This is a genomic window from Streptomyces thermoalcalitolerans (assembly GCF_039525155.1).
Classification (GTDB): domain Bacteria; phylum Actinomycetota; class Actinomycetes; order Streptomycetales; family Streptomycetaceae; genus Streptomyces; species Streptomyces thermovulgaris.
This window is the reverse complement of the sequence record NZ_BAAAHG010000054.1, coordinates 1-40987: the sequence shown is the minus strand read 5'-3', so window position 1 is coordinate 40987 and position 40987 is coordinate 1. Positions and strand designations below refer to the sequence as shown.

At 70.6% G+C, this 40987-nt stretch carries 33 protein-coding genes and 2 pseudogenes; 19 read left to right on the top strand and 16 right to left on the bottom strand.

Features of this window, described 5'->3' with window-relative positions:
- The 5 genes from ABD224_RS24255 to ABD224_RS24235 all read left to right on the top strand — a co-directional run.
- A partial coding sequence (locus tag ABD224_RS24255; protein ID WP_344053413.1) for a hypothetical protein occupies positions 1-244 on the top strand: 244 nt, incomplete at its 5' end.
- An 84-nt stretch (positions 245-328) separates the two neighbouring features.
- Positions 329-793, top strand: a complete 465-nt coding sequence (locus ABD224_RS24250) for a hypothetical protein (RefSeq protein WP_143631327.1) — start codon at positions 329-331, stop codon at positions 791-793.
- Between the two features lie 722 nt (positions 794-1515).
- On the top strand, positions 1516-3489 hold the full coding sequence (locus tag ABD224_RS24245) for a polymorphic toxin-type HINT domain-containing protein (RefSeq protein WP_344053409.1): 1974 nt from the start codon (positions 1516-1518) through the stop codon (positions 3487-3489).
- A 214-nt stretch (positions 3490-3703) separates the two neighbouring features.
- A complete protein-coding gene (locus ABD224_RS24240; RefSeq protein WP_079130073.1) occupies positions 3704-4105 on the top strand; it encodes a hypothetical protein in 402 nt (133 codons plus the stop codon).
- Between the two features lie 219 nt (positions 4106-4324).
- Positions 4325-5098 (top strand): transposase, encoded by a 774-nt coding sequence (locus tag ABD224_RS24235; RefSeq protein ID WP_344053398.1) that lies wholly within the window; start codon positions 4325-4327, stop codon positions 5096-5098.
- A 53-nt stretch (positions 5099-5151) separates the two neighbouring features.
- Here the strand turns inward: ABD224_RS24235 and ABD224_RS24230 are convergent, their stop codons facing one another.
- From ABD224_RS24230 to ABD224_RS24220, 3 genes are read right to left on the bottom strand one after another with little or no spacing between them, the layout of a single operon-like run.
- Positions 5152-5865, bottom strand: coding sequence for a hypothetical protein (locus tag ABD224_RS24230; RefSeq protein ID WP_344053405.1), 714 nt, complete (start codon positions 5863-5865; stop codon positions 5152-5154).
- Positions 5862-6188, bottom strand: a complete 327-nt coding sequence (locus tag ABD224_RS24225) for a DUF6415 family natural product biosynthesis protein (protein WP_067400697.1) — start codon at positions 6186-6188, stop codon at positions 5862-5864. The genes ABD224_RS24230 and ABD224_RS24225 overlap by 4 nt, the downstream gene beginning before the upstream one ends.
- Entirely contained in the window at positions 6185-6463 is a 279-nt protein-coding gene (locus ABD224_RS24220; protein WP_067400692.1) for a hypothetical protein, read from the bottom strand. Before ABD224_RS24220 ends, ABD224_RS24225 begins: the two co-directional genes overlap by 4 nt.
- Before the next feature lie 63 nt (positions 6464-6526).
- Between ABD224_RS24220 and ABD224_RS24215 the strand changes: the two genes are divergently transcribed.
- The 3 genes from ABD224_RS24215 to ABD224_RS24205 all read left to right on the top strand — a co-directional run bounded on the left by ABD224_RS24215 (position 6527) and on the right by ABD224_RS24205 (position 9330).
- Complete coding sequence (locus ABD224_RS24215) at positions 6527-6988, top strand: DNA-processing protein DprA (RefSeq protein WP_067400688.1); 462 nt, start codon at positions 6527-6529, stop codon at positions 6986-6988.
- Positions 6989-7013: 25 nt separating this feature from the next.
- Complete coding sequence (locus tag ABD224_RS24210; protein WP_201450945.1) at positions 7014-8357, top strand: NsdA family TPR-like regulatory protein; 1344 nt, start codon at positions 7014-7016, stop codon at positions 8355-8357.
- 199 nt (positions 8358-8556) lie between these two features.
- On the top strand, positions 8557-9330 hold the full coding sequence (locus ABD224_RS24205; protein ID WP_344053398.1) for a transposase: 774 nt from the start codon (positions 8557-8559) through the stop codon (positions 9328-9330).
- Positions 9331-9474: 144 nt separating this feature from the next.
- Here ABD224_RS24205 and ABD224_RS29555 read toward each other — a convergent pair.
- Positions 9475-9759 (bottom strand): annotated as a pseudogene (locus ABD224_RS29555) (site-specific integrase); the annotation flags it as partial.
- Between the two features lie 81 nt (positions 9760-9840).
- Here ABD224_RS29555 and ABD224_RS24195 point away from each other — a divergent pair.
- Positions 9841-10227: a VOC family protein gene (locus ABD224_RS24195; protein ID WP_344053395.1), complete on the top strand. Its 387-nt coding sequence runs from the start codon at positions 9841-9843 to the stop codon at positions 10225-10227.
- A gap of 505 nt (positions 10228-10732) precedes the next feature.
- Positions 10733-11521 (top strand): acetoacetate decarboxylase family protein, encoded by a 789-nt coding sequence (locus tag ABD224_RS24185; RefSeq protein WP_344053393.1) that lies wholly within the window; start codon positions 10733-10735, stop codon positions 11519-11521.
- A gap of 268 nt (positions 11522-11789) precedes the next feature.
- Here the strand turns inward: ABD224_RS24185 and ABD224_RS24180 are convergent, their stop codons facing one another.
- The 4 genes from ABD224_RS24180 to ABD224_RS24165 form a co-directional block, all read right to left on the bottom strand.
- Positions 11790-13142, bottom strand: coding sequence for an FtsX-like permease family protein (locus ABD224_RS24180; protein ID WP_344053391.1), 1353 nt, complete (start codon positions 13140-13142; stop codon positions 11790-11792).
- Entirely contained in the window at positions 13139-13828 is a 690-nt protein-coding gene (locus ABD224_RS24175; protein WP_344053389.1) for an ABC transporter ATP-binding protein, read from the bottom strand. Before ABD224_RS24175 ends, ABD224_RS24180 begins: the two co-directional genes overlap by 4 nt.
- Positions 13825-14367 carry a PadR family transcriptional regulator gene (locus tag ABD224_RS24170; RefSeq protein ID WP_344053388.1) on the bottom strand — a complete coding sequence of 181 codons (543 nt, stop codon included), beginning with the start codon at positions 14365-14367 and terminating at the stop codon, positions 13825-13827. Before ABD224_RS24170 ends, ABD224_RS24175 begins: the two co-directional genes overlap by 4 nt.
- A 142-nt stretch (positions 14368-14509) precedes the next feature.
- Positions 14510-17542: a beta-N-acetylglucosaminidase domain-containing protein gene (locus ABD224_RS24165; protein ID WP_344053386.1), complete on the bottom strand. Its 3033-nt coding sequence runs from the start codon at positions 17540-17542 to the stop codon at positions 14510-14512.
- Positions 17543-17844: 302 nt separating this feature from the next.
- Between ABD224_RS24165 and ABD224_RS24160 the strand changes: the two genes are divergently transcribed.
- The 4 genes from ABD224_RS24160 (at position 17845) to ABD224_RS24145 (ending at position 22522) form a co-directional block, all read left to right on the top strand.
- Positions 17845-18114, top strand: a complete 270-nt coding sequence (locus tag ABD224_RS24160; protein WP_425581041.1) for a hypothetical protein — start codon at positions 17845-17847, stop codon at positions 18112-18114.
- Between the two features lie 56 nt (positions 18115-18170).
- A complete protein-coding gene (gene malQ, locus ABD224_RS24155; RefSeq protein WP_344053384.1) occupies positions 18171-20450 on the top strand; it encodes a 4-alpha-glucanotransferase in 2280 nt (759 codons plus the stop codon).
- Positions 20451-20528: 78 nt separating this feature from the next.
- Positions 20529-20795 (top strand): hypothetical protein, encoded by a 267-nt coding sequence (locus tag ABD224_RS24150; protein WP_344053381.1) that lies wholly within the window; start codon positions 20529-20531, stop codon positions 20793-20795.
- 230 nt (positions 20796-21025) lie between these two features.
- Positions 21026-22522, top strand: coding sequence for an FAD-dependent monooxygenase (locus ABD224_RS24145; protein ID WP_344053379.1), 1497 nt, complete (start codon positions 21026-21028; stop codon positions 22520-22522).
- Positions 22523-22695: 173 nt separating this feature from the next.
- Here the strand turns inward: ABD224_RS24145 and pepN (ABD224_RS24140) are convergent, their stop codons facing one another.
- Complete coding sequence (pepN, locus tag ABD224_RS24140) at positions 22696-25281, bottom strand: aminopeptidase N (RefSeq protein WP_344053376.1); 2586 nt, start codon at positions 25279-25281, stop codon at positions 22696-22698.
- A gap of 234 nt (positions 25282-25515) precedes the next feature.
- Between pepN (ABD224_RS24140) and ABD224_RS24135 the strand changes: the two genes are divergently transcribed.
- Positions 25516-25581: a hypothetical protein gene (locus ABD224_RS24135; protein WP_425581042.1), complete on the top strand. Its 66-nt coding sequence runs from the start codon at positions 25516-25518 to the stop codon at positions 25579-25581.
- A gap of 18 nt (positions 25582-25599) precedes the next feature.
- On the opposite strand, the gene ABD224_RS24130 is transcribed toward ABD224_RS24135, so the two are convergent.
- Together ABD224_RS24130 and ABD224_RS24125 are read right to left on the bottom strand one after the other, a co-directional pair.
- Positions 25600-26616: an aspartate-semialdehyde dehydrogenase gene (locus ABD224_RS24130; RefSeq protein ID WP_344053374.1), complete on the bottom strand. Its 1017-nt coding sequence runs from the start codon at positions 26614-26616 to the stop codon at positions 25600-25602.
- Between the two features lie 424 nt (positions 26617-27040).
- On the bottom strand, positions 27041-30361 hold the full coding sequence (locus tag ABD224_RS24125) for a S8 family serine peptidase (protein WP_344053372.1): 3321 nt from the start codon (positions 30359-30361) through the stop codon (positions 27041-27043).
- Positions 30362-30606: 245 nt separating this feature from the next.
- On the opposite strand from ABD224_RS24125, the gene ABD224_RS24120 reads away from it, so the two are divergent.
- Positions 30607-31059 carry an NUDIX hydrolase gene (locus ABD224_RS24120; protein ID WP_344053370.1) on the top strand — a complete coding sequence of 151 codons (453 nt, stop codon included), beginning with the start codon at positions 30607-30609 and terminating at the stop codon, positions 31057-31059.
- Between the two features lie 421 nt (positions 31060-31480).
- On the opposite strand, the gene ABD224_RS24115 is transcribed toward ABD224_RS24120, so the two are convergent.
- Together ABD224_RS24115 and pepN (ABD224_RS24110) are read right to left on the bottom strand one after the other, a co-directional pair.
- Positions 31481-32554 carry a hypothetical protein gene (locus ABD224_RS24115; RefSeq protein ID WP_344053368.1) on the bottom strand — a complete coding sequence of 358 codons (1074 nt, stop codon included), beginning with the start codon at positions 32552-32554 and terminating at the stop codon, positions 31481-31483.
- 202 nt (positions 32555-32756) lie between these two features.
- Positions 32757-35345 (bottom strand): aminopeptidase N, encoded by a 2589-nt coding sequence (gene pepN / locus ABD224_RS24110; RefSeq protein WP_344053366.1) that lies wholly within the window; start codon positions 35343-35345, stop codon positions 32757-32759.
- Between the two features lie 134 nt (positions 35346-35479).
- On the opposite strand from pepN (ABD224_RS24110), the gene ABD224_RS24105 reads away from it, so the two are divergent.
- A complete protein-coding gene (locus tag ABD224_RS24105) occupies positions 35480-36154 on the top strand; it encodes a mycothiol-dependent nitroreductase Rv2466c family protein (RefSeq protein WP_344053364.1) in 675 nt (224 codons plus the stop codon).
- A gap of 132 nt (positions 36155-36286) precedes the next feature.
- Here the strand turns inward: ABD224_RS24105 and ABD224_RS24100 are convergent, their stop codons facing one another.
- Both ABD224_RS24100 and ABD224_RS24095 read right to left on the bottom strand, forming a co-directional pair.
- On the bottom strand, positions 36287-36934 hold the full coding sequence (locus ABD224_RS24100; protein WP_344053362.1) for a superoxide dismutase: 648 nt from the start codon (positions 36932-36934) through the stop codon (positions 36287-36289).
- Positions 36935-37089: 155 nt separating this feature from the next.
- A complete protein-coding gene (locus ABD224_RS24095; protein WP_344053360.1) occupies positions 37090-38478 on the bottom strand; it encodes an amino acid permease in 1389 nt (462 codons plus the stop codon).
- Positions 38479-39068: 590 nt separating this feature from the next.
- Here ABD224_RS24095 and ABD224_RS24090 point away from each other — a divergent pair.
- Positions 39069-39650, top strand: coding sequence for a biotin transporter BioY (locus tag ABD224_RS24090; protein WP_344053358.1), 582 nt, complete (start codon positions 39069-39071; stop codon positions 39648-39650).
- Positions 39651-39762: 112 nt separating this feature from the next.
- Here ABD224_RS24090 and ABD224_RS24085 read toward each other — a convergent pair whose 3' ends face one another.
- Complete coding sequence (locus tag ABD224_RS24085) at positions 39763-40491, bottom strand: hypothetical protein (RefSeq protein WP_344053356.1); 729 nt, start codon at positions 40489-40491, stop codon at positions 39763-39765.
- Between the two features lie 161 nt (positions 40492-40652).
- Here ABD224_RS24085 and ABD224_RS24080 point away from each other — a divergent pair.
- Positions 40653-40895, top strand: a pseudogene (locus ABD224_RS24080) (protein kinase domain-containing protein); the annotation flags it as partial.
- Between the last annotated feature and the right edge of the window lie 92 nt (positions 40896-40987).

Genomic DNA, 40987 nt, shown 5'->3' with positions numbered 1-40987 from the left:
TTTACGTCTGCCCACAGCCGGGCCGCCGCTGTCCGCTCCAGCCCCCGACGCCCCGATCAACCCACTTCACGAAGATTATTTCGCTGAGAAAACCTCATTGACACCATCAATCGAGGCACTCCGAAGCCGAACACACCAGACCCGAAAACTGGCGCACCACGACCTGGTCAAATTTACGAATGGGACTTCGGTAAAGGTAACGTCGTCGGCAAGGCTGGTCCGGCAAATGGGGGCGGAGAATTGACCAGGATCCGTGTGGTCGTAAATGAAGGTAAAGTCGTGACTGCCTTCCCGTTCTAGGTGAGAGGTGTTCTTGCAAGGAGAAAATATGATTCATCTTTCTTTCTCTCTCCCGGAGCCGGGTTCACCCTGGCAGAGGACCTGGGAGAAAGCGAAACAGGGTGATCCTGCGAGCCTTGCAGAGGTGGACCTCCGCTACAAGTACTTCAGCGTCAATGTTGAGATGGTCATAGACGGTGTTGAGGTCATCTCGAAGAGAAGGTTCGTGACGCTCGTGGATCTGGCTCTTTCACTCTCTCACGCGAAGAAGTGTATTTCATCAAGAGAGGACGCGGCGTTCGGTTTCACAGAGAGTGAAGAGGTTATCTACCTGCAGTGCGATGGTGATCTCATTGTCGTGACCTCATCGAAGCGATCCTGGCAAGTTACCGCCGAGCGTAAAGAACTCGTGAGTGCTTTCTCCGGCTTCCTCCGCGAGGCATATTCATGTCTGACTTCAGAGATTCCTGGATTGGTTGCCAATCCGGTGCTTCGGCAAATATTGCCGGAATAGCTCGTAGGGCTCATGTGAGGCCGGCCTCAACCGCTCAGCCGCCCTCGAGCCGTTGATGGCAACGCTGGCGGCAACCGGAGCAGACATCCTTCGACAGCAAGGTGCGTCTCTATCTACGGGGCGAGATGGGTGCGTGGTGGGAGATGCGGTGTGAGCATGGGCATGGGTGGTCTGTGTACGTGCAGGAGGAGGCGGAACCCGCGGAAGAGCAGTTGGTATGCAAGGAGGACGGCCTCCCTGCTGTCACTGCCGCCCGCCTTCCCCTGGCCGACAGAGCCGAGATCAGGATTGTTCCGGCAACGTGGGAGAGAGATGGGAAGACAGGTCGAACGGACGAGTATTTCTTCGAGATTCGACCGGTGCTCCATCCGGAAAAGGTATTGCGCTCAGGTTCCCCGATGTCGTGGGACGACGCGATCCGGTGTGCCGCGATGTTCCGGGGGATTCCATGGAGTCAAGCTGAACGGCGGTGGAGAAATATCCGTGTGCTAAGGTGCGCGAAATAATCTGACTTGCCTGGCCTATGGCCTGCCACAGAGCGGCCAAGAAACCCTCAGCGGTAAAACCAGAACCCCTGTCAGGCTACCTCGGACGGGGGTTCTGCGTTCCTTGACGGCGGCATCAGCGGACGACGGCTGCGGCGGGTGGGCGTCGGCCGTCGTCGTTCGGGCGATGGCGCTGCTTAAGGTTTCGACGGCCTGGCGCTGAGGGCGGAGGCGGACGTGGGCACAGATGCCGACGGTTACGCCGATATGGGCGCGGCCAAGCAATCCCTTGATGACGACGAGGCCGGCAACACCACACTGCGCACCATCGGCGGCACCGGCCAGAAGCTGACCTGGGACGCGGAGGGCCACCTCGTCAAGGTCACCGAGTCTGTTGAGGGCAAGGCGGACAAAGTCACCGAGTACCTGTACGACGCCGAGGGCAACCGTCTCATCGGCCGTACCGAGACCGAAACCACCCTCTATCTCGGGCATACCGAGGTCACCCTCGCCAAAGGCGCCATCAAGGCCAAGGCCATCAGGTACATCGACCTGGGGGGTGGTCACCAGGCCATCCGCAACGACGACGGCACCTTCGCCTTCACCATTGCCGACCACCACGGCACCGGCCAGCTCGCCATCGACGCCACCACACTGAAGCTGTCCCAGCGGCGCACTCTCCCCTTCGGCGGCTCACGGGGAGCGCCCCCGGCGGCATGGCCCGGCACCAAGGGCTTCGTGGGCGGCACCGACGACACCCAGGCCACTGGCCTGATCCACCTCGGTGCCCGCGAATACGACCCGGATACGGGCAGGTTCATCTCCGTCGACCCGGTCCTTGACCTGACGGACCCGCAGCAGATGCACGGGTACGTCTACGGCAACAACAACCCCGCCACACTCTCCGACCCCACCGGACTGCGCCCCGACGGGCCGGTGGGCGGCCACTCCATGAACGACGAGCGCTATGCCCAGCGGAAAGGAATGCGGGGAAGCCACGTCTACAAGGGGAACGGGAAGTGGGAATGGAGTACCACCCCCTACAAGACGACCCTTGGAGCGAATGACTTCAAGGCGTTCAACAACCCGGTCAACCGGGCGTTGACCAGTATCAGGAACGTCGTCTTCAAGGAAATCAAGAAAGAGGAAAATGTCCGGAAGTGGTACTCAACCTTCAGGACCTACTACAGCCAGCTGAACGGCTCGCGTTTCCTCACCAACGATGAGCTTGCAAAGAATGCGTACGCGGCGGCCCTCAACGCCTGCCACGTAGAACGAACCTGTCGCGATACAGACGCCTACGAACAGCTCTGGGACCTCTACTTCGACATTGGGCTGCAAGAAGTCGGCCTGTACGAGGGGTCCGGCCCAGGGTTTGCGCAGAGCGTGGTCGGAGAGGGGGTCGCGAAAAAGCTGGGCACCAAGCCTGGAGGCTGTAAGTGCTTCCTGGCTGGAACGGGTGTCCTCATGTCGGACGGAACTACCAAGGACATTGAGGATATAAAGGTTGGCGACAAGGTCCTGGCGACAGACCCGAAAACGGGCGCAACCAGCGAACGTGAAGTCACTGCCACCATCGTCACCGACGGCGACAAGCACTTCGTCGATCTGACGATCACTACCCCGGACGGACTTGAGAAGCTGGTTGCTACGCACGAGCACCCCTTCTGGGTCGTGTCCGAGCGGAAGTGGATCGAAGCCGACGACCTCAAACCGGGTATGTCCCTGCGCACTGATGACGGGCGCGCCGTCTTGGTTGCGGCCATCCGCCAGTACCATGATCACCAGCGGACCTACAACCTCACCATTGAAGGTGTCCATACGTACTATGTACTGGCGGGTGAGACGCCAGTCCTCGTTCATAACAGCAATGGGTGTCGGACATTTGGGTCTCAGTCACCCACCGGTCGGCTGAATATTCCCGAAACTCAGGGCGTCTACATCATTAAGATGAATGACGGAAAGGTGTATGTGGGGTCTGCGATGAAGGCCAATACTATTCATCGCAGAATACATCGTGCTTTCGGGGGTAAAAGGCACGCCGTGAAAAGCTCGGGATATAAGTCTTCTGATGTCCGGGAGATTGACTGGATCGAGATTCCGGGTGGCAGTGAGAAGGTAATGCATCAACTCGAACAAAATCTGATCGATTACTACGGTGGAATTGGCGGGGGAACGCTTTTGAATCGGATAAACGTCCCGACCTCCTAGGGGGGTTGAGATGACGATCAGCTTCGCTCAAAACTGACCTGATTGGTCGTAGTTACTGAGGCTACCCTCATCGGTTGGTTCAGAGCGACGCGGGTGCGGGGTGCCGTCCATGGCGTGACTTAGGTGATGTCGCGGACGGCACCCACGGTCTGGTAGGGGTGGGTTGTGGTATCTCTAAGATTACAGACTGCAGAACGCGCGGTAGGATTTTGTTATGGCTGAAAGACCTTCTCAGTACTGGCGTAGAGAAATGGCGAGAGAGGCCCGCGCGGTCGCTGACGGCACGTTGAGCCCTGACTGCGCATCCTTCCTGGGCGTTTACTCCGAAAACTTTCTGGAAGCTGTTGACGCTGTCCTAACAGCATTCGAGACCGAAGCGCGCGAACTGGGGACAGCATCAGACGCTCAGATCCTCGCTGTTGTAGAACGAGCCGTTCTAGCTTTGAACAGGGTGAATCGAGAAGCGACAGGCGGAAGTATCGACACCGACGAGCGAGAGCAGATCTGCCTGTTCATCGATGAAGTGCTGACTGAGAGTGGGGTTAATGTTGGTGAGCTGGCAGCCCGCCATGGCGTGAGCCGCTATGCGATCACCGATAGATGGCGTCAGTGGTGAACAGGGCTGCTGTTCGATTTTCCCTCTGTGATCCTGAGGCCTCCTCGGGTCATGTCGAGGAGGCCTTAACGGCGTTTGAGGGCAGTAATTGACGACAGCGTCAGAGGACGGAGCGGCGCAGGGCGGTGGTTCGTCGCCGTCTGAGCGTGCTGTTTCGGTATTTTTGGGCTACCTAAGGGCTGTCCCGTAACTGCTGGTTGTGGGTGAGATGATCTTGCCGTGGCTGGTGTGATCACGGCGTCGGAGCCCTCCTGGACAGCCCCGTTCACCGGGCTGAGCCCGCGACGGTTCGGCAAGCTGATCACTGAGCTGCGGCGCGCAGGAGCCGACCCGGTCCGCAGGGGCCGACCGTGGTCGTTGCCGCTTCAGGACCGGGTGCTGCTGGTTGCCGCGTATGGGCGCACCAACCTCACCCTGCGGCAGTTGGCCTTGCTGTTCGGGATCTCCACGTCGGCGGCCGACCGCGTCATCGGCCATCTCGGCCCGTGCCTGGCGCTGCGGCAGCGCCGCCGGTACCGCAGGCAGACCGTGCTGATCGTGGACGGCACGCTGGTGCCCGCCCGCGACCACACCGTCGCCGAGCGGTCCAAGAACTACCGGTACTCCACCAGTCACCAGGTGGTCATCGATGCCGGCACCCGGCTGGTCGTCGCCATCGGGCGGCCGGTGCCGGGCAACCGCAACGACTGCCGGGCGTGGGAGGACTCCGGTGCCAGGGACGCCGTCGGCACGACGCCTGTGGTGATCGCCGGCGGCGGCTTTCGGGGCACCGGCCTGGTCATTGCGCACTACCGCCGGCACAAGGACGAGGAATTGCCGTCCTGGAAGGAGGACCACAACGCCTCGCACCGCCGGGTGCGGGCCCGGATCGAGCACGTCTTCGCCCGCATGAAGGGCTGGAAGATCCTCCGCGACTGCCGGCTCAGGGGTGACGGCGTGCACCACGCCATGCTCGGCGTCGCCCGCCTGCACAACCTCGCCCTCGCCGGGTGACCGGCAAACGAGCAGGTCCCCCGGCACGTCAGAAGCGATTTACGGGACAGCCCTTAGGGGCGGGCCGTCGAGAGTTCCTCGTCGACGCTCACGATCTTGCACTCATACAGCGCCCGCACAAGCTGCGAGGCCACCGTCCACCCGAGCAGCGGCGAGTCGAACAGCACGACCGCCGAGGCGATCGGCACCGGCCCGAGCCGGCTCGGGGTGTACCGACGCCCCCACACCGCGCACACCTCCGAGCGGCCCACCCGCACGAGCACGCTGCCCCGCCACATGTGTGGACACTCCTGACGGGCGGTGCTCACGCACGGCCGGCAGATCGGCGGGTGCGTCGTCAGCAGCTCGTTCGGCCACCCCTCCCAATCCGTCCGCGCATCCTCCAGCAGCCACAGCACCCCGCGCTCGTCGGTGTCGGCCGGCTCGCCGCAAACCTGACACAGCAGCCGCTCCATAGCGAGCCGCTGCCGCCCCGGGTGTACGTCCCCGTACAGCGGCCGCCCGGACCCGCGGGCGGCGTGGCGGCGCAGCCACAACACGCCGCGGCTGTCACGGTCCTGCGGCTGCTCGCCGCTGTAGCCGATGCCGCCGAGCAGCCGGTACACGACCAGCGGCTCGACGTGCTGCTCGCCCGACCAGGCGGTGATGAACGGGACCGTCGTCGACGCCGTGCGGCACGCCTTGTGCGTGTACCGATCCCGCGTGCGCGCCACCCGCTTGCGTGGCTGCCCGTCCTCGATCGGCTGGTCGCAGATCGTGCAGATCACGACTCACCTCCGATCGTCCGCTGCAGGTCGAGCACGCGCCGGGCAAGCTCGGCGACGTGTAAGGCCCCGGACAAGGGCCCCGTGCCGATCTCGAAACCGATTGCGAATTGGGCGTCCTCGATGGCGTGCGTGAGCGCGTACCACCGGCGTGTGTGCGGTGCCGCCTGGTCGGCTGCCTCACGGGCGCGTTTCATGAGCTGGTCGATCTCGGCGCGCAGCAGCTTGTCGAGTTCGACGAGCCGCTCACGCGGGGGCATCTTGCGGCCGGCGTCGAACGCCTCGACGACGAGCTGCGCGACCTGGTCGGTACCCGTTCTCGTCACCGTGCGCCCCCCGTCTTTCCCGCCCGCACGGGGGCACGGAGCGTGCGCGGCAGCCCGAGCAGGAACGTCACGCGGTCGGCGGTCGCGGGCTCGTCGCCGTGCACCCCGACCTCGTACCCGTAGTCGGTGACATAGCGTCCGCCGCGGTCAGTAACGATCTCACCGATGCGCGGGTGCAGAGGGTTGGTTACGCTCACCGTGCGTGCACCCCGGGGCGTCACGTGCAGCCCGCGCGCGGCGAGCTGGTCGGCGAGACATGCGGTCGTAGCGTCCATGCTCCGATCACACCGCGCGGCGCACGGGCGCGGGATCTGACAACCTATGACACGGAGTGGATCATGCCTGTATCTGTGGCGATTACTGGTACGCGGCAAACGGGTCACCGTGACCTCGACTGGTACGCCAGTCTGTTTCGCCGGTACCTCGCTCCGTGGGCGCCCGACGCCCGGTTCTACATTGGCGGTGCCGTCGGTATCGACAGCCTGTCTCTGCTGTGGCTGGCCGGGAACACGCAGTCACAGATCACGATCGTCGTCCCCGGCACGGTCGAGCAGCAGCCCGCCGAGGCACGGCAGGCGATCGAGCGGTGCCGGGACCGGATCGGCGAGATCGTCGAGCTGGGCGCCGCCGAGCTGAGGACGCCCGCCTATCACGCCCGGAACCGGTGGATGGTCGACCGCGCCGACATGGTCATCGGATATCCACTCGCCGACACCGACGCCGGGGGCACCTCGGGCACCTGGCAGACGATCAACTATGCAGCCTCGCAGGGGAAACCTCGACTGATCGTGCCCGTATGAGTCGACCGGCGTGCATCATGGCGGTATGAGCGCGCACGACAGAAACGTCGGCGCTGCCACACTCAAGCGGTTACGGCTTTCCCGCGGCTGGTCTCTCGCGGACACCGCCCGAGCCATCATCAGCACGGCGACCCAGCTTGGGCAGCCGCTCGATGCCAGTGTCGCGAGTGTGCAGCGGTCCGTCGCACGATGGGAGTCCGCCACGGCGCCGATCCTGCCCGGCGAGCGGTACCAACTCCTGCTCGCCCACCTGTACGCCCGCGGCGCCGACGGGCAGATCGCGCTCGGCGCCGGGTCCGACTTCGCCGAGCTGCTCGACGCCCTCGCGCACCTCGGCGAAAGCACCCGCCGACTCGACGAGCTGCGCGCGCTGCTCGTACGCACCGCAACCGACGGCGGCGGCGGGCTGCTCGCGCTGCTCGGCCCGTCGACGCAGCGCGCCTTGTCGTCTGCCCTTGCCGACCCGTCCCGGCTCGACGAGGGGTTGCTCGATGCAATGCACCGAGCCGTCGCCGACGTCAACGGGCAGGTAGGCAGCCTGCCGTTCGTGCGGGTGCAACTCCTGCTCGCACCGATCGTCGAGTCGTGCCGCCGGCTGCTCGACGCCGAGGTGCCCGAGTCTCTGGTGCCAGAGCTGCGGGCGGTCGCGGCGCGGGCGTTCACGCTCGCCGGGCGAGCCGCGTTCGAGACACGCGACGACGCCGCAGCCCGATCCCTGTACGCCGAGGCGACCGCCGCGGCCGGCGGCACCGGCTCGCCGTGGCGTCGTGCCGTCGTCCACATGAGTCACGCCCTGATCACCCTGTACTCGACCCCGGGGATCGAGGCGGCTCAGCGGCTCGTCGACGCCGCGGTGCGTGATGCCCGCGCGGGTGAGAGCGCGACGGTCCGGGCGCGGGCGCACGCGCTGCAGGCGGAGATCGCGGCCCGTGCCGGTGCCGAGCGGACCGCGCGGGCGGCGCTCTCTCTCGCCTGGTACGACATGGACAGTGACCGCGACGGCGACCCGGCTGACACGTCGTTCACGACCAATCACCTGCGTGGGTTCGAGGGCGTCGCGTCGCTGTACATCGGCGACCCCGCCGAGGCGCACGACCATTTCGCGCGGTCCGTCGAGGCGCTGCAGGCGCCGCGCGAGCGTGTGCAGCGGGCGATCGTGGCAACCGATCAGGCTCTTGCCCGTATCCGCCTCGACGAGCCCGAGGCGGCAGCCGAGTTGCTGCATGGGTGCATTGACGCCGCGTCGGCGACCGGCGGCCGCGTGGCTTCGATCCGCTTGCGCCGCGCCCGGCGTGAGCTGCGCCCATGGCGCCGTGAGGAGTGGTTCGCCGACCTCGACGACCACTTGATCGAGTCGCTCGGCGTGTAGCGCCCGAACGCACGAAAGCGCCCCTGCCCGGCCGTGAGGCCAGACAGGGGCGAGTTCATGCGGTGCGGCGGCGCTCGACGGGCAGTCCGAGCAGCCGCGCAGCCGACGACGGGTCCGGGTCCGGGGTGCCGTCGCGGCGGCAGGCAGGCGCTCTAAGGGCTGTCCCGTAACTGCTGGTTGTGGGTGAGATGATCTTGCCGTGGCTGGTGTGATCACGGCGTCGGAGCCCTCCTGGACAGCCCCGTTCACCGGGCTGAGCCCGCGACGGTTCGGCAAGCTGATCACTGAGCTGCGGCGCGCAGGAGCCGACCCGGTCCGCAGGGGCCGACCGTGGTCGTTGCCGCTTCAGGACCGGGTGCTGCTGGTTGCCGCGTATGGGCGCACCAACCTCACCCTGCGGCAGTTGGCCTTGCTGTTCGGGATCTCCACGTCGGCGGCCGACCGCGTCATCGGCCATCTCGGCCCGTGCCTGGCGCTGCGGCAGCGCCGCCGGTACCGCAGGCAGACCGTGCTGATCGTGGACGGCACGCTGGTGCCCGCCCGCGACCACACCGTCGCCGAGCGGTCCAAGAACTACCGGTACTCCACCAGTCACCAGGTGGTCATCGATGCCGGCACCCGGCTGGTCGTCGCCATCGGGCGGCCGGTGCCGGGCAACCGCAACGACTGCCGGGCGTGGGAGGACTCCGGTGCCAGGGACGCCGTCGGCACGACGCCTGTGGTGATCGCCGGCGGCGGCTTTCGGGGCACCGGCCTGGTCATTGCGCACTACCGCCGGCACAAGGACGAGGAATTGCCGTCCTGGAAGGAGGACCACAACGCCTCGCACCGCCGGGTGCGGGCCCGGATCGAGCACGTCTTCGCCCGCATGAAGGGCTGGAAGATCCTCCGCGACTGCCGGCTCAGGGGTGACGGCGTGCACCACGCCATGCTCGGCGTCGCCCGCCTGCACAACCTCGCCCTCGCCGGGTGACCGGCAAACGAGCAGGTCACCCGGCACGTCAGAAGCGATTTACGGGACAGCCCTTATAGCCCGCGACCTTGCTTTCACTCGCGAATCGCCACTTGATGGGTGGTGCCCAGTGAGACCGCCTGACGGCAGTAGTTGACGGCAACGTCAGCGGACGAGGATGGTGCAAGGCGGCGGTTCGTCGCCATCGGAGCTGGCCGTCTCGGTGATTCCACCACTGCTGAGCGCGGTGCTGAGGGTGTCGATGGCGTCTCGCTGGAGTCGGAGGCGGACGTGGGCGTAGACGCCGGCGGTGACGCCGATGCGGGCGTGGCCCAGAAGTTCCTTGATGGCGACGAGGGCAACGGCCGAGTGACGGAGGCCGTGGATGTGGATGCGGGATGCGGCGGAGGGTGAGGGAGGTGCGGTGAGGTTGGCCGGGGCGAGAGAGCGGCGGTAGACCGATGGCGTGGGTTTGTGGGGCCGCCTAGCGTGGGAAGGGGGTGTGGCGCCTATGGGCAGGAGGGCCGACCCATGGCCGTGGAGCTCAATCACACGATCGTCGCCGCACGCGACAAGGAGCGGTCCGCGCGGTTCCTCGCGGATCTGCTGGGGCTCGAGGTGGAGCCGCCGTTCGGCCCGTTCACCCCGGTGCAGGTGGCGAACGGTGTGACGCTGGACTACCTGGAGACCACTGAGCCGATCTCCCCGCAGCACTACGCGTTCCTGGTCTCCGAGGACGACTTCGACGCGATCTTCGCCCGCATCCGGGCCGCGGGCCTGCCGTACTGGGCGGATCCGTACCATCGGCGTCCCGATGAGATCAACCGCAACGACGGGGGGCGAGGGGTGTACTTCGACGATCCGGACGGTCACCGCATGGAAATCCTGACGAGGCCGTACGGCAGTGGCGGGGACTGAGGTCCCAAGGACCTGCCCGGCTCGGTGCTCAGGGCACTCCGCCCGTTCCGGCGAGGCCGCAGGGCGGTGGTCGGCGCAGGTACGGTGACCGCGAGACACCGGCCACGATCGTCTTCGCGGCCACGACGGGCTGCACCTGGCAGCCGCCGCCGGTCTTCGGCTTCTCGGGCCCGACCGCGCACCGCTTCCTGGCTGGGCGGCTGCTGCCGTCCGCACCGCTGCCACGACCGCGAGGCCGAACGCCTCCTCGCGGTCGTCGCCGTCGCCTGCGTCCTCCTCCGCCACCGCGGACTTGCCGCATGAGACGACTTCTTGTGCGGGCGCCGGCCGCTCAAAGCGCACTGCCCCGACGCGTCGCAGACCGTGAAGGCCCTGGTCATCGCGGTTGGCCGGACAGCGAAAGACCTTTGCTCTACATTTGTGGTGGATTGGAGCACATCGTCTGCGGGTGGCTGGGCCGACGTACGCTGCTCGGTCGCCATGGCTGCCTCTCAGGGAGGCGCACATGCTGAAGGGCTACACCGTCCCGTTGTCTCCCAAGGGGGTGGCCAACATCGCCCCCACGCCGCCCTGGCATTACGCCGGCGACATCGTGGGAGTCGAGTTCTGGACCGATCCCGCCGCTGCGGAGGCGACGCTCCCCGAAGGACTGGACCCTGATCCGGACTCCTCCGGGCGGGTCGTCGCCTTCTTCGTGGACTGGCAGTTCAACGGTGAGAACGACGAATACCTCGACCCCGTCCGCAGTCAATACCGGGAGTTCTTCGTCCTGGTCGACGCCCGCCACCGTGGCCGGCCCGTGGCGTGGTGTCCGTACATCTACGTGGACAACCACCATGCGCTCGCCCGCGGTTGGATCCAAGGGTTTCCCAAGAAGGCGGGGCATGTGCACCAGACTCGGGTGTTCGCGTCACCGGGCAAGGCTTCGCCGACGCTGGAGCCGGGCGCTCGCTTCGGCGCGAGCGTCTCGTCGGACGAGCGGACCCTTGCTCAGGCGCGGGTCACGCTTCAGGCCCCGATGGAGGACCCGTCGGCTCTCCTGAGCCGGGACACGATCAATCTGCGGCACTTTCCCACGCTGGAGGTCGGCAAGTACGACAAACCCGCCGTGCACGAACTGGTGCGGATGGACTACGCCGACCAGCAGGTGGCCGACGTCTGGGCAGGCACGAGCGAGATCGAGTTCTTCCAGGCCCCGGGCGAGGAACTGGCGGATCTCACGCCTGTGCGCGCGGGAATGGGCTTTCGCGCTTCGATGTCGTACAACGTCACGCAGGTTCAGCCGCTGGACTGACACCGGCGCGCAGCACCGTCGGCCCTGCCCGTGGCTTCGGGAGCACTTCGCGGCCTGCGATCGATACGGCCGAGGTCACTGATGCGGCCCCTGCTCCCGCTGAGGTGCGCGTCGCATGAGCCCGGCCGTTCTCACGTCCCTCTTCACCACGGCCCTGTGCCCGGCACGCTCCGCCCCGCCCTCCACCAGGCCGACCGGACCGTGGACGACTCCGGAAACAGCGGCTGCTTCCGGCCCCGGAGGTCCCCGTGCCCCCGGGACCGGACACTCACGTGTACCGCAGTTCCGCCGGGCGTACCGAGCGGTGCAGCAGGGGGAGTGAGAGGGCTGTGGCCAGCAGGCAGGCGGTGTAGATGCCGGCCGGGACCAGGAGGGAGAGGTACGGCACGGTCCCGGAGGCGAGGACGCTGTACACGGTGCCGATGACCAGGCCGCCCAGGCCCGCCACGAGGACGGCCGGGGCCAGGGGCAGGGCGGTTTCCAGCAGCAGGGCCCGGGCGAGCACCTGCCGCGGGACCCCGGCGGCCACCTGTGCGGCCAGGCCCCGGCGCCGGGTGGCGACGGACTCGGCGGTGCCGACGGCCAGTGCGACCAGGATCATCATCAGGCCGAGGGCGATGGCCGCGGCCGTGAGATCCAGGCCCGTCGTGTAGAAGGAGTCGTCCGCGGCGAAACCGTGCGTGTCGTCCGCGTTCTCCAGCTCGGTGAGCAGTGCCTGCCGTATGCCCGCGAACCCGGTCCCGATCACCGTCACCAGCAGCACCGCCGCATGGGTACGGGCCGCCGCCCACGGGTCGTCCCGCAGCCGCTCCGCCGCGATCAGCACCGCCGGGGAGCCGGTCCGGGCCGCGAGCAGCCGTCCCGTCAGCCAGGACAGGGCGCCCGTGAGCCACACCGCGCCCGCGCCGACGGCCAGCACCGCCGCGCACACGACGAGCGGAGCGTTCGAGCCCGCGCCGCGGGAGTTCATGGACGTACCGGTCACGCCTCCCAGCGCCGCCACGCCCACGAGCAGCAGCCCGCCCGTGAACAGCAGGAGCGGACCCCGCCCCGACCGTGTGCGGGTGCGCCGCACCCACCCCAGCGGCGAGGCCACCACCCGGTGCAGCGCCAGCACCCCGGCCGCCGTGCCCAGCAGCGGCACACCGACCCCGACCAGGGCGATCCCCGCCCAGGCCAGGGCGGTCGGCCGTTCCCACACGGACATCAGCACGGTCGCCGCCCCGGCCGTGGCGAGCACCGAGCCCAGCAGGCAGGCCAGCCCGGTCTCCAGCGCCGCGATCCGCCGCACCCGGCCCGGCTCCGCGCCCGCCAGCCGCAGCACGGCCATCCGCCGGTCGCGGTGCACCGCCCCGATCCGGGCGCACTGCCCGAGGAACCCGAGCACCGGGACCAGCAGGAGCAGCAGCGCGACGATCGCTCCGGAACGCTCGCCGGGCTGGTTGAGCAGGCCGGCGGCGAAGGAGAAGGAGTACTGCCCGCGCACCGAGGCCAGGACGGCGGCAGCCGAGGCCAGGCCCGTGGCGCACATCGCCCCGGCCACCACGAGCGCGATCCGCCACCACTCCTGCCGGTTCGAGCCCCGTACGAACAGCCAGGCCAGCCGCAGATCGGTCCTCATGCGGACACCTCCGCCCCGACCACCGCGCCGTCCCGCAGCCGCACCTCGCGGTCGGCGTACGCCGCCACCTTGGCGTCGTGCGTGATCAGCAGCACCGCCGCGCCCGACGCGCGGGCGGCCCCCACCAGGGCCGTCATCACCTGCTCGCCCGCCAGCGAGTCCAGTGCCCCCGTCGGCTCGTCCGCGAACACCACCCGCGGGCCGGTCACCAACGCCCGTGCCAGGGCCACACGCTGCTCCTGACCGCCGCTCAGCTCCCCGGGACGCAGGTCCTTCTGCTCCCGCACGCCGAACCGCTCCAGCCACTCCTCCGCCCGCTCCTGGGCCGCCCCCCGCGCGGTCCCGGCCAGCATCAGCGGCAGTGCGACGTTGTCCACGGCCGTCAGTTCGGGAATCAGCTGCCCGAACTGGAACACCACGCCGAAGTCGGTGCGGCGCAGCTCGCTCAGGCGGTCCTCCGGCAGCAGGTCGACGCGCTGCCCGCCGTAGGTCACCGTGCCCCCGTCCGGCCGGACGATGCCCGCCAGACAGTGCAGCAGCGTGGACTTCCCGCTGCCGCTCGCGCCGGTCACGGCGACGATCTCGCCTTCCCCCAGATCCAGGCAGGCCCCGCGCAGTGCCGGCGTCCTGCCGTAGGACTTGACGAGATCTCGGGCCGCCACAAGGGGCGCCGGACGGTTGCTCATGCGCGGTCGACCTCCATGGTCAGAGCGGTCAAAGAGGCGAGCCGGGCCTGCGTGGTGGTCATCCAGCGCAGGTCGGCGTCGAGGTGGTTGAGGGCGTAGTCCGCCGAGAGCACGGTGGTCAGGTCGGCTCCCGGTGCGGTCTTGAGCGCCGTCAGCTCCCGCATCCGCTCCATGTGCGCGGCGCGCTGCGCAAGCAGGTGGGCGGCCGGGTCACCGCCGGTGAGGATCGTCACGACGACCTTGGTGAAGATCTCGTTCGCCACGAAGGGCGCGGGAGGCGTGACCTGCCCGGCCCATGCGGTCACCTCACGGGAGCCCTTCTCGGTGAGGCGGTACAGCGTCCGCTCCGGCCCCCTGTCGGAGTCGGTGCCCTCCACCTCCGCCAGGCCGTCGCGGACCAGCCGCTGCAGGGTCGTGTAGACCTGCCCGTAGGCGAGCGGACGGGCCTGCGGGAAGTGCTCGTCGTGGCGTTGCTTGAGGTCGTAGCCATGGCTCGGTCCTTTGGCGAGCAGGCCCAGCAGGATGTGACGGGTGCTCATGGACCTCAGTATGTACTACGTATATGTACTGAGTACATAGTGGTCCGCGGAGAGCCCCGGCAGGGAGAGCGGAGAACTCCGGCAGGAGGGGAACTCCGGGGAGAAGTCCGGGGAAAACTCCGGGGCGCGCGGTGCGGCGGGCTCAGTCCGCCACCGCGTACGCCTCCACCGACCACAGGGAGTAGCCGAACCGTGTGGCCCGCTTGTCGCCCTGGACACGGACGAAGCGCACGTCGCGTTCGTCCATGCGGACGGTTTCCCGGCCGCCCCGGCTGTCCCTCACCGCGCCGGCCGTGCGCCAGCGGCGGCCGTCGGGGGAGACCTGGACGCGGTAGGCGGAGGGGTGGGCCTCCTGCCAGTGGAGGGCCACCTTGCCCAGGCGTACCGGCTCGGGCAGCTCGACCTGCCACCAGGCACCGTCGTCGACCGGGGACGACCAGCGCGTGGACGGGTTGCCGTCGATCGCGGCGGAGGCCGGGAAGTCGGGGGTCTCGTCGCCCGACGAGGTCGCCCTGCCGGTGCGGGCCAGGTCGGGGCCGGCGGTGCGCGGGAAGGCGCGGACGGTCAGGGTGCGGGTCTCCCCGGCGAAGGTGACACGGATGTCGTACGGACGGGACGGCGCCGTCGGCGGCACGGTCACCTCGACGGGGACGTCCACCGGGACGCCGCGCGGCACCGTCAGCTCGGCGGTGGGGACCCGGACCTCGAGGCCCTCGGGGGCCTCCACGGTGACCCTGCCGCGCACCGCGGCCGGGCGGCGGGAGGTCAGCCGGGCGGTCAGCCGCTCGGTGCCGCCGATCTCCGCGTCGGCCACGGCACGCGGCAGCTTCAGCTCGGCCTGCGCGGTGTCGGCGAACCACGGGACGAGGTGGTGGACGCGGGAGGAGTCGGCGCCGGTCACGCGGACGGCGTCGATCCGGGTGCCGGCCAGCGGGGGAGTCGGCCGCACCAGGGCCGGCGGGCGCGTCCAGAGGCCGGGGTCCGGGTAGACGGGCGGCCAGAGGGCCGGGGGACGCGTCCGGCCGTCCGGGGACGAGGGCTGTGTGGTGCTGAGCTCTGTCGCCCCGTGCTCCGCCAGCGTGCCCACACGGTGCCAGCCCTGTCCGGGGACGTGGACCTCCACGGCACCGGTGGTCCCGGGGTCGCTGAGCACCGTCACGGAGACCAGGGCACGGGCGCGCGGGAAACGGACCGTGCGGGTCAGCGGGTCGCCCCGCTCCGCGGCCGGTTCGTGCGCCAGGCCCGCCCAGGCCGCGTACTCCCGCCGCGCGCGGTCCAGGAACGGGTCCAGTACGCCCTTGCCGACCGTCACGTCGGCGCGCTCGATCCCGGCGCGCAGCCGCTCCAGGGTCCGGTACGCCTTCCAGGCTCCCGCCGTGTCGCCCTCGCGCTGGGCGCGGAACATGTCGAGCACCGCCGTGCCGGCCTCGCCGTAGCGGGCCAACTGCGCCGCCCACGGCGCCACTTCCTCGTCCAGGGTGCCGTCGGACCTCAGGCGCCCGGGGGTCTCGCGCATCACCGTGAACGCGGCGCGCAGCCGTGCCTCGGCGGTCTCGTTCGCGGCCCGGTCCGTCGTCGTACGGGCCTTCCACAGGGCCTCGATGAGCGGGCGCAGGTACGCCGACTCCGTGCCGCCCAGCACCGAGGACGCGTCGTTGCCGGCCAGGGCCGCCAGCGCCTCGTGGCGCCGCGCGTCGCCTCCCGCGAGGTCGGCGATGGCCGCCCGCCACGACTCCTCGGGACGGTAGTTGCGGGGGTTCCAGGCGTAGTCGGCCGCCGTGAACAGCGGGATGCGGGAGGCCTCCGCCTGCTCCATCGCGTTGGCGAGCAGGGCGGCCGAGCCGCCGGCCACGGCCGGCTCACGGCCGGTGTAGGGGCCGAGGAAGATGCGGTCCTCGGCGTAGTCGTTCACCGGGTAGTTGTCCATGGTGACCAGCGGGTGCCCGAAGACCGCGCGGGCCTCGGCCAGTTCGGCCCCCGTGATGGTGCGGGGCACCACGCCCACCCCGGTCCAGGCCACCTGGACCGACTGGTCCAGCGCGGAGGCCAGCGCCCGCCGGTAGGGCGTGGCACCGTCCTCGTAGAACTCGGTCGGCATCAACGTCAGCGGTTCCGCGCCGGGGTGACGCATCGCCAGGTACCGGGCCAGCTCGTTCGCCACCCGCGCCTGCGCGCGTGCCGCCGCCTTCGGGCCGGAGCCGAAACGGTCCGGGTCGGCGTCGCAGTGCCACTCGCTGTAGCTGACGTTCTGGAACTGCAGCTGGAACGCCCGGAAGCCGAGCGCCCACATCGCGTCCAGCTTCCGCTTCAGCGCCCGCAGGTCGTCGTCCGAGGCGAAGCACAGCGACTGGCCCGGCGCCACCGCCCAGCCCAGGGTGACATGGTTGCGGCGGGCCCGCTCGGCCAGCTCCCGGAACTGCGCCCGCTGCTTGGCCGGATACGGCTCGCGCCAGCGCTCCTGGCGGTAGAGGTCGTCGCCGGGGGCGTACAGATACCGGTTCTGCTTGGTCCGGCCCATGAAGTCGATGTGGGCCAGCCGCTGCTCCTGCGTCCACCCGGCGCCGTAGAAGCCCTCGGTGGTGCCGCGCACGGCGGTGCCCGGCCAGTCGCGGATGGTCACACCGGGGATCGTCCCGTCGGGGCGCACCAGTTGACGCAGCGTCTGCACGGCGTGGAAGAGGCCGTCCTCGCCGGCGCCGGTGAGGGTCAGGGCGCCGTCGCCGGTGGTGAGGAGATAGCCGCCGGCGGGCAGGGTATGGCGCGGGTCGCCGTACGTCCGCTCGGTCTGCGCGCGCACCACCAGGGCGCCCGGCGGAACCGGGTCCGAGGGGTTCAGGTCCGTGACCGTCCGGGCGCCGGCTCCGCGCAGCAGCGTGCGCAGCGCGTCCAGGGCGTACGGGTCCGCGTCCGCGTCGGCGACCAGGGCGACCCGGTCGGCGACCTTCACGACGGTGCCGGTCGTCCGCAGGGACTGCGGGCGCGGCCACACGGCGAGATCGGAGGAGGCCGTGGTCGGCTGCTCCGGGTTGGTGGCCGGGGTGCCGGGGTCCGGGCCGGTGCCGGGGTCGGCCGGTGCCGCGACGGCCGTGGGGCCGGCTCCCAGTGTTCCGGCGACAACGGCGAACGTCAGTGCGACCGCGTTCTTCCCGTGCCCGATACCGCGCCGAAGCCGCACGGTCCCTCCTCGTCGATCGGCCGTCGCTGAACGGTCCCAAAGACAGTCCCGAAGACGGTGTCGAAGCACTCCGACCACACCATTCCCGGGGGAAGGTGTCAACGAGAGTGGCCGTTGTGCCGTGATTGCCCGACCCTGGGGTCAGGCGAGTGTGACCAGGGGCACGTCATTCGTTCTCGTATGTCTGCCCTCGCGCGCACTGGGTAGGGCTGCGGTCATCCGGCTTCCGGATGCCGTACCCACGGTCCGGACCGGCAAGCCCGAACCCGGACGAGCTCGACGACCCCGACAAGGAGGCCTCCGTGGCCGCATCGGCACACCTTCTGCTCTCGGCCCTGTCCGCCCACATGGCGGAGCCGCCCGCCGACGGTCCGCTGCCCGCCGGCGACGGCTTCGGCCCGTGCCCCTTCAGCGCCGAGAGCACCTGCGCCGAGGCGCCCCTGACCAGTGAGCCGCCGCTGCCCGACGCCGCACCGCTCACCAGCGAGCCGCCGCTCGCCGAGGCCGCGCCCCTGACCAGCCAGTCGACCCCCGAGGCGGCCGAAGGGGACGTCGGCCGCGCGGAGCCGTAGGAGCCGGCGGAGCCACAGGAGCCGTAGAAGTCACCTGGAAGCCAGAGGAGTCGCGGATGACGGCATCGCGGCCGGCCAAGCCCCCCGGATCTCCCGGACCCTCCGCACCGCCCGGACCGCCCGGACCTCCCGGTGCGGAGCTGACCCGGCTCGCCGAGCTGCACGGCGTCGCCACCTCCTACAGCCCCTCCCCGGGCCGTACGGTCACCGCCTCCGCCACCGCGGTCGTCGCGGCCCTCGCCGCCCTCGACGTCGACGCGAGCACCCCCGAGGCCGTCCGCGCCGCGCTCACCGCCCGTGAGAGGGAGCTCGGCGAACGGCTGCTCCCGCCGACCGTGGTGCGCTGGGGCGACCCGGCCGCGGAGGAGGAGGCCGGCCCGGCCGGACTCCCGGTGGACCTCCCGCCCGGCACCCGGCTGCACATCGAGACCGAGCAGGGCGAGACCCGCACCTCCCTCGACCGCCTCCCGCCGGGCGTCCACCGGCTGACCGCCACCGCCCCCGACGGCCGCACCGGACAGGCGCATCTGATCGCCGCCCCGCCCCGGCTGCCCACCCCCTCACAGCGCTCGTACGGGCTGCTCGTCCAGCTCTACTCCCTCCTCTCCCGCCGCTCCTGGGGCATGGGCGACCTCGGTGACCTCGCCGAGCTGAGCGGCTGGGCCGGACGGTCCCTGGGTGCCGGGTTCATCCAGGTCAACCCGCTGCACGCGGCCGTGCCCGGCCCGCCCACCGACCCGTCCCCCTACCGCCCCTCCTCGCGCCGCTTCCCCGACCCCGTGCACCTGCGCGTCGAGGACGTCCCCGAGTTCGCGTACGTCGAGGACCGCGAGCGGCTGCGGTCCCTGCTGGAGCGGGCGGACCGGCTGCGCTCCGCCGTCCTGGACACGGAGGGCGGGGGCGCCCTCATCGACCGGGACGCGGTGTGGGAGCTGAAGCGGCAGGCGCTGGAGCTGGTGCGCCAGGTGCCGCTCGGACCCGGCCGCCGCGCCGCCTGCGCCGGCTTCCTCGCCGGACAGGGCCGGGCCCTGGAGGACCACGCCACCTGGTACGCCCTCGCGGAGGTGCACGGCAGCGACTGGAGCCGCTGGCCCGAGGGACTGCGGGACCCGCGCTCGGCCGAGACCGCCCGCGCCCGCGCCGAGCTGAGGGACCGCGTCGACTTCCACGCCTGGCTCGCCTGGCTCACCGACGAGCAGCTCACCGCCGCCCAGCGCACCGCCCGCGAGGCGGGCATGCCGATCGGGATCGTGCACGACCTCGCCGTCGGCGTGCACCCCGGCGGGGCCGACGCCTGGGCCCAGCAGGACCACTTCGCGACCGGCATGTCCGTCGGCGCCCCGCCGGACGCCTTCAACGCACGCGGCCAGGACTGGGGCCTGCCGCCCTGGCGTCCCGACCGGCTCGCCGCCTCCGGCTGCGCGCCCTTCCGCGAGCTGCTGCGCGCCCTGTTCCGCTACGCCGGCGCCCTGCGCATCGACCATGTCATGGGCCTGTTCCGGCTGTGGTGGGTGCCGCGGGGCCACCCGCCCACGGAAGGCACCTACGTCCGTTACGACCCCGAGGCCATGCTCGCCACCCTGGTGCTGGAGGCCTCACGGGCGGGGTCCGTGGTGATCGGCGAGGACCTGGGGACGGTGGAGCCCGGGGTGCGCGAGGCCCTGGACCGGCGCGGGGTGCTCGGCACATCGGTGCTGTGGTTCGAACGGGACTGGGACGGCGACGGCCGCCCGCTGCCCCCCGGGCGCTGGCGCGCCGACTGCCTGGCCACCGCCACCACCCACGACCTGCCGCCCACCGCCGCCCGTCTCACCGGTGAGCACGTCGCACTGCGCCACCGCCTCGGCCTGCTCACCCGCCCGCTGGAGGAGGAGCGCGCGGAGGCGGCCGAGGACGTCCGCGAGTGGCTGGCGCTGCTGACGGAACTGGGCCTGCTGGAGGACACCGGCGACGGCGGTCACGCCGTCGCGGAGGAGGAGCGGATTCAGGCCGTTCACCGCTTCCTGCTGCGCACGCCCGCCCGCATGATCGGCCTCTGGCTTCCGGACACCGTCGGCGACCGGCGCCCGCAGAACCTGCCCGGCACCCGGGACCAGTACCCCAACTGGCGCCTGCCCGTCGCCGACGCCGAGGGCCGCCCGGTGACCCTGGAGGACCTCGCCGCCTCGCCCCGGCTGCACGCCCTGACGGACGTGCTGCGGACCGGGGTGGAAGCCGGTGCGGAGGACGGGGGAGAAGCCGAGGGGGAAGCCCGGGAGACCAGAGGGAAGGCGGGGACAGAAGCCCGGGGGAAGGCCGGACAGGAGAAGCAGAAGGCGCGGGAAAAGGGAGACTGACGGGCGGGAAGGACACCACGGGATCTCATTCGGCACCCCGGGCGCACACCGCGCCCGGGCATTCGCTACGTTTGCACTGTGGACAAGAAGAACGCCCTGCGCGCCGGCACCCTGGCCGCCGGTACGACGCTGATGATGCTGCTCATGACGTCTCCTGCGCTCGCGCTGATCCCCGACGACGGCGACGACCCCGGCACGGGTCTGAGCGTCGCCGAGACGCTGGGGCTCTTCGTCGCTCTTCCGATCGTCCTGTTCCTGGTCATCACGGGTCTGGTCATGGTCCTGACCAAGCCCAGGAAGGGCCAGGACACGAGCGGGAACGTGGACGTCAAGGCCAAGGCCTGACCACACGCACACCGAGGGCGCCGACCCCGACCACGTATTGCGGTACCGCGGTACCCGCAGCAGTACCGCACCGCCGTACGTCTGCCGTACGTGGGCGAGGTGGGCGCCCTGGGCGTGTTCCGGGGGCGTGGACCGGTCACGGGCGCGGTGTGGCCGGATGACGCCGGACCGCGGGCGCACGCCGTTGCCGGCGGGCGCCGACCGGCAGATGTTGGTACCAGGAGGCATCCATGACCGGTACCACTGGACACCGCACCCCCGGCACCGACTCCACCGACTCCACCGATTCCACCGACTCCGCGTCCGTCCTCGTCGTCGGGGCCGGCCCCACCGGGCTGCTCCTGGCGGGTGACCTCGCCGCCGCCGGCGTCCCCGTCACCCTCGTCGAGAAGCGGCCGCACCGGATCAGCAACCTCTCCCGCGCCTTCGCCCTGCACGCCCGCAGCCTCGAGCAGCTCGACGCCCGCGGCCTCGCCGACGGTCTGGAGGCCGTCGGCCAACGCCTGGCCCGGCTCCAGCTCTTCGGCCGGCTCTCCCTCGACCTCACCACCCTGCCCTCCCGCTTCCGCCATGTGCTCGTCCTGCCGCAGTACGAGGTGGAGAAGGCCCTGGAGCGGCGCGCGGCCGAGGCCGGTGTGGACTTCCGGTACGAGACCGAGGTGACCGGCCTGACCCAGGACGCGGACGGGGTGACGGTCCGGGTCCGCGCACCCGGCGGCCGGCCGGAGGCGCTGCGCGCGGCGTACGTCGTCGGCGCGGACGGGGTGCGCAGTGCCGTGCGCGAGGCGGTCGGGCTGCCGTTCCCGGGGCGCGCGGTGATCCGTTCCGTCGTCCTCGCCGACGTACGCCTCGCCGAGCCGCCCGACACCCTGCTGACCGTCAGCGCCGTCGGTGACGCCTTCGCCTTTCTCGCGCCCTTCGGCGACGGCTACTACCGGGCCATCGTCTGGCGCCGCGATGTCGCCGTGCCCGAGGACGCACCCGTCGGCCTCGACGAGGTGAAGGAGATCGCCCGGCTCGCCCTCGGCCGTGACTACGGCATGCACGACGCCCGCTGGATGTCCCGTTTCCACAGCGACGAACGCCAGGTGCCCGCCTACCGCGTCGGCCGGGTCCTCCTCGCCGGCGACGCCGCCCATGTGCACAGCCCGGCCGGCGGCCAGGGCATGAACACCGGTCTGCAGGACGCGGCCAATCTGAGCTGGAAGCTCGCCCAGGTCGTCACCGGGCACGCGCCCGAGACGCTGCTCGACACCTACCAGAGCGAACGCCACCCCGTCGGCAGGTCCGTGCTGCGCAGCAGCGGCGGCGTCCTCCGGCTCGCCATGGCCCGCCGTCCCTGGACGCTGGCCCTGCGCGCCGTGCTGGTCACCGCCCTCGACAAGACCGGTCCTCTCCGCCGCAGGGCGGTCGGGCAGATCACCGGCATCGGCTACCGGTACGCCGCTCCCTGGGGCGCCCACCCCCTGGTCGGCGCCCGGGCCCCGGACATCGCCCTCGCCGGCGGCGGCCGCCTCTACGAGGCCCTGCGCGGCGGCCGGTTCGTGCTGATCTCCCCGCACACGCACCCGGTCGGCCCGGACCGGTCCGGCCGGCTGACCGCGCGGCGCTGGGCGAGCGGGCGCCGTACGGCCGTTCTGGTCCGCCCCGACGGCTATGTCGCCTGGGCGGCGGACACGGCCGACGAGGCCGCGGTCGAGGCGGCGCTCACCGCCCATGTGGGCTGAGCGGGCCGCGGACCACCGGCCCGCCGGGACCGGGTGCCCGGTGCGCCCGGGCCCCGGCGCCGCACACGCCGAGGGGCGCCCGGCAGCGGGCGCCCCCTTTCAACGCACGGGTTCAGCGCACGGGTTCAGCGCACGGGGTCAGCGCACGGGTTCAGCGCACGGGCGTCGGGCTGTCAGGCCCGGGCCGCCGCCGCGTCCGCCGCCTGGGCCTTCAGGGCGCGTTCGACGCCCGCCCGGGACTCCGAGACCAGCCGGCGCAGGGCGACGTTCGGCTCGGCCGAGGCCAGCCACTGGTCGGTCTTGCGCAGGGTGTCCTCGGACACCTGGACCGACGGGTAGAGACCGACGGCGATCTGCTGGGCCATCTCGTACGAGCGCGACTCCCAGATGTCCTTGACCACCTCGAAGTACCGCTCGGTGTACGGCGCGAGCAGCTCGCGCTGCTCGGTCTGGACGAAGCCCGCGATGACCGCCTCCTGGACGGCGTTCGGGAGCTTGTCGGACTCGACGACCGACGCCCAGGCCTCCGCCTTGGCCTCCGGCGTCGGACGGGCGGCCCGCGCGGTGGCCGCGTGCCGCTCACCGGCCGCGGTCCGGTCCCGCTCGTACTCGCCGGCGATCTCCGGCTCGCCGAACCGGCCCATGGCCGCCAGCCGCTTCACGAACGCCCAGCGCAGCTCCGTGTCCACGGCCAGGCCCTCGATCGTGTGCGAGCCGTCCAGCAGGGACTCGAGCAGGTCCAGCTGCTCCGGCGTACGCGCGGTCGCCGCGAAGGCGCGTGCCCACGCCAGCTGGTGGTCGCTGCCCGCCTCTGCCGTGCGCAGATGGGCCAGCGTGGCGTCCGTCCAGCGGGTGAGCAGAGCCTCGCGGGCGGCCGGGTCGGCGTACAGGTCGATGGCCAGCTTCACCTGGCGGTGCAGCGACTGCACGACGCCGATGTCGGACTCCTTGCCGATCCCGGACAGCACCAGCGACAGATAGTCGCGGGTGGCCAGCTCCCCGTCCCGGGTCATGTCCCAGGCCGCGGCCCAGCACAGGGCGCGCGGCAGCGAGGACGCGAAGTCGCCCAGGTGCTCGGTGACGACGGCGAGCGACTCCTCGTCCAGACGCACCTTGGCGTAGGACAGGTCGTCGTCGTTGAGCAGGATCACCGCCGGACGGCGCCGCCCGGTCAGCTGCGGCACGGCGGTCAGCTCGCCGTCCACGTCCAGCTCGATCCGGCCGTCCGCGGCACGCACCAGCCGGCCGCTCGCCTCGTCCAGGTCGTACAGGCCGATCGCGATCCGGTGCGGACGCAGGACCGCCTCGCCCTTGGCGCCGGCGGGCAGGGCGGGGGCCTCCTGGCGGACCGCGAAGGAGGTGATCACCCCGTCCGCGTCCGTCTCGATCTCGGGGCGCAGGATGTTGATCCCGGCCGTCTCCAGCCACTTCCCCGACCAGGTCCGCAGATCGCGCCCGGAGGTCTCCTCCAGCGCGGTGAGCAGATCGGACAGACGCGTGTTGCCGTACGCGTGCCGCTTGAAGTACGTCTGCACGCCCCGGAAGAACTCGTCCTGGCCGACGTACGCCACCAGCTGCTTGAGGACGCTGGCCCCCTTGGCGTAGGTGATGCCGTCGAAGTTGACGAGCACATCGTCCAGGTCGCGGATGTCCGCCATGATCGGATGGGTGGAGGGCAGCTGGTCCTGCCGGTAGGCCCAGGTCTTCATCGAGTTGGCGAACGTGGTCCACGCGTGCGGCCACCTCGAGCCGGGTGCGGCGGCCTGGCAGGCGATGGAGGTGTACGTGGCGAACGACTCGTTCAGCCACAGGTCGTTCCACCACTCCATGGTGACCAGGTCGCCGAACCACATGTGGGCCAGCTCGTGCAGGATGGTCTCCGCGCGCATCTCGTACGCCGCGTCGGTCACCTTGGAGCGGAAGACGTACTGGTCGCGGATGGTCACCGCGCCCGCGTTCTCCATCGCGCCCGCGTTGAACTCGGGCACGAACAGCTGGTCGTACTTCTTGAACGGGTAGGGGTGGTCGAACTTCTCCTGGAACCAGTCGAAGCCCTGCCGGGTCACCTCGAAGACCGCGTCCGCGTCGAGGAACTCGGCGAGCGAGGGCCGGCAGTAGATGCCGAGCGGGATCGACTGCCCGTCCCTCTCGTACACGCTGTGCACGCTGTGGTACGGCCCGGCGATCAGCGCCGTGACATAGGTCGAGAGGCGCGGCGTCGGCTCGAACACCCAGACGTTGTCCCGGGGCTCGGGGGTCGGCGAGTTGGACACGACCGTCCAGCCCTCGGGCGCCTTGACCGTGAACTGGAAGGTGGCCTTCAGGTCCGGCTGCTCGAAGGAGGCGAAGACCCGGCGGGCGTCCGGGACCTCGAACTGGGTGTACAGGTAGACCTGGTTGTCGACGGGGTCGACGAAGCGGTGCAGGCCCTCGCCGGTGTTGGTGTACGCGCAGTCCGCGACGACCCGCAGGACGTTGCGGCCCCGCAGCAGGCCCGGCAGCGCGATCCGGGAGTCCTGGAAGACCTCGGCCGGGTCCAGCGCGTCGCCGTTGAGGGTCACCTCGTGCACGGCCGGGGCCACCAGGTCGATGAAGGAGGAGGCGTTGTCCTCGGCGACGTCGAAGCGCACCGTGGTCACGGACCGGTAGACGCCCCCCTCCTGTGCGCCGGAGAGGTCGAGCTCGATCTCGTACGAGTCGACGGTGAGCAGCTGCGCCCGCTGCTGCGCCTCTTCGCGAGTCAGGTTTGTGCCAGGCACGCGGTCATCTCCTCGTCATGTGGGGATTGCGCCATCCTTCCACGTGAGGGCCGGTTCGGGCGACGAACTTCCGGCGGGCCCGGGCCCGGGCGGAGGCGGTCCGCCGGGCACCGATGCGCACCGTGCCCCGCACCTTTCGCGCCGTAGCTCCACCGGCGGCCGCGTCCTCGGCGGGGAGCCGGCCGGGGCGGCGTCGGCGGGAGCGGTCCGCGGAAAGCGTGCGACGGCCCGGCCGTGGCACTGGTCCACGTCCGGGCCGTCGAGTACGGCTGCTTCCTCCACGAGGTCAGGAGACCTTAGCCCCCCATCCGAAGGTGCTCAGCCCTTCAGCTCCGCCGCCACCAGCTCCGCGATCTGCACGGCGTTCAGCGCCGCGCCCTTGCGGAGGTTGTCGTTGGAGATGAACAGGGCGAGACCGTTCTCCACCGTCTCGTCGCGGCGGATGCGGCCGACGTACGACGGGTCCTTGCCGGCCGCCTGCAGCGGGGTCGGGATGTCCGACAGCTCGACCCCGGGGGCGTCCTTCAGCAGCTCGACGGCGCGCTCGGGGCTGATCGGGCGGGCGAACCGGGCGTTGACCTGCAGGGAGTGACCGGTGAACACGGGGACGCGCACACAGGTGCCGGAGACCTTCAGGTCCGGGATCTCCAGGATCTTGCGGGACTCGTGGCGCAGCTTCTGCTCCTCGTCGGTCTCGTTCAGACCGTCGTCGACGAGGTTCCCGGCGAAGGGCAGCACATTGAAGGCGATGGTGCGCTTGTACACGGCCGGCTCGGGGAAGTCGACGGCCTCGCCGTCGTGGGTGAGCTTGTCGGCGTCGGCGATCACCTTCTGCGCCTGGCCGTGCAGCTCGGCGACGCCCGCGAGACCCGAGCCGGACACCGCCTGGTAGGAGGAGACGACCAGCGCCTGCAGGTCCGCCTCCTGGTGCAGCGGCTTGAGGACCGGCATCGCGGCCATCGTGGTGCAGTTCGGGTTGGCGACGATGCCCTTGGGGCGGTGGGCGAGCGCGTGCGGGTTGACCTCGGCCACCACCAGCGGCACGTCCGGGTCCCTGCGCCACGCCGAGGAGTTGTCGATCACCACGGCGCCCTGCGAGGCGACCTTCTCCGCCAGCGCCCTCGAGGTCGCGCCGCCCGCCGAGAACAGGACGATGTCCAGGCCGGTGTAGTCCGCGGTGGCCGCGTCCTCCACGGTCACCCCGTCCAGGACCTTCCCGGCCGAGCGGGCCGAGGCGAACAGGCGCAGCTCGGTCACGGGGAAGTCGCGCTCCGTGAGGATCCTGCGCATGACCGTGCCGACCTGACCGGTGGCTCCGACGATTCCGATCCTCACAGTGACTCCTCCACGTGTGCTGCCATGTGCTGTGCGTGCGTACGGCTCGGCGCCGAGGCCCCTCCATCATGCGGTCCGCCCCGGCCCCTCTGTCCAATCCTTTGTCCCACCCTTTGTCCTGCTCTCTGCCCCGCGGGTCCGGGGACGGGAGCGGGCGCACCCGGAGCGGACCTGCGGTCTTGTCGCTCCCCCGGCACCGGACTGCAGAAAATCGCCCGGAAGGGGTTTTCCGCCGCAAGCCGTGCTGCCGGGCGCCTGCCCGCCGGGCTCCGCCCCAGGACCGGGCGGCGCACGGGTGTGATGTACGCCTCCCCGATCCTTCCGGGCCTGCGCCGCCGGAAAGCGAAGGGGGGCGGGTGCCCGCACGGACACCCGCCCCCACTGCCGTTCGCGGAAGGACCGCGACGATCACGGCCCGACGGCCTTACGGAACGACCTTGCCGATCTTCACACTGCCGATGCCCGCGACGGTGCCACGGGCGTTGAGCACCCGGACCTCGCCGAAGAACTCGCGGCCCTCGGGAGCCGGCTCATGGGCGACGACCTCCGCGGAGATCCGCGCCGTACCGTTCGGGGCGAGCGGGTGCACCTTCGACTCGTCGACCTTCACCGAGCCGAGCGCCGCCGAGTAGTACACGTCCCGGTAGTCGTAGGCCGTGGAGCCGGCCGGCACCGAGTAGGCGTCGATCTCGACGGTGTACGTGCCCGGGGCGGGGTTGGCGATGGAGACGGACTCCTCCGAGCCGCCCGCCGCCGAGTAGGCGACCCGCTGGCCGGCGGCGTTGAAGACGTACAGGTCCAGGTCGGCCCCGGCGTCCGAGACATTGCCGATGGTGACGTCCAGCCGCTCGGCGCCCTCCGGCACGACGACGGTCGTGGTGTGCGTGTCACCGTCGGCGATGGTGGGACGGTCCGACTTCGACGAGCCGAGGGAGCCGCCCTTCAGCCTGGCGTCCAGCCCGGCGAGCCTGTTCGTCAGCGTCCAGGACACCGGGGCCGGCACACCGGCCCTGGCCTCCTCGACCGTCTGCACCGCGGGGCTGAAGTCCAGGCCGTACACGGCCGCGGTCAGCGTGAACGGGTTGTCGAGCAGCGGCGACGTACGACGGGCCTCGACCTCGATCTCCCACACGCCCGGCGTCGGGTCGCTGTACGACCGCACGTCCGGGCGGCAGGTGTTGGCCGGGTTGTCGTAGTTCGGGTAGCAGTTCGGGGTCGAGGTCGGGTCCACCGGGGTGCCGTAGGGGTGGATCGCGATGAAGCGGGTCTGGCTGCCGGCCTTGAGTCCGCTCATCGCCACCTCGAGGGTCTTCGCGCCCTCCGGGACCGTCACGAAGTACGACCGGGTGCTGTTGCGCTGCACGACGCCGGACACCGCGTGGGTCCAGGACGGCTTGGCGAGGTCCGAGGCGACCACGACCGTCAGCATGATCTGCCGGTCCACGCCCTCGGTGCGGCGGTCGTTCACCTCGAGGATCGCGCTGTGCACACCGGCGGCGCGGGGACGCGCCTCGATCCTCACCGTCACCGGCTTGTTCAGCGGCAGCGAGACCGTGCGCGGGCCGAGGATCCGGAAGGTGCCGTCGTCGTTCTTCAGGCCCAGATGGTGGGTGACGGAGCCGGCCGGGCCCGTGGTGCGGGTGATCTGGACCTCGTAGGTCTTCTTCTGGCCCTTCTTCAGGCCGCCCTCGCGGTCGTACAGGCCGGTGCCGAAGCCCGGCGTCTTCAGCGCCCAGGACAGCGAGGTGTCGACCGGGGCCTTGACCGCGTAGGCGTGCGCGGTGGCGCCGTGCTGGATCGACTTCCAGGCCTTGACGACGTCGATCAGGCCCGCGCCCTCACTGTGCGGCTGCTCGCCCTCGATGTGCTTGGCGGTCGAGGTCAGCGCGGTGCGCAGCTTCGCCGGGGGAAGGTCGATGTGCTTCTGCTTCGCCGCCGACAGCAGCAGCGCGGCCGCGCCGGCCGCCTGCGGGGACGCCATCGAGGTGCCCTGGAGCATCGAGTAGCCGGCCGGGAGCGAGTAGCCCGCCTCGGCGACCGGGCCGCCGGGCATCCAGGTCTGCGTGGTGTTGATGGCCGCGCCCGGCGCCGAGAGGGTCGGCGTGAAGCCGCCGTCCTCACGCGGACCGCGCGAGGAGAACGGCATCATGGCGTACTTCCTGCTCACCACGGAGCCGTAGTTGGCCGCCCAGGTCTCCTTGGAGACGGACGCGCCGACCGAGACGACCTTGTCGGCGAGACCGGGGTCACCGATGGTGTTCAGGCCCGGGCCGCTGTTGCCCGCCGAGATCACAAGCTGCACGCCGTAGGTGTCGATGAGCCGCGTGTACAGCTCCGCGCGGGCGTTGTTGCCGTCGTTGAGCGCGGGCAGGCCGCCGATGGACATGTTGACGATGTCCACGCCGCGGTTGACGACGAGGTCGATCATGCCCTCGGTGAGCGCGACGCTGGTGCAGCCACCGTTCCAGTTGCAGGCCCGGGAGGAGACGATCTTCGCGCCCGGGGCGGCGCCGTTCATCCTGCCGCCGAACAGGCCGTGGGCGGCGGTGATGCCGGCGACGTGGGTACCGTGCGAGGACTCGATCAGGCCGATGTTGACGAAGTCGGCCTTCTTGCCGGCCCAGGATCCGCCGAGGGGATCCATCGGCACGTCCTTGCGGATCTCCACGACGAACGGCTGCCGCTCGGCGACGTCCGTCTTCGGGTCGTCGGTGCCGAAGTAGCCGATCTGGAAGCCGTCCTTGTACGGCTTCATCGGCGTGTCGTCGGTGAAGTCGTGGTTGTTGTTCAGGTCCACCCGGACCGTGCCGGCCGCCGGGTCGTACAGCACGCCCCAGACGTCGGTGGTGTCGCCGTCGCGGTTCACGTCCCCGCCCGCGTCGCCGCCGGCGGTGTACGACTCCGCGAACGTGCTGATGCGGTACGAGCCCGCCGGGGCCTTCCAGGCCGTGCCGCCGTAGGTGAAGGAGGGCCCGGAGACGGAGTCCGTCATCGGGCGCCAGGTCCGGTCGCCGTCGACGATCGGGTCCGTCGCGGTCACCCAGTCGACGATCTTGCGCTCGCCGGTGGTGGTCTTCTGCAGCGCCGGGTGGGCGAGGTCCACACCGGTGTCGAGGATGCCGATGGTGATGCCCCGGCCGTCCGCCTTCGGGTTCTTCCTCACGAAGTCGACGGCCCCCGTCTCGAAGGACGGGTTGTACGGGTTCACGGCGGGCGTGTTCTTGCCCGGCGCCGGGTAGGAGCCCTTGCCGCCGCCCTTGTGGCCCTTGGCGCCCTGGGCGGAGCCCGCGTCCGGCCGCGGGTCGTCGATCGGGATGTCCTGCTTGAGGTCGATGGCCCGCACCGAGGACAGCTTCGCGGCGGCGGCGATCGCCGCATCCGCTGTGCCCGTCGGCACGGTGGCGCGCACATAGCCGAGCTTGTCGTAGGTGAGGCCCACGGCGCCGCCCTTGACCGCGTCCAGCTGCCTGGCGACCTGCTCGGTCTGCCCGGGCGCGGTGGCGATCATCATGGTGACGTGCTTGGCGCCCTCGGCCTTGGCCTCGGCGAGCAGTTCGGCGTCGGCCGAACCGAGTTTGTCGTCCGTCTCCTTGACGGTCGGGTCGGTGGGGGTCGGGCCGTCCAGAGCGACGGCCAGGGGTATCGGCCCTGCGATGGAGAGCGCGGCCACCACGCCGGCCGCGGTGGCGATGCGGGCCAGGCGTCTGGCACCGCCGAGCGGTGCGCGCTGGGGATCGGAGGTCATTGGTATTCCTTGCAGGTAAAGGAACCAGGTGTGTGCGCGACCGGATCCGGTCGCGGCGTCCGGATGTCGGGCCGGACGAGCGCTCAGCTTTACCCAGAGGAAAGTTGTTTGACGAGAGCTGACCGTGACGGAATGAAGCCATGGCGTACTTCCGCCATGCGTTATCCGGAAGATAATCACTCAAACCGGGCCCTCCTGCCCGACGTTGGGCCGCTCTTCTCCGGAGTACGCCGTAACGTCCCTTCATGCACAAAGAGTTGAGGGTGGCGGCCTACGCCGTATGCGTCAGGGACGGACGGCTGCTGATGGCCCGCTGGGTGGCCGCCGACGGCGCCCGCCGCTGGACCCTGCCCGGCGGCGGCATGGAGCACGGCGAGGATCCCTACGACACCGTCGTCCGCGAGGCCGAGGAGGAGACCGGCTACACCATCGAACCGGTCGCCCTCCTGGGCATGGATTCCGTCCGCCGCACCTACCCGCGCCGTCTGGGCACCCGCGCCGACTTCCACGGTCTGCGCATCCTCTACGAGGCCCGCGTCATCGGCGGTGAACTGCGCGACGAGACGGGCGGCTCCACGGACCGCGCGGCCTGGCACCCCCTGGAGGCGGTTCCCGCACTGCCCCGGGTCGGTCTGGTCGACGCGGGTCTGCGCCTGTGGCGCGAGCGTCCGGCGGCGGGACGGGTGGACCGCCCGTAGGGACGACGGGCGGACCGCCCGTGGACGTCCCCGCCCGGCGAGCGGCGCCACGGCGGCGGGAAGACCGCCGCGCTTCCCGGCCGGCCCCGCCGTCCCGCACCGCGTGCCGTCCCGGCACCGCCCCGGCGCCCGCACGGACCCGGCCGGCGGCCCGGGGGACCGCGAGCGGAGCCGTCGCCGGGGAAGGCCGCCGCGGAAGGGCGGGAACCGGCCGGCCATCGTGACCGGAGGAACCCCGGCGGCCCGTGTGCGGTCTCTTTTTCAACGGCGACGGGGCGGGCGACGGCGACGCGGTCATCGAGGCGGAGTTCTGCGGAGACTGACGCACCGTCACCCGTACCCGGACGCACGCGGAGGGACCACCGGCCGTGACGCCCGGCGGTCCCTCCGCTCCCCTCCTGCGGTGGTGCGCCCGGCCCCCCTACCGGGGCAGCACCACGACATACGCCGCCGGATCGCGGTCGGCGGCGGCCAGCAGGGCCGTGCGCACCACCGCCGCCTGCTGCTCCATCGCGTCGCGCAGCTTCCTGGGCGTGATGTGGACGACCGTGATGCCCAGGCGCTCCAGGTGCTCGCGCTTGCGGACGCTCTCCGACCACCGGGCGTCCTCGTCCGGCCGGGAGGCGCGGGTGTCCAGCTCCACCGCGACCGCCTGCTCGGGCCAGTACGCGTCCAGGCTGCCCAGATGGGGGCCGCCCGGCAGACGCAGGTCCACGTTCCAGACCGGATCGGGCAGGCCGTACTCGCGGACCATCCGGTACAGCCGGTCCTCCGCGAGGGCTCGTCCCTCGGCCAGCAGCAGGTCCACCGCGTCCACCACATGCGGCCGGTTCAGAAGCCGCGCACTGGTCAACTCCCGTACGATCGCCGCCGGTTCGCAGTACCCGTCGCGCACCGCCTCGGTCAGCAGCCGCCGTACCGTACCCGCGTCCGACAGGTCGGCCACCGCGTCCGCCAGGGCGCGCGGCACCGGGGCCACCGGCAGCCCGGTGACCATGTCCGGCGCCGGCAGGACGGCCGTGCGGACGATCCGGGCGCAGCCCGTCGAACGCAGCCGGCGGACGCGCTCCACCAGGACGTCGATCTTCTTCAGGGACGTCAGGGCGGGGGAGGAGGCGAAGCCGTGCAGGGTCAGGGCCGCCAGCCCGGTGATCATCGCATCGACGGGCGCCGGACGGTGCGGGACCTGGGCGGTGGGCTGCACGGGCACCCCGGGCGCCGGCCGGGGAAGCGATGCGCGGGCGGCGTACATCAGCACCGCGTGCAGCCGCTCCTCGCTGGTCGGCGGGCCCGGGTGGAGCAGGTACACCCCCGGCAGGATCTGCTGCCAGGGGCCGCCGCTGCGGCATCGCTCGGCCGTCTCGGCGGCCGACACTCCGTGCGCGCGCAGCTGAGCGGCGGTCAGGACCTGACGGTGCGTCTCGGCGAGGTGGTGCAGGGGGCGGGGGGAGGCCTGGTGGGACGGGCGGGGGAAAAGCGGAGTGTTGTGGTTCATGTCCGGCACGTTTCCCGGGCCGGGCCCGGCCTGTAACCCCTGTTACAGGAGCGTCGACGAATCAGGACAAGACCGCCCTAAAGGACGGGTGTTCGGATACCGAAAACCCCTGGTCCCCGAGGGGTGGACCAGGGGTTACGGCCTGTTGTGCCGGGATTTTGTAACGATGACTGCGCGCCTGATCTTTGGCCAGAGGTGGGGGTCATCCGGCCGCGGACCCGGCTGCCGCGTCGCACGCCTGTCCGCGCAGTGCCCGGGCCAGGTCGTCCCGCGCCTCCAGGACCAGCCGGCGCAGGGCGGGCGCGGCCTGCTCGTGCGCGGCGAGCCACGCGTCCGCCGCCTCCAGAGTCTCCTGCGAGTCCTGGAGCCACGGGAACAGGCCCCGTACCACGTCCATCCCGATCTGGATGGACCGCTCGGTCCACACCCGCTCGATCGCCTCGAAGTACTTCGGCGCGTACGGCGCGAGCAACTCCCGCTGGGAGGGCTGGACGAAGCCCGCGATCGTCGCCTCGACCAGCGCGTTCGACAGCTCCTCCGACTCCACCACCTGCGCCCACGCCTGCTCCTTGACGGCGGCCGAGGGCCGCGCGGCCAGGCAGCGCACCTGACGCCGCTTGCCGGAGGCGGTGTCGTCACGGGCGAGTTCGCCGGCGAGCGTCTTCTCGTCCGCCACCCCGTGCGCCGCCAGCGGCTCCAGGAACGACCAGCGCAGCTCCTGGTCGACCTCCAGCCCCTCGATCTCCTCCGTGCCGTCCAGCAGGCCCTTCAGCAGCTCCAGGTGGTCCGGGTCGGAGGCCGTCGTGGCGAAGAAGCGCGCCCACGCCAGCTGGTGCTCGCCCCCCGGCTCGGCCTGCCGCAGCTCGGCCAGCGCGCCCTCGGCCAGCAGCCGTCCGCCCGTCGTGCGCCACTGCGGCGCCGCGTAGTGCACGAGCGCCGACTCCGCCCAGGTGTGCAGCATCTGCAGCACACCGATGTCGGACTCGCGGCCCGCGAAGCGCAGCACCAGGCCGATGAAGTCCCGGGCGGGCAGCAGCGCGTCCCGGGTCATGTTCCACAGCGCCGTCCAGCACAGGGCGCGGGCCAGCGGATCGGTCAGCGCGCCCAGGTGCTCCCGCAGGGTGGCCAGCGAGGTGTCGTCGAAGCGGATCTTGCAGTAGGTGAGGTCGTCGTCGTTGACCAGCACCAGCTCCGGGGCGTCCTGACCGGCCAGCTCCGTCACGACCGTCCGGGCGCCGTCCACGTCCACTTCGGCGCGCGCGTACCGCTCCAGCGCCCCCTTTGGGGAACGCCGGTACAGGCCCACCGCCACCCGGTGCGGGCGCAGCTCGGGGTGGGACGGCGCGGCCTCCTGCAGGACGGCCAGCTCCTCGACGGTGCCGTCGGGGCCCAGCACCACCTGCGGGGTCAGCGAGTTGACCCCCGCCGTCCGCAGCCAGGCCCGCGCCCATGTGCCCAGGTCCCGGCCGCTGGTCTCCTCCAGGACCGCCAGCAGGTCGGACAGGCGCGTGTTGCCGTACGCGTGCCGCTTGAAGTAGCGGCGGGCGCCCTCCAGGAACGCGTCCCGGCCGACGTACGCCACCAGCTGCTTGAGGACGCTGGCGCCCTTGGCGTAGGTGATGCCGTCGAAGTTCAGCTTGGCGTCCTGCAGATCGCGGATGTCCGCGGTGATCGGGTGCGTGGAGGGCAGCTGGTCCTGCCGGTACGCCCACGCCTTGCGGCGGTTGGCGAAGGTGATCCAGCCGTCGGTGAAGCGGGTCGCGCCGACCAGGGCGAAGGTGCCCATGAAGTCGGCGAAGGACTCCTTCAGCCACAGGTCGTCCCACCACTCCATGGTGACCAGGTCGCCGAACCACATGTGCGCCATCTCGTGCAGGACGACGTTGGCCCGTGCCTCGTAGGAGGCCCGTGTCACCTTCCCCCGGAAGATGTACTCCTCCCGGAAGGTCACCAGGCCCGGGTTCTCCATCGCGCCCAGGTTGTACTCCGGCACGAACGCCTGGTCGTACTTGCCGAACGGGTACGGGTAGTCGACGTGGTCGTGGAAGAAGTCCAGGCCCTGCTTGGTGACCAGGAAGATGTCGTCGGGGTCGAAGTGCCGGGCGAGCCCCTTGCGGCACAGGGCGCCGAGCGGGATCCGAAGCCGCGTGCCGTCCTTGAGCACCCGCTCGTAGGTGTCGGTCACATAGTGGTACGGCCCCGCCACCACACAGGTGATGTACGTCGAGATCGGCTTGGTCTCGGCGAACCGCCACACCCCGTCGTGCAGCTCGCCGGCCCCGTTGCTCCACACCGTCCAGCCCTCCGGCGCCCGCACCTCGAAGCGGAAGGGCGCCTTGAGGTCGGGCTGCTCGAAGTTCGCGAAGACCCGGCGGGCGTCGGCCGGCTCGTACTGGGTGTAGAGATAGACCTCGCCGTCCTCCGGGTCGACGAAGCGGTGCAGGCCCTCGCCGGTGCGGGAGTAGGCGCACTGGGCGTCCACGATCAGCTCGTTGTCGGCGGCCAGGTCCTCCAGGACGATCCGGGAGCCGTCGAAGACCTCGCTGGGATCGAGGTCCTTGCCGTTGAGCGAGACGGCGGTGACGCTGGGCGCGATCAGGTCGGCGAAACTGGACGCGCCGGGCTCGTTGCAGCGAAAGCGGATCGTGGTCACGGACCGGAACGTCCGCGGCTCCTCCCCGGTCTCCTCGCCCACCGCGGAACGCACGTCCAGGGACACCTCGTAGCCCTCGACGGACAGCAGCGCGGCCCGCTCCCGGGCCTCGTCGCGGGACAGATTCTCACCGGGCACGGACGGTACTCCCTCGATCGTGTTCTGGATGAGGACAGGAATGATCCTGCCATGTGCCCCTGACACGTGGCAGCAGGGAATGTGCGGGCCGACGGTCGGTGTTGACGTGGAAAAAGCGACCGTTGAGGAGAGTCATGCCCGAGACCACCGCCACCGCGACCCCGTCGTCCGGCAGGACCCCCGTCGACTTCTGGTTCGACCCGCTGTGCCCCTGGGCCTGGATGACCTCCCGGTGGGTGCTGGAAGTGGAGAAGCTGCGGGACATCGAGGTCCGCTGGCACATCATGAGCCTGGCGGTGCTGAACGAGTCCCGGATGGACGAGCTGCCCGAGGAGTACCGCGAGATGCTCGCCACCCAGGCGTGGCCGCCGGTGCGCGTGGTGACCGCGGCCTGGCAGAAGCACGGCGAGCAGGTCCTCGGTCCGCTCTACACCGCGCTCGGCACCCGCTTCCACAACCGCGGCGAGGGCGCCACCCGCGAGGCCATCGCCGCCGCGCTGGAGGAGACCGGCCTGCCCGCCGACCTGATCGACTACGCCGACCAGGAGGACTTCGAGTTCGACGCCGAGCTGCGCGCCTCCCACAAGGAGGGCATCGAGAAGGTCGGTCAGGACGTCGGCACCCCGATCATCGCCGTCCCCGGTCCGGACGGCGAGCAGATCGCCTTCTTCGGCCCGGTCGTCACTCCCGCACCGAAGGGCGAACAGGCCGCCCGTCTGTGGGACGGCACGCTCGCGGTCGCCTCGATCCCCGGCTTCTACGAGCTGAAGCGCACCCGCACGGTGGGCCCGGACTTCAGCAACCTGTGACCCGGCGGGTCAGCGGAAGCCCCCGCGAGCAAGGTCCTCGCGGGGGCTTCCTTTGTGTCGCCTGCCTGCGTGAAGGGTGAGAAGACGATCACGTGGCAGGGCGCCTCATGGGGTGTACGGGGCGTGCGGGGCTCACGGAGCGAGAAGCAGCACGTCCGTACGGGACTTCGCGGCCGCGTAGCGCTTGGCCACGTCCTGCCAGTCGACCACCTTCCACATCGCCTCGATGAAGTCGACCTTCTGGTTCTTGTACTGGAGGTAGAAGGCGTGCTCCCAGGCGTCGAAGACCAGGATCGGGGTGGAGCCCTGACCGACGTTGCCCTGGTGGTCGTAGACCTGTTCGACGATCAGCCGGCCGCTCAGCGGCTCGTAGGCGAGGACGCCCCAGCCTGAGCCCTGGGTCGTGGCCGCGGCCTTCGACATCTGGGCCTTGAACTTCTGGAACGACCCGAAGGACTCGGCGATCGCGTCCGCCAGCTCGCCCAGCCCGTCCTTCTCCAGCGGCTCGCCGCCGCCCTCCTTCGGGCCGGTCATGTTCTGCCAGTAGATCGAGTGCAGGATGTGCCCGGAGAGATGGAAGGCCAGGCTCTTCTCCAGGCCGTTGATCGCCCCCCACTGCTCCTTGTCCCGTGCCTCCGCGAGCTGCTCCAGCGTGTCGTTGGCGCCCTTCACATACGCCGCGTGGTGCTTGTCGTGGTGCAGCTCGATGATCTCCGGGCTGATCACAGGAGCGAGCGCGGAGTAGTCGTACGGCAGCTCAGGAAGTGTGTAGACGGGCATGGGGATCCCCTCCGGCCTGTTATTGCAACATAATTGCAACTACAACCTAGCAGCAGCAAGCCCGCCGCGGGCAATGCCGCGCGCACGACGAAGGCCCCCACGCAAGACACGTGAGGGCCTTTCAGCGCGTGTTCGGTCCAGTGCGGCGCGGTGCGTCAGCTCCGGGCGCGCCGGCGCTGCCGGACGTATCCGGCCGCCGCCAGGACCAGGGTCATCCCGCCCGTCGCGTACAGCTGGACCCGTGTACCGGGCTCCCGGGCCATCAGGGCGAAGATCGTCGTCATGCCGGCCAGGGCGGTCCAGGTGAGCCAGGGGAACGCCCACATCCGCACGATCAGCTTTTCGGGTGACTGGGCCTCCAGCCTGCGCCGCAGCCGCAGCTGGGAGGCGGCGGTGAAGAACCAGACGACCAGGATCACCGCGCCGATCATGTTCAGCAGCCAGGGGAAGACGTCGTCCGGCCGCCAGTAGCTGAGCAGCACGCACACAAAACCGAAGAAGCAGCTGCTCAGCACCGCGATCCGCGGGACCCCGCCCGAGACCTTCGCCAGCGCCCTGGGTCCCTGACCGCGCTCGACCAGGGAGTACGCGATGCGCGAGGAGCCGTAGATGTTGGCGTTCATCGCGCTCAGCAGCGCGACCAGCACCACCACGTTCATCAGCTGACCGGCGCCCGGGATGCCGAGGCGGTCGAGCGCGGCGACGTACGGGCCCTTCGTCACGATCTCCTCCGAGTCCCAGGGGACGAGGGTGACGACGACCGCCATCGAGCCGATGTAGAACAGCGCGATACGCCACATCGCCGTCCGCACGGCGCTCGCCACGCCGCGCGTCGGGTTCTCCGACTCGGCCGCCGCGATGGTCACCGTCTCCAGGCCGCCGTAGGCGAAGACGGAGGCGAGCAGGCCGACGATCAGGCCGTCGCCGCCGTTCGGGAAGAAGGCGGTGAGGTGCGAGACGCCCGGTGAGTCGGTGCCGGGCAGCACACCGGCGATCGCGAGCGCGCCGAGGGCGAGGAACAGGACGATCGCGCCGACCTTCAGCGCGGCGAACCAGAACTCGAACTCGCCGAAGTTCCGTACCGCCGCCAGGTTCGTGCCGCAGAACAGCACCATGAACAGCGCCACCCACACCCACTCCGGTGTGCCCGGCAGCCAGCCGGTGACGATCTTCGCGGCGCCGATGCCCTCCAGGCCGACCGCCGTGCACAGCAGCACCCAGAACGCCCAGCCCGCGGTGAACCCGGCCCATGGGCCGAACGCCCGCTCGGCGTGCGCGGAGAACGACCCCGACGACGGGTACGCCGCCGACATCTCGCCCAGCATCCGCATCACCAGCATCACGAGCAGGCCGGACAGGGTGTAGGCGAGGACGATCGAGGGACCGGCGGCGGCGATGCCCGCGCCCGATCCCACGAACAGGCCGGCGCCGATCACCCCACCGAGGGCGATCATCGACAGGTGACGCTGCTTCAGGCCGTGGGAGAGGGAGGAGGAGGTGTCGTCGGCCCGCTTGGAGCGTTCGACGGCGGTGGTGCTCGGCATGGGGTGACCCGTTCGACGTGGGGGGACAGATGCACAAACGCGCCCAGTCTGGGCGGCCTTCCGGCGGGAAGAGGGGATTGCCCAGTATGCGGACACCCTTGGTGCGCAGAGTGGAACGGCGGCTACGCGGCGAGAGGGGCCGCGACCGTCGTGCCGTGCGAGACGTCACCCTCGATCGAGCAGCTCTTCCCGCCCTCGGCCCCGGCCGGTCTTCCAGCCCTTGCCCCCTGCCGTCCTCCGTCCTCGGCCCCGGCCGGGACGTCGCCCGCGACGGTCACCCGGTGCAGCCGGCGAACGGCCCGCGCCCGCCGGCCGGCGGACGGACGCGGACGGCCGAGGGGACGATGCGGGCAGCGGGCGGGGAGCGATTTGGTGGAATCCCACAGTCCCCCGCCGGGCCGGAGAAGTGTCGAAAACCGCTTCACCTCAGTGACCGGTGTCACGCCCTCGCGGGTGTACGGCCCTTCCTTTGTGCGAGGGTGACCAACCGTCCGTTCCCGCCTTGTCGAACGCCGACGGTGATCACCGTGTGACAGCTGGGATAGCGTCACGGTGTCCCGAAGCACCTTCACCTCGCCCCGGAGACCTCCATGAGCACCGCTGCCGTCACCCCCGCCCGTACCGGCATCGTCCTCGCCGACCTGCTGCCCGCCTCCCGCGTCCGGGACGTCGCGCTCGTGGTGGGCGGTGCCGCGCTCACCGGAGTCGCCGCCCAGATCGCGGTGCCCGTGCCGGGCTCCCCGGTGCCGGTGACCGGCCAGACCTTCGCGGCCCTGCTGGTGGGCACCTCGCTCGGCGCCGGCCGCGGCTTCCTCTCCCTCGCGCTGTACGTGCTCGCGGGCGCCGTGGGCGTGCCGTGGTTCGCGGGCGGTGCCTCGGGCGTGGCCGCCGTCTCCTTCGGCTACCTCATCGGCATGCTGCTCGCCGCCGCCGTCGTCGGCGCCCTGGCCCGCCGCGGCGGTGACCGCAGCGTCTGGCGCACGGCCGGCACGATGGCGCTGGGCTCGGCGGTCATCTACGCGGTCGGCGTGCCCTACCTGGCCCTGGCCACCGGCATGTCCGTGTCCGACGCGATCGCGGCCGGCCTCGTCCCGTTCCTGGTCGGCGACGCCCTGAAGGCCGCCCTGGCGATGGGCCTGCTGCCCACCGCCTGGAAGCTCATCGGGAAGTGACGGTTTCCCGCCCGGCGCCGTAGGACCGGCGCCGGGGTTTTCCGCGCAGGTTTCCGCACCAGAGGTCCGCCGGGGCGCGGCGCGCCACCCGCCCGGCGGACCTCTTGCGCCTTCACCGCTGCCGGGCCTGCCCCTGCCGCGGCCGGCGCCCTGACCACCACACCCCGGCCGCACCCGCCGCGATCAGAGCCGCGGCGGCCGCACCCAGGGGAAGGACATCGCTTCCGGGGCCGGTCCTGGGCAGTTCGTCGCCCGGGGTGACCGGCTTGTTGTCGGTGCCCAGCAGAAGGGGCGTGGCGGGGGCGTTCGGGGACGGGTTCGTCGTGCCGAACGGCACCGGACCCTGCTGCCAGTACGTCTTCCTCCCGTCGTCCGTCTGCACGGGCAGGCAGATCTTCCCCTCCTTGCCCAGGTCGTACGTCGCGTCGACGGCATACGACCTCGACGCCCCCGCGGCCAGCCGGCCGACCGCACAACTGAAACCACTGTTCGAACCGGCCGGCAGATCCTTTTCCGGGATCGCCGAGCAGCCCGGCACATGTGTGACCTTCAGCCCGTCGAAACCGACGATCAGGAGTTTGAGGTCATCGCTGCTCTTTGTGCCGCCGTTCTTCACCGTGGCGGTAATCCTCGTCTTTTTCGAGCTGTTGTCGACCGTGATCCTTTCCGGGAGCAGCGTGGTCACCTTTACGCCCTCCGGGGCTTTGTCGACGACCTTTCCTCCCAGGCCGCTCCCCGGGCTCCCGTCATCCGCGGCTACGGTTCCGGAAAAGATCACCACCGCCGAGAAAGACGCTGTGACCAGCGATCCCAGCGTGGTCGTCGTGCGACGAGAACCCATGCTCCATCCCCCCTCGGCTGCGCTGAATTCGCAGTATCAGAAGAGGTACCACAAGATTTCCCCGCACTATGCTGGTACGGCCCCAAGTGTGACCATTGTGTTCCCGTGAGGGGCCGGACGGCGTGTTGTCGAGGGGGTGCAGCGAATTGCCGGGGAATTCGATGCGCGGCGGTGTTCCGGGGTTATTGGTGGCAGGACGCTACCGGCTGGCCGAGAGTATCGGTCAGGGGGGAATGGGGCGGGTGTGGCGAGCCGTCGACGACATACTCGACCGGCAGGTCGCGGTCAAGGAAATGCGCATCGACGGCCTCGACCCCGAGGACACCCGGACCCGCCGCGAACGCGTCCTGCGCGAGGCACGGGCCACGGCCAGAATCGACCACCCGAACGTGGTCCGCGTCTACCTCTGATCTTGCGAGAGTGCCCCGGCCTTCAGGCCGGGGGTGAATCGCATCTCTGACCTCAGCCGTGGGCACGGGTCCGCACTGTCTACCCA

What these genes read in the sequence shown, in the direction of transcription:
- ABD224_RS24250 (WP_143631327.1), top strand. Translation starts at nt 329, where the DNA reads ATGATTCATCTTTCTTTCTCTCTCCCGGAGCCGGGTTCACCCTGGCAG.
- ABD224_RS24240 (WP_079130073.1), top strand. Translation starts at nt 3,704, where the DNA reads ATGGCTGAAAGACCTTCTCAGTACTGGCGTAGAGAAATGGCGAGAGAG.
- ABD224_RS24220 (WP_067400692.1), bottom strand. Translation starts at nt 6,463, where the DNA reads ATGGACGCTACGACCGCATGTCTCGCCGACCAGCTCGCCGCGCGCGGG.
- ABD224_RS24215 (WP_067400688.1), top strand. Translation starts at nt 6,527, where the DNA reads ATGCCTGTATCTGTGGCGATTACTGGTACGCGGCAAACGGGTCACCGT.
- ABD224_RS24210 (WP_201450945.1), top strand. Translation starts at nt 7,014, where the DNA reads ATGAGCGCGCACGACAGAAACGTCGGCGCTGCCACACTCAAGCGGTTA.
- ABD224_RS24195 (WP_344053395.1), top strand. Translation starts at nt 9,841, where the DNA reads ATGGCCGTGGAGCTCAATCACACGATCGTCGCCGCACGCGACAAGGAG.
- ABD224_RS24185 (WP_344053393.1), top strand. Translation starts at nt 10,733, where the DNA reads ATGCTGAAGGGCTACACCGTCCCGTTGTCTCCCAAGGGGGTGGCCAAC.
- ABD224_RS24180 (WP_344053391.1), bottom strand. Translation starts at nt 13,142, where the DNA reads ATGAGGACCGATCTGCGGCTGGCCTGGCTGTTCGTACGGGGCTCGAAC.
- ABD224_RS24175 (WP_344053389.1), bottom strand. Translation starts at nt 13,828, where the DNA reads ATGAGCAACCGTCCGGCGCCCCTTGTGGCGGCCCGAGATCTCGTCAAG.
- ABD224_RS24170 (WP_344053388.1), bottom strand. Translation starts at nt 14,367, where the DNA reads ATGAGCACCCGTCACATCCTGCTGGGCCTGCTCGCCAAAGGACCGAGC.
- malQ (WP_344053384.1), top strand. Translation starts at nt 18,171, where the DNA reads ATGACGGCATCGCGGCCGGCCAAGCCCCCCGGATCTCCCGGACCCTCC.
- ABD224_RS24145 (WP_344053379.1), top strand. Translation starts at nt 21,026, where the DNA reads ATGACCGGTACCACTGGACACCGCACCCCCGGCACCGACTCCACCGAC.
- ABD224_RS24125 (WP_344053372.1), bottom strand. Translation starts at nt 30,361, where the DNA reads ATGACCTCCGATCCCCAGCGCGCACCGCTCGGCGGTGCCAGACGCCTG.
- ABD224_RS24120 (WP_344053370.1), top strand. Translation starts at nt 30,607, where the DNA reads ATGCACAAAGAGTTGAGGGTGGCGGCCTACGCCGTATGCGTCAGGGAC.
- ABD224_RS24115 (WP_344053368.1), bottom strand. Translation starts at nt 32,554, where the DNA reads ATGAACCACAACACTCCGCTTTTCCCCCGCCCGTCCCACCAGGCCTCC.
- ABD224_RS24105 (WP_344053364.1), top strand. Translation starts at nt 35,480, where the DNA reads ATGCCCGAGACCACCGCCACCGCGACCCCGTCGTCCGGCAGGACCCCC.
- ABD224_RS24100 (WP_344053362.1), bottom strand. Translation starts at nt 36,934, where the DNA reads ATGCCCGTCTACACACTTCCTGAGCTGCCGTACGACTACTCCGCGCTC.
- ABD224_RS24095 (WP_344053360.1), bottom strand. Translation starts at nt 38,478, where the DNA reads ATGCCGAGCACCACCGCCGTCGAACGCTCCAAGCGGGCCGACGACACC.
- ABD224_RS24090 (WP_344053358.1), top strand. Translation starts at nt 39,069, where the DNA reads ATGAGCACCGCTGCCGTCACCCCCGCCCGTACCGGCATCGTCCTCGCC.
- ABD224_RS24085 (WP_344053356.1), bottom strand. Translation starts at nt 40,491, where the DNA reads ATGGGTTCTCGTCGCACGACGACCACGCTGGGATCGCTGGTCACAGCG.